The organism is Streptomyces sp. DSM 106670 (assembly GCF_055792845.1).
Window position 1 is genome coordinate 6520010 of sequence record NZ_CM147704.1, and the last position, 56399, is coordinate 6576408.

A 56399-nucleotide genomic window follows, 5' to 3' on the forward strand; every position below is an offset into this window, starting at 1 on the left:
GCCGGTAGGTGGCGGCCCGGCGGACGATGCCGATCTGCTCCACCACGTTGGCGATGCCGAACTTGCGGTAGACCGGCTCCTCGGTGGCGTCCGGGTGGATGAAGCGGGCGGCGGTGCCGGTCGTCTTGGCGACGGTGATCAGGTCACCGCCCCGCAGCGCGCCCGCGCAGAGCCGGGTGATGGAGGACTTGCCGCGGATGCCGTTGACCAGCACCCGCGAGGGGATCGTGTGCAGCGCGGCGTAGTGCCGGCGCTGCTCCACGATGCCCGCGACGAGCAGGAACAGACTGCCGGTCAACAGGACGAAGTACAGATAGAGCACGCTTGGTCACCTTCCTCCGGCGCCGGGCCGGGACTCGGCGGGACGGCGCGCCTGGGTCTGCCGGCGGGCCTGCAACTGCTGGCGGATCAGTTCGAGGCTCCGGACGACAGCACCGACCTCGTCCTGGTAGCGGGGGTAGTGCACGGTCTTGAGGTCTCCGTCGGCGAGCTTCTCGGCACCGGCCGCGAGAGCCCGCAGGGGCCGTACGACGACGAGGTGGATCCAGCCCAGGCAGACCACGATCAGGGCGAGGCCCAGCAGACTGGCGAGCACGCTGCGGTCCTCGCGCTCGTAGGCGGTGATCTCGAACCGGGCGGCGTTCTGCCAGCTGACGACGGTCCAGCCGACGTCGGAGGCGACACCGCCGCCGGTGAACGGCGCGGCGGCGGCCACGGTGACCGCGCCCCCGTCCCGGATGAGCAGACCGTTCTCCAACGGCCCGGCGCCCACCCGCACGTTGGCGGCGCGCACCAGGTCGGGCAGCACATCGTTCGGCAGCCCCTCGAAGGCGCGGAAGCCGTCGCTGCCGGCGAGCGTCCGGGCCTCGGTGTTCACGATCCGGACCTCGCCGAGACCGGGCCGCTTCAGCAGCGAGTTGAGGAACTCCACCCGCACCTCGCCGACCAGGGTCATGCCCTCGTGCTCCGGCACGGGCGCCCCGGCCTGCACGACGGGCCTCTTCTCGCCCTGGCCGGAGACACGGACCAGCGAGGCGTCCTTCTCCGCGGTCCACGGGTGGGGGTCGCCGCCGGCCCGGGCGACGACGGAGCCGTCCTTGCCGACGACGTACAGCGCCTGATAGCGGGAGTGCTCCCGCAGGGCGCCCTTCAGCAGGTTCTCGGTGGCGGCGACGTCGTCGGTGTCGAGCAGACGCGAGGTGGACACGAGGTCGGCCTGGGCCTCGTTGAGCGCCCGGCGGGCCCGGTCGGCGACCAGATCGGTGCGGTCGCGCTGGTCGTTGACCATGACCGCGGGGATGCTCACGGTCCCGTCCGTGCGGTTGAGCAGCAGCCCGACGGGGACGCACCACAGCAGCAGGAGCACCGCCGTCAGCACCAGCGGTCCGCGCGCACCGCCCCGGAACCTGCCGGGCGGCCGGACACCGGCGGTCCCGTCCTGGGGACTCGCGCCGCCGAGCTGACCGCGGATGCGCTCCAGCGCGGCGCCGATCCGGGCGGCCTCGCCCCAACGCGGCACCGTGACCGGGCGGATCAGATCGCCCCGGGCGAGCCGGCGGGACTCCAGGAACAGGCCGAGCAGCGGACGCTGCACGGTCATCCACAGCACCGCGACCGAGAGCAGTCCGAGCAGGACCAGCGCGCCCGCCGCGAGCAGACCGAAGAGCTGCCGGTTGTCCTCGGCGAGGGTCTGCTGCTGGACCACGGGAAGCATGGCGACGACCGTGAGGCCGAGGCCGGCGGCGACGCTCTCCCCGTCCTCCGGGTCGGAGGCGGCGAGCGACGCGTACCCCATGGTGGCGACCCGGCCGCTGTACGCCCCGCCCACCAGGGTGCCGCTGACCCCGGGGTAGCCGCGGGAACCGGGCTCCCGGGCGCTGACCGGGTTCTGCTCGGTCTCCTCGGCCGCCTGGTCGGACAGCCGGGTCATCTGCTTCTGAAGGAAGGTGAGTTCCTTGCGCTCCGCGTCCGAGTTGAGCGCCTCGGACTGCTCGAAGCCGGCGGTGGCGAGGATCTCGCCGCCCCGCGCGACGACGGCCATGCTGCGGAACGGGCCCAGGCTGATGGGCGGCACGGAGAGGCTGTTGGAGGCGACCAGCAGCTGCTGCGCCCCCTCCTTCCCCTCCAGCACGGCCATCGTCATCAGCCGTACGTCACCGGTCTCCAGCCGCACCATGCGCGGGGTGAGGGCCTTGTCGCCGGTGAGGACGTCCTTGTCCACCCAGGCCAGCGGGATGCGCTCGCCGCGGGCGGCGAGCACCTTGCCGGTGCCCAGGTCCAGCACCGTGGTGCCGGTCCATTTCTGGTACGCCTTGCTCAGGTCCGACAGAACGCGCTCGGGGTCCGTCGTGCTGCCCGCGTTCAAGGCGGTGGCGGTGCGTTCGAGGTCCGTGACCCGCTCGTCGATCGAGGCGCGCAGGGCGATGGCGCCGTCCTGGGCGAAGTACTGCTGCGAGGAGAGCACCGCCTTGGGCACGACCGGTTCCGCGCCCGGTCCCAGCACCTTGGCCGTGAGACCCGCGAGGGCGAGGATCAGGACGCAGAGCAACGCGATCGGCGGCCGGATGCCGCCCAGCAGCGGCATGTCCGCACGTCTGCGGCTGCGCCGCCGGCCTTTCGGCACGAGGGGCGCGGCAGGAGTCGATGTCACCGGTTTTCTTCCTTGGTCGCTGCGGGTGCTCAGTGCCGAGGAAGCACCGCTGTCGCATGGCTGCGAGACGCTGTCACATAAAAGACGGATAAGCGCCTAATAGGTTGTGTCTGTCAGCGTGCTGAAAAATGTGGGCCTGATCACTTGTCCAGCGACAGCCGCTTCAGGCCGTCACCGCCCGGCGCGCCCCGGTTGTAGAGGAAGCCACGCGTACGGTCCTCGGCCAGCCGGTAGCGGGCGATCCGGTCGTCGGACAGCCCTTCGGGGTGGTCCAGGGCCTGCTGGACATCGACGAGGCGGAGGTCCTCGACCGCGCCCTCGGGAGCCTTCTCCCCGGGCTCGACCTCGGGCGGGATGTCCATCTGCGTCGTGCGGTAACGGGCGGAGACGTCCCAGCCGTCGGCGGTCTCGCGGAACTCGAACCAGCCGATGGCCCCCTCCTCGGTGAGACCGGTCGGCGAGGAGTGCCGGGCCACCTGGTTGCCGAGGCCGTACGCGACCCAGGTGCCGTTGACCTTCTGGATCGGCTGCACCACATGGGCGTGATGACCGATCACCAGGTCGATGCCGGTCTCCTCGGTGAGCCGCTGGGCCATGTCCAACTGCGGGACGCTCGGCTCGTTGTAGTGCTCCAGGCCCCAGTGCACGGAGAGCAGTACCACCTCGGCGCCCTGGGAGCGGGCCCGCTTCTCGGCCTTCTTGATCTCGTCCGTGCTGGAACGCTTGAAGGCCCAGCTCTGCTTCTTGGGCGTGGGGTTGAGGAAGGACTCCCAGGAGTACGAGAGGTGGGCGACCTTGACGCCGTTGACGTCCAGGATGTTGATCTGCTCCGCTTCCTTCGGCGTCCGCGCCGACCCGCTGTGCCCGAGGCCCACCTTGTCCATGGTGTCCAGCGTGCGCCGCACGGCCTTCAGGCCATGGTCGAAGGTGTGGTTGGAGGCCGTCGAGCAGGTGTCGTACCCCACGTCCTTCAGACCGGTCAGGATCTGCGGCGGCACCAGGAACTCCGGGTATCCCTGGAACGGCCCCTCGGGCTTCCCGACGGGCGTCTCCATGTGACAGATCGCGAGGTCGGCCTTGCTGATCACGGGCTTCACCCCGGCGAGCAGCGGTCCGAAGTCCAGTCCGGCCTCTCCGCGCCCGCTCTCCTTCGCGTCCTTCGCGGCCTGTTCGACCAGCTCGGGATGGATGAGGACATCGCCGGCCGCGGCTACGGTGAAGCTGCGCCCACCGGCCTTGGCCTGGGGCTGCGCCGGCTCGGTGCCGCACGACACGGTCAGGCCGACGGCCATCGCCAGGAGGGCCAGCGAACGACTCATACCGAGAGAATTACGGATTGTCACTAAGTCATACTTACATGGCCCACATGACCGACCTTCGGATTGTCATCACGGGATGGTCACATTTGCTGCGCACTTTCATCGCACTAGGTTTGCTCCTGGTTCTGGTCGGCTGTCAGGCCGATACGTCCCCGACCCCGGAGGATTCCGTTCCGCGCGCCCGGGAACTGGTCGATCTGCGCAGCCGTGTGCTCGGGTACACGGCGAAGCTCCGCGCCGACGCGCCGTACAGTCCGCCGGACAAGGCGCAGCGCGTACGGCTGGCGAAGGCCGTCGGGAGCCTGCTGTCGGGTGACGCCCAGGAGGCGGAGCGACAGCTCGCCCCGCTCGGCCTTGGCCTCACCCGCCTCACCGACACCGACTCGGGCCGCCGTTACGACGAGATCGCCGCCACCGGGCCGGGCCGGAGCGCCCGTTGGGGCCGGCTGTATCTGAACGCCGACTCCGCCGTCCGCTGGAACGCCCAGGTCCCGCACCCCGTCTCCGACCGCGACACCGAGGTCCTCGGCGTCCGGCTCCTGGAGGAGAACCCCGGCGGCGCTCTCGTTCTGGCGGGCGCCCACCGCCGGGCCGGCGAGAGTGACGCGGCCGATGTCGCCCACCGCGAGGACAGTGCTTTCCACGCGATCGTCGTGGAGCTGCAGAAGCGCGGGGTGCCCGGCGTCCAACTGCACGGATTCACCGACTCCGCCGACCGCCCCTACGACGCCGTCGTCTCCACCGGCGCCGTCGAGACGGCGTCCGCCGAGGTGGTGGCGATGGCCGACCGCATGGACGACAAGGGTCTGCGGGTCTGCCGGGCCTGGGCGGCACGCTGCCCGCTGGAGGGCCGGGCCAACGTCCAGGGCCGCTCGGCGGACCGCGAACACGCCCGCTTCGTCCACGTCGAGCTGGCCCGGCACGCCCGGGCGGACGACGGACGCGACACCGAAGAGGCCATCGACGCCCTGGGTGGACTGGTCGCGGGGTGGACGGCCGGCGGGTAGTCCGGCACGGCAGTGCGGAGCAGGCGCCTTCCGAGCGCCTGCTCCGAAGGCGGCGGACGGGCTCCGGCGGACACCTCCGCCGGAGCCCGTCCGTCGTCGGGCGGTGCCGCGCGCCTCGATCTCCTTTGTGCGGGCGTCGGGTGCCCGGGCGAAAAAGTCACCGGGGCGGCGGCGTTGTCCTCGGGTCGTCCGGATGTATAGCCTAGGCAATGGCATGTGACATTGCACTAGCGGGCGGCCGTGCAGGCGCGCTAAGGGGTGGCCATGAAAGTCGTAGTCGTCGGCGCGGGCATCGTGGGCGCCGCCTGCGCGTTCCACGCCGCCGCGGCCGGCCTCGATGTCACGGTGCTCGACCGGGGCCCCGTCGGCGCGGGCACGACCAGCCGGGGCGAGGGCAACATCCTCCTCTCCGACAAGGAGCCGGGGCCCGAACTGGAACTGGCCCGGCTCAGCCGCGATCTGTGGGACGAGGCCGCGGAGGAACTCGGCCCGGAGAGCGTCGAGTTCGAGACCAAGGGCGGCCTGGTCGTCGCGAGCACGCCCGAAGCCCTCACCGCGCTGCACGCGTTCGCCGCGCGCCAGGCGGAATCCGGCGTCCGTACCGAGCCCGTTGAGCGTCCGGGCGACCTCGAACCGCATATCGCGCCCGGTCTGCCCGGCGGTGTCCACTACCCGCAGGACGCCCAGGTGCAGCCCGTTCTCGCGGCGGCCGGTCTGCTGCGCGCCGCCGTGCGCCGCGGAGCCCGTACGTACACCGGCGAGGCCGCCGCCGCGGTCACCGCCACCGACGGCCGGATCACCGGAGTGCGTACCGCCGACGGCACGGTGCTGCCCGCCGACGCCGTGGTCAACGCCGCCGGCACCTGGGGCGGCGAGGTCGGCCGCCGGCTCGGCGCACCCGTCGAGATCCTGCCGCGCCGGGGCTTCGTCCTCGTCACCGAGCCGCTGCCGCCGATGATCCGGCGCAAGGTCTACTCCGCCGACTACGTCGCCAACGTCGCGTCCAGCGACGCGGGTCTGGAGACCTCGTGCGTCGTCGAGGGCACCCGCGCGGGCACCATCCTGATCGGCGCCAGCCGGGAACGCGTCGGCTTCGACACCGCGATGAACCCGGCCGTGGTGACCGCGCTCGCCGCCCAGGCGTGCCGCCTCTTCCCGTTCCTGCGCGGCGTCCACCTGATCCGCGCCTACCGGGGCTTCCGGCCGTACTGCCCGGACCATCTGCCGGTCGTCGGCCCGGACCCCCGTGTCCCCGGCGTCGTCCACGCGTGCGGCCACGAGGGCGCCGGCATCGGCCTGGCCCCCGCGACCGGCGCCCTGGTCACCGCCCATCTGCTCGGCAAGCCCTGGCGCGGCGCCGATCCGGCCGCCCACACCGGCCTGCTGCCCGACCGATTCCTCACCACCGGAGGTGTGCCGAAGTGACCGCGACCACCGCGTTCACCGTGGACGGCGAGCCGTTGCCGTTCGTCCCCGGACAGACCCTGGCCGCCGCGCTCGTCGCCTCGGGCCGGGTCGCCTGGCGGATCACCCGGGCCGGGCAGCGGCCCCGGGGGATCTTCTGCGGGATCGGCGTCTGCTTCGACTGCCTGGTGACCGTCGACGGTACGGGCGGACAGCGCGCCTGCCTGGTCCAGGCGCGTCCGGGCATGGCCGTCACGACCGGGGAGGACGGCGATGAGTGAGTCCGGCGACCTCGTGGTGGTGGGCGCGGGCCCTGCCGGCCTTGCCGCCGCCGCCACCGCCCTGGACGGCGGACTGCGGGTCGTCCTCGTCGACTCGGGGGCCGCGCTCGGCGGCCAGTTCTGGCGCCACCCACCGCCCCCGGCGCAGGAGGCCGTGCCAACCGCGGACCTCCACCACGGTCTGGGCGCCTACCGGGAGTTGTGCGCCACGCTGGCCGCCCACGAGCGCACCGGCCGGCTCACGCTGCTGCTCAACCACCATGTGTGGACCACGGCCCGCGTGGACGACGGATTCACCGTCCACGCGGTGGACCGGAGCCGGGCGCCCGAGGAGCGGACCGTCGTGCTGCGCGCCCCGGCCCTGCTGGTGGCGACCGGCGCCTACGACCGCCAACTCCCCTTCCCCGGCTGGGACCTGCCCGGTGTGCTCACCGCCGGAGGGCTTCAGGCGCTGCTCAAGGGCGGGGGAGTGGTGGCCGGCCGCCGGGTGGTCCTCGGCGGTACGGGCCCCTTCCTGCTGCCCGTCGCCGCGGCCCTCGCCGCGCGCGGGGCCGAGGTCGTCGCGGTGTGCGAGGCGGCGGCGCCCTCGGCCTGGCTGCGCCACCCCGCGGCCCTGCTCCGCAACCCTGCCAAGTGGGCCGAGGCCGCCCGGTACGCGGGCACCCTCGCCCGGCACCGGATCCCGGTCCGCACCCGTACCGCGATCATCGGCGCCGAAGGAGAAGCAGAAGGACAGGCAGAAGCAGAAGGACAGGCAGATGGACAGGCCGGAGTCGGGGGAGGTGCGGAGGGTCGGGTCGCCTTCGTCCGCACCGCCTCCCTGGACGCCGACGGCAACCCCCTGCCGGGTACGGAGCGCCGGATCGCGGCCGACACCGTGGGCGTCGGCTGGGGCTTCGTACCCCAGCTGGACCTTCTGCTCCCGCTCGGCTGCGGCCTCGCCGACGCGGGCGACGGCACCATGGCCGCCGCCGTCGACGACGGACAGCGCACCTCGGTGCCCGGGCTCTACACGGCGGGGGAGACCTGCGGTGTGGGCGGGGCCGCGCTCGCGGTGAGCGAGGGCCGCGTCGCCGCCGTCTCGGTCCTCACCGACCTCTGCGCGCCGGGCCTGCCGAACGCCCGGCGGCTCGCCGCGGAGCGCCGGGCGGTGGCCCGGCACCGCGCCTTCGCCCGGGCGATGGCCCGGCACCGCGCCTTCGCCCGGGCGATGGCCCGGGCCCACCCCCTGCCACCGGCCTGGCCCGCCTGGCTCACCGACGACACCCCGGTCTGCCGGTGCGAAGAGGTCACCGCCGGTGCGGTCCGGTCCGCCCGCGCCGACGACGCGGCGGCCGACCACCGGCAGGTCAAACAGCTGACCCGGGCCGGCATGGGCTGGTGCCAGGGCCGGATGTGCGGGCCCGCCGTGCACTGCCTCGTCGCCCGCGACCAGCCCTACGCCCCCGCCGAGCGGCTGATCGCGAGCCCCGTCACCCTCGGTGCGCTCGCCGATGCCGGCGAGTCCGCCTCCGATCCCAGCGCCGATCCCGCCTCCGATCCCACCTGAGGAGTTCCCATGGACCGCACCTCCCCCCGTACCCGGATGCCCTGGCACGGCGTCATCGTCGCGACGAGCCTCCCCTTCGGCCAGGACCTCGCCGTCGACCACGGCGCCTACGGCGACAACGTCGCCTGGCTCGCCGAACAGGGCCTGCACGGCGTCGCCCCGAACGGCTCGCTGGGCGAGTACCAGACCCTGACGTACGAGGAACGCGACCGCGTCGTGGAGACCGCCGTCGCCCACGCCCCCGAGGGCTTCACCGTGATGCCGGGCGTCGGGGCGTACGGCGCGATCGAGGCGCGGCGGCACGCCCTGTTCGCCAAGGACGCCGGCTGCCGGGCCGTCATGTGCCTGCCGCCCAACGCCTACCGGGCCGACGACCGCGCCGTCCTGGAGCACTACGCGATGGTGGCCTCCGCCGGACTTCCCGTCACCGCCTACAACAACCCCATCGACACCAAGGTCGACCTGCGTCCGGAGCTGCTGGCCAAACTGCACGCCGAGGGCTTCATCGTGGGCGTGAAGGAGTTTTCCGGAGACGTCCGCCGGTGCTACGCCATCAACGAACTCGCCCCCGGCCTCGACCTGATCATCGGCACCGACGACACCCTCCTGGAGGTCGCCGTCGCCGGTGCCAAGGGCTGGGTCGCCGGCTACCCCCAGGTCTTCCCGCGCGCCTGCCTCGACCTCTACAACGCCTCGCTGGCGGGCGATCTCGACACCGCGCTGCCGCTCTACCGCAGGCTCCACTCCGTACTGCGCTGGGACAGCAGGACCGAGTTCGTCCAGGCGATCAAGCTCGGCCAGGACATGATCGGCCGGACCGGCGGAGTCTGCCGCCCGCCCCGGCAGGCCCTGGACCCGGAGACCGAGGCCGTCGTCCGCTCCGCCACCCAGGCCCTCATCGACGCGGGGGTGAACTGACGTGCGCTCGAAGGTCTGTTACCACGCGGTCGACTCGCACACCGAGGGCATGCCGACCCGGGTGATCACCGGCGGGGTGGGCGTGCTGCCGGGCGCGACCATGGCGGAGCGGCGGCATCGGTTCATGGCCGAACGGGACGGGCTGCGCACCCTGTTGATGTGCGAGCCGCGCGGGCACGCGTCCATGTCCGGCGCGATCCTCCAGCCCCCGACCCGGCCGGACGCCGACTTCGGCGTGCTGTTCATCGAGGTCTCCGGCTGTCTGCCCATGTGCGGCCACGGCACCATCGGCGTGGCGACGGTCCTGGTGGAGACGGGCATGGTCGAGGCGGTCGAACCGGAGACCCTCATCCGCCTCGACACCCCCGCCGGTCTCGTCACCGCGCGGGTCGCCGTGCGCGACGGCCGCGCCGAGTCCGTCACCCTGGAGAACGTCGCCTCCTACAGCCACGCGCTGGACCAGGTGGTCGAGGTGGCGGGCTTCGGCCCGGTCCGTTACGACATGGCGTACGGCGGCAACTTCTACGCCGTCGTGCGCACCGAGGACCTCGGCATCCCCTTCGACCGGTCGGAGAAGGGGCGGCTGCTCGACGCGGGCCTGGCCGTCATGAAGGCGATCAATGAACAGAACCCGGTGGTCCATCCGGAGAACCCGGCCATCGACGTCTGTCACCACGTCTATCTGGAGGCCCCCGGATCGACCGCCGAGCACTCGCGGCACGCCATGGCGATCCACCCCGGCTGGTTCGACCGCTCGCCCTGCGGTACGGGAACCAGCGCCCGGATGGCCCAACTGCACGCGCGGGGGCTGCTGAAGCCCGGGCAGGACTTCGTCAACGAGTCCTTCATCGGCTCCCGCTTCACCGGCCGCATCCTGGGCGGGAGCACGGTCGGCGGGCGGCCCGCCGTCCTGCCCTCGGTCACCGGCCGCGCCTGGATCACCGGAACCGCGCAGTATCTGCTCGACCCCACGGACCCCTACCCGACGGGTTTCACCGTATGACGGCCGACCCTGCCGCCGCCCGTTCCACCGGCCCTTCCACCGGCCTCTCCGCCGACCCTGTCTCCGGCCCGACCGGGACGGCACGTCCGTACACCACACCGATCCGGACCGCCGACTGGCACACCGGGGGCGAACCCTTCCGGATCGTGCCCGAGCCCCCGCCAGTCCTGACCGGGCCCGGGCTCACCGTCGCCGAGCGGCGTACGGTCGCCATCGCCGACGCGGGCGCGCAGTGGACCCGGGCCCTGCTGTGCGGCGAACCGCGCGGCCACGCCGACATGTACGGGGCCTTCCTCGTCCCGCCGGACGACGCCGGGGCCCACCTCGGCGCGCTCTTCTGGCACAAGGACGGCTTCTCCACGGCCTGCGGCCACGGCACGATCGCCCTCGGCGCCTGGGCCGTCGCCACCGGACTGGTCGCCGCGCCGCCCGACGGCACGACGGACGTCGTCATCGACGTCCCGTCCGGCCGGGTGACGGCGGCCGTGCGCACGGCCGGAGGCCGGGTCGCGGACGTGACCTTCGTCAACGTCCCCGGCCATGTCCACGCGCGCGGCGTCGAGGTGGCGACCTCGTACGGGAGCCTCACCGTGGACATCGCCTTCGGCGGCGCGATGTACGCCGTGCTTCCGGTGGACCGGCTCGGCCCCGGCCCGCGGGTCCGGCCGGGGGACGTCACCGTGCTCATCGCGGCCGGCCGCGAGATCCGCGACGCGCTGAACGCCGTCCGGGCCGCCGAACACCCGGACGACGAGCGGCTGTCCGGCGTCTACGGAACGGTCTTCACCGAGGAGGCCGCCGCCCCGGTCGAACTCGCCGACGGCACCAGGCGGTTGCACCACCGCAATGTCACGGTGTTCGCGGACGGCCAGGTCGACCGCTCGCCGTGCGGCTCGGGCACCGCGGCCCGGGTGGCGCTCCTCGCCGACGCCGGGGAACTGCGCCCCGGCGACGAACTGCGGCACGAGTCGGTGGTGGGCTCCGTCTTCCGCGCCCGGATCGAGCGCACGGCCACGGTCCACGGCCGGCCCGCGGTCGTCCCGGCCGTGACGGGCACCGCGTACGCCACCGGAACCGGCCGCTTCACCGTCGATCCCGACGACACCCTCGTACCCGGGTTCGTGCTGCGATGACGGTGACGCTCGACTCGGCGGACGTGTCCGCGCTCGGTCCGGTGGCCGCCGTCGCCGCGGTCCGGGAGGCGCTGGCCGCAGGGCTCGACCCGGACGGTGACGTACCGCGGGCGGTGGTGCCGCTGGCGCACGGTCAGGGGCTGCTCATGCCCTCCGAGCACGGCGGCTGGTACGGCGTGAAGGTCGCCACCGTCGCACCGGGCAACACCGCGCCCGGGCTGCGGCGGATCAACGCCACGTATCTGCTGCACGACAGCGCGACCCTGACGCCGGTGGCCCTGCTGGACGGGGTGGCGCTGACGACCCTGCGCACCCCCGCCGTCTCGGTCGCGGCCGGCCTGGAGCGGCTGCGCGCGCTCGCGGCCGGGTGCGGGGACGGGGACGAGGGCCGGGGGCTGCGGCTGGTGGTGTTCGGCGCGGGCCCCCAGGGGGAGGGGCATGTCGCCACTGTACGGGCCCATGTGCCGGTGGCCGATGTCGCGGTCGTCACCCGGCGCGGAGGACCCGTTCCCGGCTGGGCGGACCGGCACCTGGCGGCGGACGACGGGGGAGTGGCGGCCCTGGTGCGGCGGGCGGAGGCCGTCGTCACCGCGACGTCCGCGCGCCGGCCGGTGGTCGACGGGCGGCTGGTGCGCGACGACGCGGTGGTCCTGGCGGTCGGCTCGCACGAACCGGACGTACGGGAGCTCGACAGCGTGCTGATGGGGCGCGCCACCGTCGTGGTGGAGAGCCGTGAGATCGCCCTCCGGGAGGCGGGCGACGTCGTCCTGGCGATCCGCGAGGGCACGCTCGCCCCGGACGGCCTGCTCACCCTAACGGACCTGTCCGGCGCACGGGCCGCCGCCGTCCCGGCCGGCCGGCCGCTGGTCGTGAAGACCTGCGGGGCGGGCTGGCAGGACCTGGTGGTCGCGGTCGCGGCCTGCCGGCGGAAGGTGGGGACGGTGGGGGAGCCCGGCTGAGGCGCCTGCCCGGGCACCGGCCTCAACGCGCCCCGCGCCGGACGGACTTCGGCACCAGCGGGCGCCGCCCGTCAGGCCTTCGCCTCAACGCGCGCCGCGCCGGGCGGACTTCGGTACCAGCGGGCGCCGCCCCGTCAGGCCTCCGCCTCAACGCGCCCCGCCCCCACCGGACTTCCGGGTCAGCGTGCGCCGAGCTTGCGGGTCGGTGCAGCGCGTTCGGCCTCTCGCTTCCGGGCCGCCCACAGCGTCCGTACATGCGCGAGATGGCCGCGCATGTGCTCCTCGGCCGCCTCGGCGTCTCCCGCGATCATGATGTCCAGGAGCGCGGTGTGCTCCTGCGCCGAACTCACCAGCGACCCCTCCTCGGACAGATCGGTGAGCCCGTAGAGCCGGGAGCGCTTGCGCAGGTCGGCCACGGTCTCGACGAGGCGGGTGTTCCCGGCGAGGGCGAGCAGTTCGAGATGGAAGCGCCGGTCGGACTCCAGATAGGCGATCAGGTCGCCGCTCTGCGCGGCCGTCACGATCTCCTCGGCCACCGGGCGCAGCGCCTCCAGCTGCTCGCGGGAGGCGGTGCGGGTCACGCGGCCGATGGTGGGGATCTCGATGAGCGCGCGGATCTCGGTGTACTCGTCCAGGTCGCGCTCGGAGAGTTCGGTGACCCGGAAGCCCTTGTTGCGCACCGCCTCGACCAGACCCTCGCGGGCCAGGTCGAGCATGGCCTCGCGGACGGGTGTCGCCGAGACGCCGTACTCGGCGGCGAGGGTGGGCGCGGAGTAGATCACGCCGGGCTGAAGCTCACCCGCTATCAGCGCGGCCCGCAGCGCGTTGGCCACCTGGTCGCGCAGATGCTCCTGCACCGAGATGAGTTTGCGGGACTTCAGCTCACTCATGCGTTCCCCTTCACGATTTGTCACCGCACCATACAATGTCACGTTGCGCGGCGACGCGGCACCCTCCGGAGGGCGGTCGAGGGGCGTGGAGACCGGCGAACGGTCCGGGCCCGAGGGGACACGTTTCGGTAACGGGGCGACGCACATCTTGGCTGTGCAATTTCACATTACTATGTTACGGGTCACACGCTATGGACGCGGGCGGCCGCTCGGCCGCCCGCATCGCCGCCGGGCGCTCCGGCCCGGCTCACTTCACCCCTTCTCCGGCACGTTCCGGTCCGGCCCGGTCAGGCCCGTTCCGCTCCGCCGCGTCCCCTTCCCGTACGAGGAGTGCACCCATGTCCCGTCGCACCCGCACGCTGTCCGCGACCCTGAGCGCCTCGCTCGCCCTGGCCCTGTTGGGAGCCTGCTCCGCACAGGGAGGTGACGACCGCGGCCCGGACGAGCGGCAGCCCGGGGTGGCGACCGGCACCGTCATCGGCGGCACCCCCGAGCGCGGCGGCACCCTGACCGTGCTGTCCAACCAGGACTTCGCCCATCTCGACCCGGCCCGCAACTGGGTCATGCCGACCATGGACTTCGGCACCCGGCTGATCTACCGCACCCTCACCACCTTCCGGGCCGCACCCGGGAAGCAGGGCAGCGAGATCGTCCCCGACCTCGCGACCGACCTCGGCAGATCCTCCGACGGCGGCCGCACCTGGACCTTCACCCTGAAGCAGGGACTCCGCTACGAGGACGGCACCCCGATCCTCGCCCGCGACATCAAGTACAACGTCGAGCGCTCCTTCGCCCCGGACCTCGCGGGCGGCCCCGACTACGCCCAGCGTTATCTGGCCGGCGCCGAGGGGTACGCCGGTCCGCTGGACGGCAAGCACCTCGACTCGGTGCGGACCCCCGACGACCGGACCATCGTCTTCTCGCTCCGCAGGCCCGTCGCCGAGTTCTCCTACACGGTCACGCTGCCCACCTTCTCTCCCGTGCCCGCGTCCCGGGAGAAGGGCGTCCAGTACGACCTGCGGCCCTTCTCCTCCGGTCCGTACCGCATCGAGAGCTACGCACGCGGCAAGAAGCTGGTGCTGGTCCGCAACCCCCACTGGGACGCGGCGACCGACCCGGTGCGCAAGGCGTACCCCGACCGCATCGTGGTGATCCAGGGCCTCAAGGGCGGCCAGATCGACGACCGGATCATCGAGAGCGCGGGCGCCGACGCCTCCGCGGTCGAGTGGTCCGACCTCCAGCCCTCCAGCGTCGCCAAGGTGCTGCCGAAGCCCGCGATCCGGCAGCGGCTCTCCGCCGAGCGCACCGGCTGCACCGACATGCTCGCGCTGAACACCTCCCGGGCGCCCTTCGACGACCCGAAGCTCCGTCAGGCGATGCAGTACGCCGTCGACAAGGAGGCCCAGGTGACCGCCAACGGCGGACCGGCCCTCAACGACGTCGCCACCGGCTATCTGCCCCCGTCGCTGACGGGCGGCCGGCCCGCCGACCCGGTCCACGACGGACCGGCCACCGGCGATGTGAAGAAGGCCGAGAAGCTGCTCGCCGAGGCGGGCAGGGCCGACGGGTTCGACACGACGATCACCGTGTCCACCGGCGACAAGACCCGCGCCGAGGCGCTCCAGCAGAGCCTGGCCCGGGTCGGCATACGGCTGCGCATCGAGACCGTCGACCCCTCGGTCTACTACGACACCATCGGCGACACCGCGGGCGCCCCCGACATGGCCATCAGCGGCTGGTGCCCGGACTACCCGTCCGCCGCCACCTTCCTGCCGTTCGTCTTCGACGGCCGCACCATCAAGCCCAAGGGCAACCAGGGCAATGTCTCCCAGTTCCGCGACAAGGCCGTGGAGAAGCGCATGGACGAGATCGCCGCGATGCCCGACGCGGCCGCCGCCGACACGGCGTGGACCGCGCTCGACCAGGAGATCCAGCGCTCGTCCCCGGCCGTCCCGCTGCTCTGGGAGCGCAAGCCGCTGCTGGTGGGCGACAACATCGCCGGGGCCTTCGGACATCCGTCCTGGACCGGCCAGTTCGACTTCGCGGTGATCGGGCTGAAGGACCCGTCCCGGAGCAAGGGCTGAAGGGGCCGGAGGGACCGAGGGGCTGAAGGACCGAGGACCGAGGACCGAAGGAACGAGGACGCATCGCCATGACTCCCGTCACCCAGCAGACCGCCGGACCGCCCGCGGGACCGGGCGCCGGGCCGCCCGCCGGACCGGCTGCCGCCCCGACTTCCGGCGGACCCGGCTCCCCGGCCCTGCCCGCCGCCCCCTGGCGGACCACCTGGCGCCGCCTGTGGGGCGACCGGGGCAGCCGGACCGCCCTGATCGCCGCCGCCCTGCTCGTCCTGGTCGCCCTCACCGCGCCCCTGCTCAGCCGGCTGGGCGGCTGGTCGCCCACCGCCTTCGACGCCGCCGCCATCGACCCCTACCTCGGCGGCCTGCCCCACGGAACCCTCGGCGGCGTCAGCGCCGAACACTGGCTCGGCGTCGAACCGGTCACCGGCCGCGACCTGTTCGCCCGCGTCGTCCACGGCGCCCAGGTCTCCCTGCTGATCGCCTTCGCCGCCACCGCGATCGTCGTCGTCACCGGCACCGCCGCCGGTATCGCGGCCGGCTACTTCGGCGGCCGCGTCGACACCGTACTGAGCCGGCTGATGGACCTCACCATGTCCTTCCCCTCGCTTATCTTCATGATCGCGATGATGTCGGTGGCCCAGGACGTCAACCGGGTCCTGCTGATGACCGTCGTCATCGGCGTCTTCGGCTGGCCCGGCATCGCCCGCGTGGTGCGCGCCGAGGCCCTCTCGCTGCGCCACCGCGAGTACGTCGAGGCCGCGCGCGCCTGCGGCAGCGGGCCCTGGCGCATCCTCACCCGGCAGGTGCTGCCCAACATCTCCGGGCCCGTCATCGCGTACACCACCCTGCTGATCCCCGGAATGATCAGCACCGAGGCCGCGCTCAGCTTCCTCGGCGTGGGCGTGCGCCCGCCCACCCCCTCCTGGGGCCAGATGATCGCCGAGGCCGTCGCGTACTACGAGACGGACCCCATGTACTTCATCGTCCCCAGCGTCTTCCTCTTCGTCGCCGTCCTCGCCTTCACCGTCCTCGGCGACGCGCTGCGCGACATCCTCGACCCCCAGGGGGACCGCCCGTGATCGCCTACCTGGTCCGCAGGATCCTCGGCGTGACCGGCGTCCTGCTCGCCATCTGCGCCGTCACCTTCGTCATCTTCTACCTGCTGCCCGCCGACCCGGCGGCGGCCGCCTGCGGCAAGACGTGCAGCCCCGAACGCCTCGCGGAGGTACGCCATTTCATGGGGCTCGACCAGCCCGTGTGGCGCCAGTTCGGCGACTACCTCGTCGGGATCTTCGCCGGCCGCGAACTGGGCAGCGGCCCGCACGCGTTGTCGTGCGGCTTCCCCTGCCTCGGCTACTCCTACGAGAACGCCCTGCCGGTGTGGGACCTGCTGATGGACCGGCTGCCCGTCTCCGTGTCGCTGGCCTTCGGCGCGGCCTGCCTGTGGCTGGTGCTCGGGCTGACCGCCGGGGTGACCGCCGCCCTGCGCAAGGGCGGCCTCCTCGACCGCACCCTGATGGTCGGCGCGGTGGCCACCGCGTCGCTGCCCGTCTACTTCACCGCGATGATGCTGCTCTACGGCCTGGTCCGGCTGACCGGGCTGCTGCCCTACCCCGCCTACGTCCCGCTCACCGACGACCCTCTCGCCTGGGCGGCCAATCTGCTGCTGCCGTGGATCGCGCTGGCCCTGCTCTACGCCGCGATGTACGCCCGCCAGAGCCGCAGTTCGATGATCGAGACGATGGCGCAGCCCTACATCCGGACCGCCCGCGCCAAGGGCCTGCCCGCCCGGACCGTCGTGGTCAAGCACGGACTGCGCTCCGCGATGATGCCGGTGCTCACGCTCTTCGGCATGGACCTCGGCGCCCTGCTCGCCGGAGCGGTCATCACCGAGTCCATCTTCGGCATCCCCGGCGTCGGCCGGCTCTTCTACGACGCCCTGCAACGCTCCGACCAGCCCGTCGTGCTCGGTGTGACCCTGCTCGCGGCCTTCTTCATCGTGGCGGCCAACGTCGTCATCGACCTCCTGTACGCCGTCGTCGACCCGAGGGTGAGGAACTGACGTGCCGCCCACCACCGAACCGGACCCGCCCCTGCTGCGCGTCCAGGACCTGCGGGTCGCCTTCGACACCCCCGCCGGCACCGTCCAGGCGGTCGACGGGGTCTCCTTCACCGTGGCGGCCGGCCGCACCCTGGGTCTGGTCGGCGAGTCCGGCTCCGGCAAGTCGGTCACCTCCCTCGCTGTGATGGGCCTGCACCGCCGGGCCCGGGTGAGCGGATCGATCACCCTCGCCGGACAGGAGCTCCTCGGCCTGACCGACCGCCGGTTCGGCCGGCTGCGCGGACGCCGGATGGCCATGGTCTTCCAGGACCCGCTGTCCGCACTGCACCCCGCGTACACGGTCGGCGAACAGATCGCGGAGGCCCACCGCCACCACTTCGGCAGCGGCCGGCGCGTCGCCCGCAGACGCGCCGTGGACATGCTCGGCGAGGTCGGCATCCCCGAACCGGCCCGCCGGGCGGGGGAGTACGCGCACCAGTTCTCCGGCGGCATGCGCCAGCGCGCCATGATCGCCATGGCCCTGTCCTGCGAACCCGAACTGCTCGTCGCTGACGAACCGACCACCGCGCTCGACGTCACCGTCCAGGCGCAGATCCTCGAACTCATCGCCCGGCTCCAGCAGGAACGCGGGCTGGGCGTGCTGATGATCACCCACGACCTGGGCGTGGTGGCCCGCGTCGCCCACGAGGTGCTCGTGATGTACGGCGGGCGCGGCGCCGAACAGGCCCCGGTGGACGACCTGTTCCACCGCCCCGCGCACCCCTACACCCGGGGCCTGCTGGACTCGCTGCCCCGCCTGGACGACCCGGACGACGCCCCGCTGCGCGCCATCCCCGGCTCCCCGCCGTCCCCGGCCGAGCCACGGGCCGGCTGCCCCTTCGCGCCGCGCTGCCCCCGGGCGGCCGCCGCCACCGCCCCGGAGCGGGCCCGCTGCGCCGAGGAGAGCCCCCACCCTCGGGACGTACCCGGCGGCGGTCGGCTGGTCGCCTGCCATCTGCCCCTGCTGCCCACCCCGCCCGCCCCGTACCCCGGTCCGGCCGACGGGGTGCCCGTACCGGCCGAGGAGGCCCGATGAAACCCACGTACAGCAACTCCGCGCAATCGCAGGCCCGTTCGGGCGATGGTGACGGGGCGGAGGCGCCCCTGCTGTCCGTACGCGGTCTGGTGAAGGCGTTCCCCGGCCGCCGCGTCCTGGGGCGCGCCGCCGCGCCGGTCCGCGCGGTGGACGGTGTCGATCTGGAGCTCGCGGCGGGGGAGACCCTCGGGCTGGTCGGGGAGTCGGGCTGCGGCAAGTCCACCACCGGCCGGATGCTGGTCCGGCTGCTGGAACCCACCGCGGGGACCGTCGAGTTCGAGGGCCGCGACATCACCCATCTCTCCCCGCGCGAGCTGCGGCCCGTCCGGCGACGCCTCCAGATCATCTTCCAGGATCCGCACGCCTCCCTGAACCCGCGACAGACCGTCGCCCGCATCATCGCCGAACCCCTGCTGGTGCAGGGCGCCACGGCCTCGGCGGCCCGGGACCGGGCCGCCGAACTGCTCGATCTGGTGGGCCTGGGCGCCGAGCATCTGGACCGGCACCCGTACCAGTTCTCCGGCGGTCAGGCCCAGCGCATCGGCATCGCCCGGGCCCTGGCGACCGGCCCCCGTCTGATCGTCGCCGACGAGCCGGTCTCCGCGCTCGATGTGTCCGTCCAGGCCCAGGTCGTCAATCTGATGGAACGTCTGGGCGGGGAGCTGGGGCTGTCGTTCCTCTTCATCGCCCACGATCTGTCCGTCGTGAAGCGGGTGTGCGACCGGGTGGCGGTGATGTACCTGGGCCGCATCGTCGAGATCGGTGACAAGCACGAGCTGTACGACAGTCCGGCACACCCCTATACCCGCGCGCTGCTCTCGGCGGTCCCGCTGCCCGACCCGGCGGCGGAGCGGCGACGGGAGCGGATCCTGCTGCTCGGCGACCCGCCGAGTCCCGCCGCGCCGCCCAGCGGCTGCGGCTTCCATCCGCGCTGCCCGAAGGCGCAGGCGCTCTGCCGCACTGAGCGGCCGCTGCTCCGGATCTTCGGCTCCGGCGCGCGCACGGCCGCCTGCCACTTCCCCGAAACGGGCTGAGCGGCACCCGGCGGGCCGGGGTGACCCGGCCCGCCGGGCCGCGTTCACCGGGAAGCCGCATCGGATTCGGTCCTACGCCTTCCCCGTGAAGTGTGACCTGTGCAATGGTACATGGCACAGGGCGTGGGCATGTCAACTCCGGACATCGATCCCATCCCGTCCGGCCGACAGCACGGCGCGACAACACCCCCCGGCCCACGCCCCGGACATCCCATCGGTCACGCAGGTGCGTGCCTCCGATCCCTCATGGGAGGAACAACGTGAGAACCACACTCGTCCGCCGAGGTGTGGGTGCCGTTCTGCCCCTGGCTCTGGCCGGGGCGATGAGCGTCGCGCTGCTCGCGCAGCCGGCCCAGGCGCGGCCGAACCCCCCTTCGGCCGCCACGGCATCGAACGCGTCGCAACCGTCCCGCCCCGCCGGGTCGGCCGACCCCGCGCCGCTGGCGCAGCAGTCCCCCACCTCCGACACCGGTCACCAGCTCAAGGACCGGCTGAAGGCGTCCCAGCTCCCCCCGCTGAGCGCCGACAAGTCCGCTCTCAAGGAGGCCTACGGCCACCGCGACGCCCCGCGGAAGCAGGACGCGGGCACGAAGCCCTCGGCGAAGGCGGCCGCCGCGTGCGACCCGGCCGACTTCACCGGCCGCACCGGAAGCGAACTGGTCCGGCAGATCAAGGGCTCCACCATCGACTGCGTCAACACCCTGTTCGGCCTGACCGGGAGCAACGCCCAACTGGCCTTCCGCGAGGCCCAGATGGTCACCGTGGCCTACGCGCTGCGCGACAACGCCGCCTATTACCCGGGCGACGCGAGCACCGGCACCCCGCAGCTCGTCCTCTACCTCCGCGCCGGGTACTACGTGCAGTGGTACAACCCGGACGTCGTCGGACCGTACGGCAGCGCCCTGACGACCGCCATCCGCTCGGGTCTCGACACCTTCTTCGCGAGCCCCCGCTCGCACGATGTCACCGACGAGAACGGCGAGACGCTCTCCGAGGCGGTCATCCTGATCGACAGCGCCCAGGAGAACGCCCGCTACCTCCACGTCGTCAAGCGGATGCTGGCCGACTACGACTCCTCCTGGAACGCCTACTCGCGGATGCTCGCCGCGGCCAACAACGTGTACACGGTGACCTTCCGGGGCCACCAGGTGCCCGCGTTCGTCAGCGCCGTCGAGGCGGACCCCGGCCTCATCGACTCCCTGTACCGCTTCGCCGCCGACCACATCGACCTGCTGGGCGGCGACCAGGCGTATCTGACCTCCAACGCCGGACGGGAACTGGCCTGCTTCCTCCAGCACGAGAGCCTGCGCGACAAGGTCCGCCCGCCGGCCACCGCGCTGCTCCGGCAGACCTCCATCACCGGCCCCACCGCCCCGCTCTGGGTGGGCATAGCGGAGATGGCCGACTACTACGACAAGGCGAACTGCTCCGACTACGGAGTCTGCGACCTCCAGGAACGCCTCAAGCGCGAGGTCCTGCCGGTCCGGCACACCTGTAGCCCGAGCATCCGCATCCTCGCCCAGCAGATGACGTCCGCCGAGCTGGACTCCAGCTGCACCAGCCTCATCGAGCAGGACGCCTACTTCCACCGGATCGCCAAGGACGACGGCCCGGTCGCCGACGACAACAACACCTCCATCGAGGTGATCGCCTACGACTCCAGCGCCGACTACCAGACGTACGCCGGCGCGATGTACGGCATCGACACCAACAACGGCGGCATGTACCTGGAGGGCGACCCCTCCGTCGTCGGCAACCAGCCCCGCTTCATCGCCTACGAGGCCGAGTGGCTGCGGCCGGACTTCCACATCTGGAACCTCAACCACGAGTACACCCACTACCTCGACGGCCGGTTCACCATGTACGGCGACTTCGCCGAGGGCATGAGCACCCCGACCGTCTGGTGGGTGGAGGGCTTCGCGGAGTACATCTCCTACCACTACCGGGGCGAGCCCTACACCGCGGCGATGACCGAGGCGGGCAAGGGCACCTACGCCCTGAGCACCCTGTTCGGCACCGACTACAGCCACGACACCACCCGGGTGTACCGCTGGGGCTACCTCGCCGTGCGCTACATGCTGGAGCAGCACCCCGCCGACATGGACACGGTGCTCGGCCACTACCGCACCGGAGAGTGGGCCGCCGCCCGGACCTACCTCACCAGCACCGTCGGCACCCGCTACGACAGCGACTTCCGCACCTGGCTGGCGGGCTGCGCGGCCGGTGACTGCGGCGACGGCTCCACCACCCCCGTCTCCGAGTGCACCGACCCCGACACCCGCGTGCTGGGCGAGAACTGCCGCCGCAGCGACCTCTCCGCCACCACCGGGAACTACGCCTACCACTACCTGTACATACCGGCCAGCACCGCACAGCTGAAGATCACCGTCAGCGGCGGCACCGGCGACGCCGACCTCTACTACAGCGGTACCGGCTGGGCCACCACCTCCGCGCACACCAGCCGCGACACCGGCCCCGGCAACGCCCACACCCTGACCGTCACCCACCCGCCCGCGGGCGTCAACTACATCAGCCTGCACGCCGCGAGCACCTTCGGCGGGGCCACCCTGACCACCGCCCACTGATCCGCCCGCCGCACCCTCCGGCCGGGGCCGGGCGCCACGCGCGTCCGGCCCCGGCCCACTGTCAGTGCCTCCCCCTACAGTCGAAGACATCGCTCGGGGAACGCGCCGGGGGAGTCGGGGAACACCGGAGAAGGGGCCACAGCCATGTCCGCCAACAGGATCCAGCACAAGGTGAATCACGTCGCTCTGGTCGTGGACGCCTCCGGTTCGATGTACCAGCACCAGGGGCAGCTGATCCGCGTCGTGGACGAGTTCGTGGCGGGTCTGAAGGCCGAGTCGGACAGCCTCGGCCACGAGACCCGGATCAGCCTCTACTCCTTCGACCACCGGGTGGAGAACCTGGTCTGGGACATGGACGTGAAGCATCTTCCGTCCATGCGCGGGCTGTACAAGGTCAACAACGGCGCCACCGCCCTGATCGAGGCCTCGCTGAAGTCCCTGGACGACCTGGGGCACATCTGGGAGGAGTACGGCGAGCACAGCTTCCTCCAGATCGTCGTGACGGACGGCGAGGAGAACGCCTCCGGCGGCGACCGGCGGCACGACGGCGACATGAGGATCCTCGGCCCCTGGCTCGACCGGATCACCGCGAAGATGAACGGACTCCCGGGGCACTGGACCTCCGCGATCCTCGTCCCCAACTCCCTGGCGAAGCGCACCGCCCAGAACTACGGCTTCCCGGCCGGCAACATCGCCATCTGGGACGCGGACTCCCAGAAGGGCGTCGAGGACGCGATCGGCACCGTGCGCGCCGCCGCCACCAGCTTCCTGAGGGGCCGCGAGCAGGGCGTGCGCGGCACGAAGAATCTGTTCGCCGTCGGCCAGGACATATCCGTCGACGATGTGCGGGCCACTCTCGAACCGGTCGCCGCCGACAAGTACCGCCTGCTGAAGGTCGACAAGGAGATGGAGATCCGCGCCTTCGTCGACTCGCACCCTGGCGTCAGTTACGAACGCGGGTCCTGCTACTACCAGTTGGGTGCGCGGGTCCAGGTGCAGCCCGACAAGGAGGTCATCGTCGTCGAGAAGGACACCGACCGCGCCTACACGGGCGAGGCCGCGCGCAACCTCCTGTTCGGCGCCGGTGTCCGCGGGACCGTCTCGGTGAAGGCAGGCAACAACCCCAAGCTGGAGGTCTATGTGCAGAGCCGCTCGGTGAACAGGAAGCTCAAGGCCGATACGCGCCTGCTCATCATGCTCTGACCCTGGTCATGCTCCGACCCCGGACGGCCGTTCAGCCCGAGGTCGCCGGAGCCGAGGAGTCCATGGCCACCGAGACGGCCAGCAGACCCAGGGCGGTGCCCATCAGATAGCGCTGGGCGCGCAGCCAGGAGGGGCGGCGGGCGAGAAAGACGGCGATGGCTCCGGCCGCCAGGACGATGCACAGGTTGACGGTGAGAGCCACCGCGATCTGGACGGAGCCCAGCAGGAAGCCCTGGAGAAGGACGTTTCCCGCCTCCAGGCTGATGAACTGCGGGATGAGGGAGAGATACATGATGGCGATCTTGGGGTTGAGCAGATTCGTCATCAGGCCCATCGTGAACAGCTTGCGCGAGGAGTCGTGCGGCAGGTCCTTGGGCGCGAAGACGGAGATACCGCCGGGCCGCAGGGCGGACCAGGCCAAGTAGGCCAGATAGCCGGCGCCTGCCAGCTTCACGGCCACGTACAGCTCGGGCACCGCGAGGAAGACCACCGACAGACCGAGGTTCGTGGCCAGCAGATAGACCAGGAAGCCCACGGCCACCCCGCCGAGGGACACCACTCCCGCACGGCGTCCCTGGGTGATGCTCCGGGAGACGAGATAGATCATGTTCGGGCCCGGAGTGAGCACCATGCCCAGTGCTACGAGCGCGACCCCCAGCACCCCGCTCAGCTCAACCATGCGTGCCCGCCGCTCTGTTCACCCGGAGCCGGACAGCCCGGCGCTCTGTGCGCCGACCGCACTGCTCGGTGCAATCTGAGTCTAGGTTCGCCTTTCTGGTCGGTTCAATAGGGGACATTGCACTCGGTGCAATGCTGTGCTTCGATGCCGTTCCACGCACCAGGGGAGGGGAGCCCGTGAAGGACTTCCGGTCCGTCGCCGACCTCGTGGCGGCGGAGATCGCGGCCGGCCGGCTCAAGGCCGGGGAACGCCTGCCTCCGCAGCGGGAGTTCGCCCGGCGGTACGCCATCGCCAACTCCACCGCCGTCCGCGTCTACCAGGAGCTCGCCCGCCGCGGTCTCACCGTCGGCCAGGTCGGGCGCGGCACCTTCGTCACGGACGCGCCCGGTGCGCCCGCCCCCGCGCCCGCCCTGTCCGAGCCCGCCGACAGCCGGGTCGACCTGGAGCTCAACCACCCCGTCGTGCCCGAACAGGCCGGGCTGCTCGCCGCCGGCCTGGAGAAGCTGGTGCGCTCCGACCATCTGGAGTCGGTGCTCCGCCCGGTCGGGCCGGACGGCACGGCCGCCGCCCGCGATGCCGCCGCCGAGGTCCTCGCACGGGGCGGCGGGCGGCCCGATCCGGACCGGATCCTGTTCGCCGGGAACGGCCGCCAGGCCATCTCCGCCGCCGTCGCCGCACTGACCCGGCCCGGCGCCCGGCTGGGCGTCGAGGAGTTCACCTATCCGGTGCTGAAGGCCATCGCCGCCCGGCTCGGCGTCACCCTCGTGCCCCTCGCGATGGACGAGGACGGGCTGATCCCGGAAGCGGTGGAGGAAGCACACCGCGCGGATCCGCTGCATGCCGTCTACGTCCAGCCGGTCCTGCACAACCCGCTGTCGATCACCATGCCCGGACGGCGGCTCGACCGGCTGGCCGATGTGCTGCTGACCTCGGGGATCCATGCGATCGAGGACGCCGTCTGGGCCTTCCTCCGGGACGACCTGCCGCCCCTCGCCGCACGGGCCCCCGAGCACACCGTCCTCGTCGACAGCCTCTCCAAACGCCTGTCGCCGGGTCTGTCCCTCGGCTTCACCGTGGCCCCCGCCGCGTCGGCGGGCCGGGTCGCGGGGGCGCTGCGCTCCGGAGGGTGGACGCCGATGCGCTTCCCCCTGGAGGCGATGGTGCGCTGGCAGGCGGACGGCACCGTCGACACGCTCGTACGGGCCAAACAGCGCGAAGTCCGGGCGCGGCAGGAGATCGCCCACCGCCACCTCGGCGACATCCGTACCCGCAGCGACCCGGTCTCCTGCTACCGCTGGTGGGAGCTGCCCGCCCCCTGGCGCGCCGACACCTTCGTCGCCGCCGCCGCGCGGCACGGCATCGCGGTGACCCCGGCCGCCGCGTTCTCCGCCGGCCGCCACCGGGGCCCGCACGCGATCCGCCTCGGCCTGGCCTCGCCCACCCGGGAGGTCCTCTCCCGGGCCCTCGCGACCCTCGCCGACCTGGCCCGGTCCACGCCGGACGAGCTGGCGGGGGACTGAGCCCCGGCGCGGCCGGTGGCCGTCGCCGGAGCCCCCGGCGGTGGCCGCCGGGTCAGACCGTCGCGGCGGTCATCCGTCGCAGTCCCGTGTACTGGAGTGCGGTGTAGACCGTCACGATCAGCGCGCCGATCAGCAGGAACACCGTCCCGAATCCGTTCAGCGGCACGAAGTCGGCGAAGGCGATCACCACACACCCGACCGCGCATACGCCGTTCACCGCGACGACGGTCCTGGCCAGGGCGGGCGGGATCACCGGATAGCCCGCGATCAGGGCGAGGCAGGCCGCCCCGCCGATCTGGAAGATGCCGAACGCCACGGCGAAGGCCACCGGCATCCCGGTCGCGGAGCCGAGCGGCGCGGCGGCCGCGATCAGCACGACGCCCATCACGGCGGTGCTCACGCCGTCGACGCGCAGCACCAGACGGAGAAACCGGGCGGCATCCCGTGCGGGTGCCGTCGCCGCGGACGGGGAAAGGGTGTACGTCATCTCGGACCTCCTCGAGCGGGTGGGGCGATGACACCGTGCCACGCCGCAGGTCCCGGGCTCCATGACCTCCGAGGTCATGGACGGGTGGCCGCGGACCCCGGATACGGTGAGGTCATGGAGACCGAAGAGCCGCCCCGCGTAGGCCTGTTGCTCCGCGAGTGGCGGCGGCGTCGCAAGCTCAGCCAGCTCGAACTGGCTCTGATGGCGGATTCCTCGACCCGGCACCTCTCCTGTGTGGAGACGGGCCGCGCCCGGCCGAGCCGGGAGATGGTCCTCCGGCTGGCCGAGCACCTCGAAGTCCCGCTGCGCGACCGCAACGGCCTGCTGCTGGCGGCCGGTTACGCCCCCGCCTACCGGGAGTCGCCGCTCGACAGCGAGCGGATGGTGATGGTCCGCTCCGCGGTCAGGGCGATGCTGGCCGGCCACGAACCGTATCCGGCCGCCGCGATCGACCGGATCTGGAACATCGTCGACCACAACGACGCGATGTCCCTCCTGCTCGCCACCGTGCCGCCGCACCTGACGGAGTCGGGCGGCAATGTGATGCGGCTGATCCTCCACCCGGAGGGGCTCGCCCCGCAGTGTCTGAACTTCGCCCAGGTCCGCGCCCACGCCCTCGGCCGGCTGCGGCACCAGGCCGACACCACCGGCCACGGCGACCTGCGGGAGCTGTACGAGGAGGTGTCCGCCTACCCGGCCCCGCCGGACCTCGACACCGACCCCGGCCCGGTGGACCCGACGGGCATCGTCGTCCCGCTGCGCATCCGTACGCCGCTCGGCGACATGGCGTTCTTCAGCACGATCGCCACCTTCGGAGCCCCCGCCGACGTGACCCTCTCGGAACTCGCGGTGGAGTCGTTCTTCCCGATGGACGAGCAGACGGACACCCTGCTCCGCACCCTGGCGGCGATGAGCGAGCCGGGCGAGCCGGGCGAGCCGGGCGAGTTGAGTGAGGTGAGCGGCGAGGGCCGGTGACGACGCGCGCCCCGGGCCGGTAGCGGTCCTGGGGCGGCGAAGGTCAGCGGCGGCCCGGTCCTGAGGTGGACCCCGGATTTCCGTGCGGATGGGCCCGGTAGTCCCGCCCGTTGCTCCGCAACTGCTGCGCCCGCAGCCGGGCCTCCTGCTCGATCAGCAACCCGTCCGCGTTCTCGGTGGGACCGCGGCGGCCGCGCCGCACCAGAACCACCGCACAGCATGCGGCCACTCCGCCCAGCACTGCCAGTAACGCGACCAACGTCCCCATGGAATCCCGCTTCCCCCGCTCCGGCCTGCCCGATGGTGGCGATTCTCCTGGCTCCGATCCCCTCCCCGCAAGATCGGCGTCGGTTGACTTCATACCCCTGGGGGGTATCCTTCGAAGTGAGTGGTCGCGACCCGGCGGCCTTGACGAGGGAGTGGGTCATGCACACCGGTCTCAAGATCTCGGCCTTCGCCGTGGGGCTCGCGGCGGCCTTCGGGTCGGCGTACGCGGTGGGCGACGCCCTGGATCCCGCCGTCGCCCCGAAGGAGACCGCCCAGAAGGACGGCCACGGTGCGAAGGACCACCCGGCGGCCAAGGAGAGCGCTGAGGAGAGCGCGGAGAGGAGTGCGCGGGAGAGCTCGGAGCTGCCCGGCGGTCTCCAGGTCTCCGACGGAGGATTCACCCTCGACCTCAGCACCGAGCGCGTCGAGGCGGGCAAGCCGGCCGAGCTGCGCTTCGCGGTCGTCGACGAGGACACCTCCCGCAACGTGACCGCGTTCAGCCGCGAGCACGGCAAGGAACTGCACCTGATCGTGGCGTCGAGCGACCTCACCACCTACCGGCACCTGCACCCCGTGCGGGCCGCCGACGGCACCTGGTCCGCCCCCGTCGAGCTGCCCGAGGCCGGCGGCTATCGGGTCTTCGCCGACTTCACCCCGGACGTGAAGAACGCCGAGGGCGTCACCCTGGGCGCGGACCTCGCCGTATCGGGCGACGCGCGCCCCGAGCCGCTGCCGCGCGAACAGCGGACCGTGACCGTCGACGGGTACGAGGTGACGCTCGACGGGGCGCTGCGCCCCGGGTCGGGCAGCGAGCTGAAGCTGGAGGTCGAGAAGGACGGCAGGCCGGTCACCGACCTTCAGCCCTACCTCGGCGCGTACGGCCACCTCGTCGCCCTGCGCGCCGGAGACCTGGCCTATCTCCACGTCCACCCGAACGGTGAACCGGGCGACGGCCGGACGGAGCCCGGGCCGGAGGTCTCCTTCACCGCGACGGCTCCGAGCAAGGGGGCCTACCGCCTCTTCCTCGACTTCCGGCACGAGGGGAAGGTCCGTACGGCCGCCTTCACCGTGCACGCCGGGGGAGCGGCGCCCGAGAAGTCCGCACCGGAGCACGGCGAATCCGCCGGTCACGGACACTGAGCGGACAGCCGCGCCCCTCCGGTCGGGGCGTCAGCCCACCTCGAGGATCTTGCCCACCAGCCGGGTCAGGGTCCGCCGCTCGGCGGCCGTCAGCGAGCCAAAGGCCCGGTCCAGCAGCCGCGGCACCCCGCCCTCCGCCTCCGCCAGCGCCGGCCCCGCCTCCGGGGTGAGGGTCACCGCATAGGCCCGGCGGTCCCGGGGGTGACGCTCACGCCGTACGAGGCCGGAGTCCTCCAGCCCGTCGATGCAGCCGACCATCACGCTGCGGTCGATGCGCAGCTGCTCGCTCAACTCCTGCTGGGAACAGGGGCCCACGTCGTTCAGCATCTTCAGCACCAGATGCTGGGCCACCGTCAGACGGTGCCCGGACAACTCCTCGTCGATCGTGCGGGCCACCAGGGTCGTCGCCCGGCACAGCGCGATGTCGGGGCGCTCCTGCGCCAGCCGGGAGAAGTACCGCTCGCGTTCGCCGCCCTCCGGGTCCCGGCTCGGCGAAGTGGGGCGGGAAGGCTGCGCGGCGGTCATGACTGCTCCTCCTGCGGTCCAGGACGGCGGGCCATCCGGTGACGCGAGATTGTCCGGTCCCAGAACGTTTTCGCTCTTCCTCAGCCTAGCGCCGCTCCCACGCCCACTACGCACCTCCACGAGTCGCGACTATGCTTTCCCGCAAGATTGTTTGTTGGCAGATGAAACGGGAAGCGCGGTAAACGATGTCGGATTCCCCCTCACCTGCGGCGGCCGGTCCGGAGAGCGCCGCCGCGGAACGGCTCGCCCCCGGTGACCCGCGGTTGTCCTTCGACGGGATCGCCGGCTGGGAACGGGGCGGCGGCGGTCGCGCCGGGCTGCCGCTGCGGATGCCGGTGGACCGGCTCGCCACCGCGATGTCCGCCAACTTCTCCCGGCTGGCCCGTACCACCGCCGGAGTCCGCTTCGCGGTCCGCACGGACGCCTCCGAGCTGGAGCTGGAGGTGGAGAACGACCCCGGCGGCTCGCCGCTGGACGTCCGGGTCGACGGCGTCCTGGCCCACCGCTGGACCGGCGGCCCCGGACGCCACCGCATCGCCTTCCCGCTGCCCGGCGCGGGCGGCGGCCCCGCCGAAGTGGAGGTCTGGCTCCCGCATCTGAGCATCACCCGGATCGCGGCGGTGACCCTGCGCGGCCACCGGCAGCTGCTCGCGGCGGAGCGCACCGGCCGCCGCCTGCTGGTCCACGGAAGCTCACTCACCCACTGCATGTACGCCGCCGGGCCCTCGGAGAGCTGGCCCGCCCTGGTCGCGGCCGGGCGCGGCTGGCGGCTGCGCAACCTCGGGTTCGCGGGGGAGGCGTACCTCGATCCGCTGGTGGCCCGGACGATCCGGGACGCCCCGGCGGACCTGATCACCCTGGAACTCGGCATCAACGCCTATATCCGGGGCGCGTTCACCGCCCGGAGCTGGGGCCCGGCCGCCTGCGGGTTCCTGGACACCATCCGCGACGGCCACCCGCACACCCCGGTCGTGGTGCTCACCCCGCTCTCCTCGCCCGAGCGCGAACGGGCCGTCAACAGCGCCGGGCTGACGCTGGAGGACACCCGGTCCCTGACCGCCGAGGCGGTGCGGGTGCTGCAACGGCTGGGCGACCGCGCTCTCCACCTGCTGGACGGGTCGGCCATCGCGCCCGTGACGGACGCCGGAAGGCTGTACGCGGACGGCCTCCACCCCACGGCCGCGGGGGAGTACGTGCTCGCGGACCGGATCGGCGCGGAACTCGCGAACATCCCGCCGGCCCCGGAGCCCACCCCCGGGACCGGCGGGAACGCCCCCGGGACCGGCGGGAACACCCCCGCGGCCGAGCGCGCCTGAACAGGCCGGGCTCGGCCGGACCGGCCGAGCCCGTAAGCCCCACCGGCACCACCGGCACCACCGCCCCCGCCGTCTACCAGGCGTCCCAGTGCGCGATCTGCTCCGCCGCCACCCGCGGCCCCGGCCGGAAATCCGTGCCGATGGTGTGCGCGAGCGGGATCAGCGCGGTCTGGAGCACCGTCTCGTACGGGATGCCGAGCAGCTCGGCGGCCTCCTTCTCGTAGTGCAGGTGCGGGGTGGTCCAGGCGGTCCCGAGCCCCCGGGAGCGGGCGGCCAGCATGAACTGCCAGACGGCCGGGAGGATCGACCCCCAGGTGTTGGCCTGCCCGACATGGGAACCGTTCTCGTGCCGCCCCTGGACCCGGATGCACGGGACGAGCAGCACCGGCACCTCGTGCAGATGGTCGTAGAGGTACTGGGCGCTGTCCGCGATCCGCTGCCCGCGCACCGGATCGCCCCGGTCCACCCCGTCCCTGACGACCTGCTGGCGGGGCCGGGCGAGCCCCAGCCGGTACAGGTCCGCCAGTGCGGCCCGCTTCCCGGGGTCGGTGACCAGAACGAAGTCCCAGCGCTGCCGGTTGCGGCCGGTGGGGGCCTGGGCGGTGAGCTGGAGGCACTCCTCGATCAGCTCGCGTTCCACCGGCCGGCTCAGATCGAGGCGTTTGCGCACCGCCCGGGTGGTGGACAGCACTTCGTCGGCGGTGAGGTCGAGCGGGGGCATGGTGCTCCGTCCGTTCGGAGTGAGTTCGGGTCGGATTGCTCGTCGCGTGTTCGAGCCGTTCAGATAACGATCGGTGCACAGGTGGAGCGCGCCCCGCCGTGCGGACGAGGGGCCCGTCGACGGCTCCGGCCGCCGGGCCGGAGGCGCGGTCGGCCGGCCGACGAACCGTCAGCGCCCCGAACCCGGGCTCCGCCCGTCGTGGTCCTGCCGCGCCGACGGTGAGCAACGGCCTTGCCCGCAGGGCCAGTACGCGGACCGTCCTGTCGGCCCGTGGCGGAGCGCCGACGCGTGACACAGGACCCGACGGTACGGAGTATTCATCTGCCGGTCAATCATCTACTGCAAGATTGAATGTTGCGCGATTATGTCGCTCCCCGGTTTCCCGGGAGGGGGGAGAGGGGGGCTTGTCGGAGCGTCGGCGCGGCTGGCTTAGGCTTACCTAACCTTCACCTGCTCGGCCAACCTGAGGACCCTCCATGCTCGGCTTCACCCGCGTGCGTCGCCACACCCTTGCCGCCACGGCCACCACCGTCGCCCTCGCCGTCGCCCTGGCCGGCTGCTCCTCGGAGGACGGCGGCGACAAGAAGAAGGACGAGGCGACCGTCACGATCAAGAGCTCGCTCGGCACCGCGACGATCAAGGGCAAGCCCGAGCGCATCGTCACCCTCGGCCAGGGCTCCGCCGAGACCGCGATAGCCCTCGGCCAGACCCCGGTCGGCATCGAGAGCTACCCGTGGGGCAGCGACAAGTCCGGCTACCTGCCGTGGATCAACGAGGCCGTGAAGAAGTCCGGCGACAAGCTGCCCAAGCAGTTCACGGGTGGCGAGGAGATCGACTTCGAGGCGATCACCGAGCTGGAGCCGGACGTCATCCTGGCCCCCTGGTCGGGCATCACGCAGAAGCAGTACGACGTCCTCAAGGACATCGCCCCCACGGTCGCCTACCCGGACCAGGCGTGGAGCACCGACTGGGACCAGCAGATCGACATCATCGGCAAGGCGCTCGGCCGCACGAAGGACACCGACGCCCTCAAGAAGAAGATCGAGAAGCAGCTCGCCGACGCCGCGGCCACCCGGCCGAACTACAAGGACGTCACCTTCTCCTACATCTACAACTCCGGCCCCGGCACCCTCGGCGTCTTCAAGCCCGAGGAGCAGCGCGTCAAGATGGTTTCCTCGCTCGGCCTGAAGGTCGACCCGGTCGTCAACGGCTTCAAGGAGACCCCCGGCACCGACTCGGCCCTCATCGGCCTGGAGAACGCCGAGAAGCTCAAGGACAGCGACCTGATCTTCACGTTCTACACGGACGAGAAGAACCGCAAGGAGATCGAGGGCCAGAAGCTGTACGGCGCGATCCCCGCGATCAAGAAGGGCGCCGTCGTCGCGAGCAACGACAACTCCTTCGTCACCGCCTCCTCGATCATCAACCCGCTGACCGTGCCCTGGACGATCGAGCGCTACCTGCCGATCATCGACCAGGCCGTCAAGACCGCCGGCAAGTAACCCCGGCCGGGTATCCGGAACACCAGGGCCACCAGGCACACTCCACTCCCATGGCAACCACCACGGTCGCACCGCCGAGCGGCGCCGGTACCTCCCGTACCGGCGCCGCTCGGACGGCGTTCCTCCTGCTCCTCGGGCTGCTCGCGCTGGCCATCGCGCTCTGCGCGAGCGTCATGTTCGGCAGCCGCTCCACCTCGTTCGGCGATGTGCTCGACGTCCTGCGCGGCAGCGCCGACCCGAACATCACCGTCATCATCGAGAGCCGCTACCCCCGCACCGTCCTCGGTGTTCTCGCCGGACTCTGCCTCGCGGTCGCCGGCACCCTGATGCAGGGCGTCTCACGCAACCCGCTCGCGGAACCGGGCCTCCTCGGAATCAACGCCGGAGCCTCCGCGAGCATCGTCGCCGCGACCGCCTGGCTCGGGGCCTCCGGCGCCACCGACACCATGTGGTGGGCGCTGCCCGGAGCGCTGGTCGCCGGAGTCCTCGTCCATGTCATCGGCTCCGCCGGTACGGGGACGAGCGTGGTGCGCCTGGTGCTCGCCGGGGCCGTGCTCACCGCCGTCCTCATGGCGTTCATCCAGGCGGTGACGCTCAGCAAGCCGCAGGTCTTCGACAGCTACCGCTACTGGGTCGTCGGGGCCCTCGGCGGCCGGGACTTCGACGTGTTCTGGTCCGTCCTGCCCTTCGCCGCCGTCGGCTTCCTGCTGGCCCTCGCCCTCGGTCCCGGCCTCAACGCCCTGGCCCTGGGCGACGCGACCGCCGTCGCCCTCGGCTCGCACCCCGGGCGCACCCGGGGCGGCGGACTGCTCGCCGCCACCCTGCTCAGCGCCGCCGCGACAGCCGCCGTCGGCCCGATCGCCTTCGTCGGCCTCGCCGTCCCGCACGTCGTACGGGCCCTGGTCGGCGTCGACTTCCGCGTCCAGATCCTCTTCTCCGCCCTGCTGGGCCCCACCCTCCTGCTCTTCGCGGACGTGGTGGGCCGGGTCGTCATGCGCCCCACCGAACTCATGGTCGGCGTCGTCACCGCCTTCATCGGCGCACCCGCGCTGCTCATCGCCGTACGCAGGATGAGGGGCACCTCATGACCGTCACCGACCGCACCGTCACCGACCGGACCACCCGTGTCCGCAAGGCCCCCCGCGGCTATCTGGTCATCGGCCGCACCGTGGCGATACCCATGCGCCGGGCCTCCGTGTTCGCCGGCGCCGGGCTCCTCGTCCTCCTCCTCGCGGCCGCCGTCACGACGCTGACCTGGGGGCGCCTCGGCATCGACCTCGCCGATCTGCCCGCCGCGCTGCTCGGCGACGCCGAGGGCAAGGACCGGTTCGTCTTCAACCGGCTGCGCGGCCCCCGTCTCACCGTCGCCATCGGGGTCGGCGCGGCGCTCGGCCTGTCCGGCGCGCTGTTCCAGTCCGTCACCCGCAACCCGCTCGGCAGCCCCGATGTCATCGGGCTCTCCGCCGGAGCCGGCGCGGGCGCCGCGTTCTGCGCGCTGATGTTCCCCGACACCGTCCCCGTACCCGTCGGCGCGCTCATCGGCGCGCTCCTCGCGATGGCCCTCGTGTACGTCTCCACCGGTACCGGTTTCCGCAACCCCGCCCGGCTCGTCATCGCCGGGATCGGGGTCGCCGCGATGGGCGCTGCCGTCACCCAGTACGTCGTCTACGCCCTCGAACGCGACAAGGCCTCCGTTCTCACCGCCTACGTCAACGGCAGCCTGACGGCCCGCTCCTGGACCGACGCCATCACCGTCTGGCTGGTCCTGCTCGCCGCCGTCCTGCCGGCCGCGCTGATCTCCCGGCGGCTCGACATCGGCGAGATGGGCGACGACATCGCCGAGGGGCTCGGCTCCGAACCGAAGAAGGCCAAGACCCTCGCCGTGCTGCTGGCCATCGCCCTCTCGGCCGCCGCGGTCAGCGTCTCGGGCCCCATCGCCTTCATCGCCCTGACCGCGCCCCAGATCGCCAAACGCCTCACCCGCTCCTCCGGCCCGCATCTGCTGCTCTCCGCCCTCACCGGCGGTCTGCTGCTGGTGCTCGCGGACCTCTGCTCCCAGCAGCTGGCGCTCTTCGACGATCTGCCGGTCGGGATCTACACCATGGCCATCGGCGGCGCCTACCTCGGCTATCTGCTGGTACGGGAGTGGCGCAAGGGCGTGCTCTGAGCAGCTGAGGACCGGTCAGGACCCGGCCGCCCGCAGCTCCGCGAACAGCTCGCGCAGGGTCTCCTCGCTCGGGATGTGGTCCGGCGCGCGCTGCTCCGTCAGCCGGGCCGAGGAGAACAGCGCGGCGGTCGCCTCCGCCGCGGCGAACGGCACCTCCTCGTCGGCCCGTGCGTGCCACAGCCGTACGGGCTGCGCCACCCCGGCCGGATCGAACCCCCACGGGCGGGTCTGCAACCGCACCTCCCGGGCCGGCCCCCGCCAGCCGTGCCCGGCCAGGCCCGTCAGCGCGGCGAGGGTCGCGGGGGAGGACGCGAACACCTCCGCCATCCGCTCCGCCGCCCCGGCGAACCGGGCGACCACCTCCTCCTCGGGGGCCTCGCGGTAGAACGTCCAGACGGGCTCGGCCCCTTCGGGGTAGCGGTGCCGGATCGCGTCGTCGGCGACGTACGGCAGTCCGCTCAGGACCCAGACCCGCCGCACCCGCTCCGGAAGTGCCGCCGCCAGGGCGTACGCGTACGGCGCGCCCGCCGAGACGGCCAGGACGTCGAACGTGTCCACCTCCAGCTCCGCGAGCACCGGCAGCACCAGGGGCGTCCAGTCGGCGACGGCGGACATCGGGGCCGGGTCGGACAGCCCGTGGCCGGGGCGGTCCAGCGCGATCAGCCGGACGCCCGCCTCCCGGGCCGAGGCGTCCCAGAGATCCGGCAGCCCGGCGTCCCCGAGCAGCCCGTGGTGCAGCACCACGGGCCGGCCGAGCGGATCGCCGTACTCCGCGACACCGCGAGTGACACCGTCGTACGTCAGAGCCGTGCGCTTCACGCGTTCTCCTCCAGGTGGGGCCGGTCGGTGACCCTGGTGGCTAGGCCGTCCAGGAAGATGGCGAGCTTGTCGTCGAACCAGCCGCGCCCGTGCCAGGTCTCCTCGGCGGCGAACTGCGCCTCGAAGGGGTGCGGGCCCGCCGACTCCCGGGCCCAGGCACGCTGATACCGCTCCCGGGCGGTGAGCGAGCCGCCCGCCGCGTCCGGCACCGCACGGTCCAGGCCGCGCATCGCGACCGACGAGGAGAACACCAGGTCCGCCACGAAGTCCACGGCCACCGCCGCGTCCCGGTTGCCGAGCCCCGCCCCGACGAGCGCCCCGCCGTACCCGCTCAGCCGGTCCACCATGGCACGCGGCGCGACCGGCGTCGTCAGGATCACCTCGTCCAGCCCCGGGAACGCCTCACAGGCCCCCCACAGCGCGTCCGCGAACCCGCACAGCAGCGCGCGCCAGGGCAGCTCGGCCGAGGGCCAGAGGGTGCGCTCCGCGACCAGATCGATCGCGGCGCGCACCAACTCGTCCCGGTTGTCGACATAGCGATAGAGCGTGGAGTGGCCGACGCCCAGCCGGGCCGCGACGCCCGGCATGCTGAACGCGGCGATCCCCTCGGCGAGCGCCGCCTCCGCGATGGCGTTCCGGGTGAGCGACGGGGGCCGGCCGGGGCGGCGGCCCGGCCCGGCGGCGGCAGCCCGTTTCATGAGGCGTCCGCCGCGATCCGCCAGCCCAGCGCCCGGTGGCGCTCGTTCCAGAAGCGGGCGTAGCGGCCGTCGCGGGCCATCAGCTCCTGATGCGTCCCGACCTCCGCGACCCGCCCCTCGTCGAGGACCACGATCTGATCGGCGCCGGTCACGGTGGACAGCCGGTGGGCGATCACCAGCAGGGTGCTCGTCTCCCGCAACGCCTCCATCGACCGCTGGACGTACGCCTCGTTCTCCGGGTCCAGCGCGGCGGTCGCCTCGTCGAGCAGCACGATCGGGGCGCCCTTCAGCAGCGCCCGCGCGATCGACACCCGTTGCCGCTCACCGCCGGAGAGCGAGGTGCCCGCCTCCCCGACCCGGGTCTCCCAGCCGTCGGGCAGCCGCTCGACGATCTCGTCGACCCCGGCCAGCCGCGCCGCCTCCAGCACATCCTCCTCCGGCGCGTCCGGCCGGCCGACCCGGATGTTGCCGATGAGGGTGTCGTCGAAGAGATACACATCCTGGAAGACCAGCGAGAGCTGCTCCATCAGCGCGGACGTCGTCTGGTCGCGTACGTCCACCCCGCCGACCCGGACCGTTCCCGCGTCCACGTCGAAGAACCGGGCGATGAGCCGCGTCAGCGTGGTCTTCCCGGAACCGGACGCCCCCACCAGCGCGGTCACCGTACGCGGCGCGACCGTGAACGAGACGTCCTCCAGCACCACTTCACCGGCCTCCGCCACCACTTCACCGGCCTCCGCCGGCTTAGCCGACCGCCCGGGATAGCCGAAGCGGACCCCGTCCACCTCCACCGCGCCCGGCGTCGTCACCGGCGTCGAGCGCTCCGGCTCCGGCAGCGGCGGCTCGTCCAGCACCGCCCGCACCCGGCCCATGTCGTTGCGCGCCATCCGCACCACCGCCGCGAAGTCACCGACCTCCGCCAGCGGTCCGGCGAAACGCGCCACCAGGGCCAGCAGCGCCACGAGTTCGACCGGATCCACCGCCCCGTCCAGCGCCAGCGACGCCCCGACCCCGATCAGCGCCGAGAAGCACAGCTGCACCGCGAACCCGCCGAGCAGCATGCCCGGCACCGACATCCACACCTGCCTGCGGGCGGCGGACCGCTGCTCCTCCAACGCGGCCTCCAGCGGCGCGTAACCGTCCGTGGTCCGGCCGAAGGCGCGCAGCACCGGCTGGTTGCGGGCGAACTCCAGGACCCGGCCGGAAGCCTCCACCCCGGCCGCGTCGTCGATCTCGTCCATCCGGCTCAGCAGCCGTACGGAGAGCCGCGCGGCGAACAGGATCAGCGGCGAGCAGACCAGCGCGGCCAGCCCGAGCCGCCAGTCGAGGAACAGCATCACGACGACCACCGTCACCGGGGTCAGCACCCCGGTCACCAGCGGCTGCAGCAGATGCGCGCAGCTCCCCGCGATCGACAGCACCGACTTGGTGCCCATCCGGGTCAGCCGGCCCACCGTCGTCCCGTCGAACCAGCCCAGCGGCAGCGCCGCCACATGGTCGCCCAGCCGGTGGTGCAGCGTGGTCAGGATGACCAGCGCCACCCGGAACCCGAGCATGGCCTGCACATAGTGCGCCCCGAGCGTGAGCAGCACCGCCACCGCCAGCCACCCGGTCCAGCGGGCCGCGCCGCCGGTGTCGCCGCCGAGCAGATCGCCGAGCACGGGGACGAGCAGGGAGACGGCGAGGCCCTGGGCGACCCCGTAACCGCACAGGGCGGCGAGATAGCGGAAGAGGACCGCGCGGTGCGCGCTGCCGAGGACGGCGGAGAGATCGCGGATCATACGACTGCCCTTTCGTGCGTGGCCCACATCCGGGCGTAGAAGCCGTCCGCCGCGAGGAGTTCGGGGTGCCGGCCGCGCTCGACGATCCGCCCTTCGCGCAGGACGGCGATCTGGTCGGCCTCGACGATCGTCGGGAGCCGGTGTGCGATGACCAGGACCGTACGGCCCCGGACCAGCAGGGCGATGGCGTCCTGGATGGCGGCCTCCGACTCGGGGTCGGCGAACGCCGTCGCCTCGTCCAGGACGAGGACCGGGGCGTCGGCCAGCAGGGCGCGCGCGATGGAGACCCGCTGCGCCTCGCCGCCGGACAGCACGGCGTCCTCGCCCACGACGGAGTCGTAACCGCGCGGCAGCGCCTCGATCCGCCGGTCGATCTGTGCGGCGCGGGCGGCCTCGCGCACCTCCTCCTCACTCGCGCCGGGCCGGGCGAGGCGGATGTTGTCGCGGACGCTGGTGCGCAGCAGCTGGACGTCCTGGAGGACGAAGCCGATGTGCCGGTAGAGCTCCTCGGTCGCGATCTCGCGCACATCGACGCCGCCGATCGTGATCCGCCCGCCGGTGACGTCGTGGAAGCGCGGCACCAGCGAGGCCAGTGTCGACTTGCCGGACCCCGAGGGCCCCACCAGCGCGGTGACCGTCCCGGGCGCCAGCCGCAGGCCGACGCCGTCGAGGACGTCCACGCTCCCGTCGTAGCTGAACGTGACCTCGTGCAGCTCGACCTCATGGCCGTCCGGAACCTTCGGGTGGACGGCCTCCGGCAGCACCGGCGTGTCCAGGACGGCGGCGATCCGCTCGGCGGCGGCGGAGGCCTCACGCCGGGCCTGGGCGCCGAAGCCGAGGGTGACGAGCACACTCGGGATGACCATCGCCACCATGGACGCGGTGAGGACGTCGACGGGCGAGACCCAGCCCGCGTGCACGAACCAGATGCCGCCGGCCAGATTCACCAGCAGCACCACGGGCGCCGACACGGCCATCGACGAGAACGCCTCCAGCTTCAGCATCGGGCGCACCCAGCCGCTGTAGTGGTCGCCGAACCGGGTCGCGGCCTCCCGGTAGCCCGCGTGCGCCTCGCCCGCCCGGCCGAAGGTCTTCACCACGCCGATGCCCGTGACGAACTCGACGATGGCCTTGTTGATCGCGGCGGTCGCGGCGTTGAGCCGGTCCATCTGCGGTCCGAAGTCCTTCATCATGTACGCGTACGCACCGGCGTAGAGCGGCAGCGTGGCCAGCGCCAGCAGGGCGAGCCGCCAGTCCAACCAGAACAGATAGCCGAGCCCCGCGACCGGCACGGTCACCGCGGCCGTGGTCTCCACCGCGCTGTGGGCGACCAGGTAGTGCAGATCGTGGACGTCGTTCTGGGCCGCCTTGCGCACGGTGGCCGAGGAGTTGGCGGTGAACCAGCCGAGCGGGGCGCGCCCGAGACGGGCCACGATGCGGCGGCGCAGCGAGGCCTGGAGCGCGACGTCCGCGAAGTGGGTGACCGCGAGGGCCACCCCGCCGAAGAGCGCCCGCACGGAGAGCCCGAACACCGCGATCAGCACGGCCCCGCGCACCTCGCCCGCATCGGTGGGGCCGGGCGCGAGGAGGACCTTGGCCAGCTCGGCGATGGCGATGTACGGAACGATCGTGGCGGCCGCGCCGATGATCTGGAGCGCCATGGCGAGGCGGGTACGGGCCCGGACCGGGGCGAGCATGGCGGCGAGAGCGGCCCGCGCGGCCCGTGCCCGGGCTTTCGCGTCGGGTTCCGGGCCGTGCGGTGATCTCTGCTGCGGGTCGTCGTCCTGTTCCATCCGCGCGCGCCTCCTCAGGGCAGACCTCGGCACAGCCCCATTCGGACAGGCTGTCTTGGTTAGGTGAGCCTACCCTTAGTTTTGCGTCGCTGGACAGGGCTTCGGGCGTTCCGTGGAAGGGAGTTCGCCCGGGAGGCGGGGGCCGGGGGCCGCGCCGCGGCGGTGACGACTGGTCACGTACAGGTTCGTCGACCATACTGCCCGCCGTGGAGCAGAGCATAGATTCGAACAAGAAGCCCGAGTTCGCCGCAGGCACCGACCCGGCGTTCATCCCCCTGCCCGGACTGGCGGCGCCCGTCGCGACCCGGAAGCCCGAAGCGGAATCGGAGGACGGTCCGGAGGATGCCGTTCCGGAGGCGGTGTCGGAATCGGCGTCGCAGTCGGAGTCGGACCGCGACGACGAGTCCAGGGCGGCGGCCGCGGAAGCCGGGGCCGATGCGGACACGGAAGCGGAAGCGGCCGCGGACGGTGCCGAAGCGGAGGACGGGGCCGAGGGTGACGCGGCCGAGGAGGGCCCCGTATTCGAGGTCAGCGACCGGCGCGGCTCGATCCGGGTGGCCCGGGAAGGCGTCCGGTTCCGGCTGGACGACCAGGAGGCCGAGTTCGGCTGGGACGAGATCGGCGCCGTGGAGACCACCCCGGCCCGCTTCGGCCGCAGGTTCACGGTGACCGTCCACCTCTCGACCCGCCGCTGGTTCAACGCCGAGGTCGAGGCGGCGAGCCGCAGCGAGCTCAAGGGCTGGCCGGCCGAGCTGGACAAGGTCCTGGACGCCTATTTCGAGGAGTGAGGCCTACGTCGGGTCCTGAGCGGTCGTGCGCGAGACACCCTCCCGGGGGTGTCTCGTCGACCGGGCGACCAGGGCGACCAGGGCGGCCAGGGCGACCAGGGCGACCAGGATTGCCAGGGCAGCGCCTGCGGCCGTGCCGTGCCGAGCCCTGCCGTCAGGGGCGTTCACGCCTGTGGCCCCGGACGCGCAGCGCGACGTAACCGATCAGGGCGACGACGGCCAGCGCCAGCACGACCTTGGACACGACACCGACGTACGCCCCGACCACGTCCCACTGGTCGCCGAGCCAGTATCCGGCCATCACCAGCACGGTGTTCCACACCAGGCTCCCCGTCGCCGTCAGCGCCACGAACACCGGCAGCGGCATGCGCTCCACGCCCGCGGGCACCGAGATCAGGCTCCGGAACACCGGCACCATCCGGCCCAGCAGGACCGCCTTGGTGCCGTGCCGGGCGAACCACGCCTCCGTCCGCAGCAGGTCGGACGACTTGACCAGCGGCAGCTTCGCCCACCAGGCGTGCATCCGCTGCCGCCCGAACACGGCCCCGACCCCGTACAGGACCACCGCCCCGACGACCGAGCCGAGCGTCGTCCAGAACAGGGCCGATGCGATGCTGAGCACGCCCTGCGAGGCGGCGAACCCGGTCAGCGGCAGGATGATCTCGCTGGGCAGCGGTGGAAACACGTTCTCCAGCGCGATGGCCGCACCCGCGCCGGGCCCGCCGAACGCCTCGACGAGACCGGCGGCCCAGCCGGCGATACCCCCCTGAGGCTCCGGGCCGGCCGACAGCTCCCGGGCCGCTGACAGGGTCAGGTGCATGTGTCCATGGTCCCTCAGGCCCCGTCGAGCACCACCGAACGGCTCAGATGGCGCGGCAGATCCGGGTCGAGCCCCCGCGCGGCCGCGCGGGCGAGGGCGAGACGCTGTACGCGTACGAGGTCGGCGAGCGGGTCGAGGGCGTCGTCCACCCACCGGGCGCCCGTCGCGCGCACCTGCTCCGGCAGCCCCTCGGGGGCCTCGCCGAACATCCAGGTCGCGGTTCCGGCGGTGGAGATGCTGATGGGCCCGTGGCGGTACTCCATCGCGGGGTAGGACTCGGTCCAGGAGAGTGACGCCTCCTTCATCTTCAGCGCCGCCTCATGGGCCAGACCGACCGTCCACCCCCGCCCGAGGAAGGTGAACTGGGTGCTCCGCAGCAGCTCTTCGGGCAGCGGCTCGGCGAGCGCGGTCTCCGCGTCCGCGACCACGGAATCGGAGTGCAGGCCGAGGTGCGCCCGCAGCAGGGTGAGGGCGGTCGTGGCGAAACGCGTCTGCACGACGGACCGTTCGTCGGCGAAGTCCAGGACGACGAGATCGTCGGCCGCCGCCCTGACCGGAGTCTCCGGGGCCGCCGTGACGGCCACCGTGCGGCAGGTCCCGCGCAGCCGGTTCAGCAGCGCCAGCACCTCGGTCGTGGTCCCCGACCGGGTCAGGGCGACGACCCGGTCGTAGCCGCGTCCGAAGGGGAACTCGGAGGCGGCGAAGGCGTCCGACTCGCCCTGGCCCGAGCCCTCGCGGAGCCCGGCGTAGGCCTGCGCCATGTAGAAGGAGGTACCGCAGCCGACGACCGCGATCCGCTCGCCCGCGACGGGCAGGGCTGCGGCCTCGGGGCCGTCGGCCAGGCGGCGGCGCGCCGCCAGCACGCGGGCTGACTGGCTGTCTCGGTCTCGGCATACGACACGTCTGCACTCCACGGGAACGAGGTGGACCACGGGAAAGGGGCTGATGAAGCCCGCATGTAGAATTCTGCACGTTACATGCAGTTATCGAGCAAAAACAAGCAAGGTGCAGGTGGGTGAGGGGCCCGCGAGAGACCCTGTGCGACGCTTGCGGCGGTCCGGCCACCGGCGACCGCGTTCCCGCGAAACGCGGTGCCCGCGCCGGACGGTGAGGAGACGCTCTTGTCCAGGGACGCCCGGTGGGACGCGCTGCTGGAACTGGTCGGCAAGCACGGCAGGGTGGACGTCGAGGAGGCGGCGGCGGCGCTCGACGTCTCGGCCGCCACCATCCGCCGTGATCTGGACCAGCTGGCCGAACAGCATCTGCTCACCCGGACCAGGGGCGGCGCGGTCGCGCATGGGGTCTCCTACGAACTGGCGCTCCGTTACAAGACGGGCCGTCACGCCCCGGAGAAGCAGGCCATCGGCCGCGCGGTCTCCGGCCTCGTCGCCGTCGGCGAGGTGGTCGGCCTGACCGGCGGGACGACCGTGACCGAGGTGGCCAGGGCGCTGGCGGTCCGCCAGGACATCGTGGGCGAGGCGACGGTGGCGGGCGGACAGCCGACGCTGACCGTGGTGACCAACGCCCTCAACATCGCGAGCGAGCTGGCGATCCGGCCGCAGATCAAGATGGTCGTGACGGGCGGGGTCGCGAGGCCCCAGTCGTACGAACTGACGGGCCCGCTCGCCGTCGGCGTGATGAACGAGATCACCCTGGACGTCGCCGTCCTCGGGGTGAACGCCATCGACATCGAACGCGGCGCGTACGTCCACCACGAGGGCGAGGCCAGCGTCAACCGGCTGCTCGCGGAACGGGCCCAGCGGGTGGTGGTCGCGGCCGACTCGTCGAAGATCGGCAAGCGGGCCTTCGCCCGGGTCTGCGACCTGGGACTGGTCGACGTCCTGGTCACCGACTCGAACATCGCGGCGGAGGCCAGGGACCGGTTCGCCGACGCCGGGGTTCAGGTCATCGCGGTCTGAACCGGCGTCCCCCGGGTACGGGAAGCGCCAGGTGCGGGAATCCGGATGCGGCACGGATGGGAACCGGATGCGACACCGGTGGGAACCGGAAGCGATACGGGTGAGTACCGGAAGTGACACAGAGGCCGACTTCGCCGTGTCGTTGGTACGCCGAACGGGTGAGGGACGAGAGGATTGCCCGATGAACAGTGAGTGCAGCCGGCGGCGACCCGACCGGCTCGACGACGGGGTGGCCGCGTGAGCAGGTACGACAGATACGACGCCACCGACGAACAGTGGGAGGGGCTCGCCCAGGTCGTACCGCTGCGCGGCCGCGACGAGTGGCCGTCCCGGATCGACCACCGCACCGTCCCGGACGAGCGCGCCGCCGAACAGCGCCGCCTCGTCGTGCTGCGGGTGCAGGTCTTCGCGGACGCGCGCGAGGTCGCCGAGTACCTGGTCGCCCAGGTGCCGGTCCTGCTCGACCTGACGGCGGCGGAAACGGACGTGGCGAAGCGGATTCTCGACTTCAGCAGCGGTGTGGTCTTCGGCCTCGGCAGCGGCATGCACCGCGTCGACCGCAATGTCTTCCTGCTCGCGCCGGTCGGCATGGAGGTCGAGGGGGTCACGCCCGCGGGTATCGCCCACTCGTAGGAAGCGGCAGCCGGGGCGGCAGCCGGCTCGGACCGCCGCCCCCGGCCGCGCACGTGCCGCCGCTTCCGCGGGCGGGCGAGGGGGCGCTGTCGGTGGCCGGTGATAGACCTGTGGCTGTGACGGACATCGATGTGGCAGAACTCCAGCGGCGGCTGGCCGCGTTCGCGGCGGCGCGGGACTGGGGGCAGTACCACACCCCGAAGAACCTGGCGGCCGCGCTCAGCGTCGAGGCCTCCGAACTGCTGGAGATCTTCCAGTGGCTGACGCCCGAACAGTCGGCGCGGATCATGGAGGACCCCGAATCGGCCCACCGGGTCGCCGACGAGGTGGCGGACGTGCTCGCCTATCTCCTGCAGTTCTGCGAGGTGTTGGGCATCGACCCGACGGCGGCGCTGGCGGCCAAGGTGGAGCGGAACGAGAAGCGATTCCCCGTGCCGGGCGCTCCGGAACCCCGCGATCGTCACTCTTCGGAGTGATCGAGATATCCACATTCGACTTCCTGTCCACAGATTTCCGATTTCCTCTGGCCTTACGGTGCTGTCTACCTCACTGTGGGTAATGAATGAGGTGAGCGGGTTTTCGTACGGACGGGGGAGACATATGGAAGCGGAGCGACTCATCGAGGCGGGTCGGCGGGCTCTGGCGGGCAGCCGGGGCGCGCTGGACGTCATGGCGGAGGCCTGGCAGGCACAGGCCCTCGCCCGGGCGATCGGCAGCCGGCTGGCGCTGTACGGCCCGGTGGAATTACGGAGCGAGGCGCGGGCGCTGGGGGAGATCGGCGCCGGATGCTCGGCGCTGGACCATCCGTCGGTGCTCTCCGGCGGTGCCAGGGCGGCCCAGTTGTCCGGGATCGCCGATGTGCGGCCGGCCCTGGCGGGGCTCGCGCTGCTGCTGGGCGAGGCCGGCATCGCGCTGGTCGGGGTGGCCTGCGACACGGGGGAGGACGGTCTGTACTGGCAGTGCATCGAGGCCATGGACGCGGCCGACGAATCACTGGACCGTGTGCACGGGATGCTGAGACGGCTGGCGGATCGGGAGAGGGAGCGCGACGGCCCCTACGGCGGCATACGCGGCCCCGCGCCGTCGGCTGCGGGGCCCTGAGGAGCCCGGGGGAGAGGTGGAGATATCGGGGGGCCCGGCCGGGCCGGTCGGGAGGACCGGGAGCCGGAGGGGCAGGATGGAGGCATGGATCTTCGCATCTTCACCGAGCCCCAGCAGGGGGCCGACTACGACACCTTGCTCACCGTCGCCAAGGCCGCCGAGGACCTGGGCTTCGACGCCTTCTACCGCTCCGACCACTATCTCCGCATGGGCTCCGGCGACGGTCTGCCCGGACCGACGGACGCCTGGATCACCCTGGCCGGGCTGGCGCGCGAGACCCGGCGGATCCGGCTCGGCACGCTGATGACCGCCGGCACGTTCCGGCTTCCGGGGGTGCTGGCCATCCAGGTCGCCCAGGTCGACCAGATGTCCGGCGGCCGGATCGAACTGGGCCTGGGGGCGGGCTGGTTCGAGGAGGAGCACAAGGCCTACGGCATTCCGTTCCCGAAGGAGAAGTTCGGCCGCCTGGAGGAGCAGCTCGCCATCGTCACCGGCCTGTGGGCGACGGAGGTCGGCAAGACCTTCAGCTATGACGGGACCTACTACCAGCTCACCGACTCGCCCGCGCTGCCCAAGCCCGCCCAGGCCAAGGTGCCCGTCCTGATCGGCGGCCACGGCGCGACGCGCACGCCGAGGCTCGCCGCGCAGTACGCCGACGAGTTCAACATTCCGTTCGCCTCGCTGGAGGACAGCGAGCAGCAGTTCGGCCGGGTCCGGGTCGCCGCGCAGGCGCACGGGCGCTCACCGGACGACCTCGTGTACTCCAACGCGCTGATCGTCTGCACCGGCAAGGACGATGCCGAGGTCGCCCGCCGGGCGGCGGCCATCGGCCGGGACGTGGAGGAGCTCAAGGCGAACGGGCTGGCGGGATCGCCCGCCGAGGTCGTCGACAAGATCGGCCGCTACGGGGCGATCGGCTCGTCGAGGATCTATCTCCAGGTCCTCGACCTCGACGACCTGGACCATCTGGAACTGATCTCCTCGCAGATCCAGTCCCAGCTGACCTGACCTGACCTGACCTGACCTGACCTGACCTGACCTGAACGGAGGAGGAGGTGGCCGTGAGTACCGGCAGCACGCTCGCCGAGGCACTGGACGCCGGGCCCGTCCTGCTGGACGGCGGGCTCTCCAACCAACTGGAGGCGCAGGGCTGCGACCTGTCCGACGCGCTCTGGTCGGCCCGGCTGCTGGCCGACGCACCGGAACAGATCGAGGCCGCTCACCTCGCCTACCTCCGGGCCGGGGCACAGGTGCTCATCACGGCCAGCTATCAGGCCACCTACGAAGGGTTCGGGCGGTACGGGATCGACCGGGCCGGGGCCGACGCCCTGCTCGCCCGCAGTGTGGAGCTGGCCCGGGGCGCCGCATCCGCGGCGCGCCGGGCCGGACCCGGGCGGCGGACCTGGGTCGCCGCATCCGTCGGGCCGTACGGGGCGATGCTCGCGGACGGCAGCGAGTACCGGGGGCGCTACGGGCTGAGCGTCCGGGAGCTGGAGCGTTTCCACCGCCCCCGGGTGGCGGCGCTGGCCGCCGCCGGGCCCGACGCCCTGGCGCTGGAGACGGTGCCGGACCTGGACGAGGCCGAGGCGCTCGTCCGGGTGGCCGAGGAGACCGGACTGCCGTACTGGCTCTCCTACAGCGTGGCGGGCGGCCGGACCCGGGCCGGCCAGCCGTTGGAGGAGGCGTTCGCGGTGGCGGCGGGGCGGGCGTCCGCCCTCGCGGTCGGGGTCAACTGCTGCGAGCCGGAGGAGGCGCAGGAGGCCGTGGAGCAGGCGGTGGCGGTCACGGGCAGGCCCGCCGTGGTCTATCCGAACAGCGGGGAGGGCTGGGACGCCGGAGCGCGCGGGTGGACCGGGCGCTCCACCTTCGACCCGGGGCGGGTGCGGGCCTGGACCGGGGCCGGGGCCCGGCTGGTCGGGGGCTGCTGCCGGGTGGGGCCGGACCTGATCACGGAGCTGGCCGGGCGGCTGGAGAGCTAGGGAAGACCCGGAGAGTCCCGGGGCGTCGCGGGGATGACCTGGGGTACGGCGAAAATGCCTGGTGGGGGCAGGGGGTGAGGATCATACTCGGACAGGTGTTCCTGACAATCGGTACGACCGGCACCCCTGAACGCCCCGCCACGGATCTGGGCTTCCTGCTGCACAAGCATCCCGACAAGGCGCAGACGTTCTCCACCTCGCACGGCACCGCGCACGTCTTCTACCCCGAGGCGTCCGCCGAGCGCTGCACGGCCGCACTCCTGCTGGAAGTGGATCCGGTGGCGCTGGTGCGGCGCGGCAAGGGCAAGGGCCGGGGAGGCGCGCCCGACGCGGCGCTCGCGCAGTATGTCAACGACCGCCCCTACGCGGCGTCCTCGCTGGTGTCGGTCGCCATCTCCGCCGTGTTCAAGTCCGCGCTCGGCGGTGTCTGCCGGGCCATGCCGGAGCGGGCCGGAAGTCCGTTGCCGCTGCGGATCGAGGTGCCCGCCCTGCCGGCCCGGGGCGGCGCCGAGCTGGTGCACAAGCTGTTCGCGCCGCTCGGCTGGGAGCGGGTCGAGGTCACGGCCGTACCGCTGGACGAGCAGTTCCCCGCGTGGGGCGACTCGCGCTATGTACGCCTGGTGCTGGAGGGCGAGTTGCGGCTCGCCGACGCGCTGCGACAGCTCTATGTCCTGCTGCCGGTGCTCGACGACGCCAAGCACTACTGGGTCGCACCCGACGAGGTGGACAAGCTGCTGCGGGCCGGGGAGGGCTGGCTGGCCGACCATCCCGAGCGGACGCTGATCACCCGGCGCTATCTGTCCCGGCGCTGGGGGCTCACCCGCCAGGCCGAACAGGCCCTGGAGCTGGTCCGGCTCGCCGAGTCGGACGACCTCGACGTGGAGAGCGTCGACAACGCGGTGGACGAGAACACCGACACCGAGGAGAAGCCGGTGCCGCTCGCCGCGCAGCGGCGCACCGCGATCCTCGACGCGCTGCGCGCCGCCGGGGCGAGCCGGGTGCTCGACCTCGGCTGCGGGCAGGGCCAGTTGGTGCAGGCGCTCCTCAAGGACGTGCGGTTCACCGAGATCGTGGGCGTCGACGTCTCGATGCGCGCCCTCACCATCGCCTCGCGCAGGCTGAAGCTGGACCGGATGGGAGAGCGCCAGGCGGACCGGGTCACCCTGCGGCAGGGTTCGCTGACCTACACGGACAAGCGGCTGCGGGGTACGACGCGGCCGTGCTCAGCGAGGTCGTCGAGCATCTGGACCTGCCCCGGCTGCCCGCCCTGGAGTACGCGGTGTTCGGCGCGGCACGACCGGGGACCGTGCTCGTGACCACGCCGAACGTCGAGTACAACGTCCGCTGGGAGACCCTCCCGGCCGGACACGTCCGGCACGGCGACCACCGCTTCGAATGGACCCGGGCCGAATTCCGGGACTGGGCCGGGCAGGTGGCCGAACGGCACGGCTACACCGTCCGGTACGAGCCGGTCGGGCCGGACGACCCCGAGGTGGGGCCGCCGACCCAGATGGCCGTGTTCACCCGCACCACCGAGCAGACCGACAAGACCGAGCAGACCGAGAAGAAGAAGGAGGCGGAAGCCGCATGAACAACGACCACAGCACCACCGGCGCGGAGACCGCCGAGACCGTCGGCCGGGCCACCGCCGCCGCCCCGAGCCCCGTGCGCACCCTGCCGGTGACCGACCTCTCCCTCGTCGTTCTCATCGGCGCCAGCGGATCGGGCAAGTCCACCTTCGCCCGCAAGCACTTCAAGCCGACCGAGGTCATCTCCTCGGACTTCTGCCGGGGCCTGGTCGCCGACGACGAGAACGACCAGAGCGCCAGCCGCGACGCCTTCGACGTGCTGCACTACATCGCCGGCAAGCGCCTGGAGGCCGGACGGCTCACCGTGATCGACGCCACCAGCGTCCAGTCCGAGAGCCGCAAGCAGCTCGTCCAGCTGGCCCGGAAGTACGACGTCCTGCCCATCGCCATCGTCCTCGACCTCCCCGAGGAGGTCTGCGCCGCGCGCAACGCGGCCCGCCCCGACCGGGCCTCCATGCCGCGCCACGTCATCCAGCGGCACCGCCGCGAGCTGCGGCGTTCCCTGCGCGGCCTGGAGCGCGAGGGCTTCCGCAAGGTGCACGTCCTGCGCACCGAGGAGGAGGCCGAGAGCGCCGAAGTCGTCCTGGAGCGCCGCTTCAACGACCTGCGCCACCTCACCGGCCCGTTCGACATCATCGGGGACATCCACGGCTGCCGCTCCGAGCTGGACACCCTGCTCGGCAAGCTCGGTTACGTGGACGGCGCCCACCCCGAAGGGCGTACCGCCGTCTTCGTCGGCGACCTCGTCGACCGGGGGCCCGACAGCCCCGGCGTGCTGCGCCGCGTCATGTCCATGGTGGCGTCGGGCGACGCCCTCTGCGTTCCCGGCAACCACGAGAACAAGCTCGGCCGCTATCTCGCGGGCCGCAAGGTCCAGCTCACCCACGGACTCGCCGAGACCGTCGAGCAGCTGGAGCGCGAGGACGCCGAACACCCCGAGTTCCGGGAGCAGGTGCGGGAGTTCATCGACGGGCTCGTCAGCCACTACGTCCTGGACGACGGCAAGCTGGTGGTCTGTCACGCCGGGCTGCCCGAGAAGTACCACGGCCGCACCTCCGGCCGGGTCCGCTCGCACGCGCTGTACGGGGACACCACGGGGGAGACCGACGAGTTCGGCCTGCCCGTGCGCTACCCGTGGGCCGAGGAGTACCGGGGCCGTGCCACCGTGGTCTATGGCCACACCCCGGTGCCCAGCACCTCCTGGATCAACAACACCATCTGCCTGGACACCGGGGCCGTCTTCGGCGGGAAGATGACCGCGCTGCGCTGGCCGGAGCGCGAACTCGTCGACGTACCCGCCGAGAAGGTCTGGTACGAGCCGGCCAAGCCGCTGGCCACCGGGGCGCCCGGGGGCCGGGAGGGCCGGCCGCTGGACCTCGCCGACGTCCAGGGCCGCCGGGTGGTGGAGACCCGGCACCTGGGGCGCGTCGCCGTGCGCGAGGAGAACGCCGCCGCCGCGCTCGAAGTGATGAGCCGGTTCGCCGTCGACCCGCAGCTCCTTCCGTACCTCCCGCCCACCATGGCCCCCACCGCCACCTCCCGCGAGGACGGCTTCCTGGAGCACCCGGCCGAGGCCTTCGCCCAGTACGCCGCCGACGGTGTGCGGCGGGTCGTGTGCGAGGAGAAGCACATGGGCTCCCGGGCCGTCGCCCTGGTCTGCAAGGACGCGGAGGCGGCGACCGCGCGCTTCGGCACGACCGGACCCTCCGGCGCGCTGTACACCCGCACCGGCCGCCCCTTCCTGGACGACCCGGCCATGACCGAAGCGGTCCTGGACCGGCTCCGTACCGCCGTCACCGCCGCCGGGCTCTGGGCGGAGTGGGACACCGACTGGGTGCTCCTGGACGCCGAACTGATGCCGTGGTCGCTCAAGGCCGGCGGGCTGCTGCGCTCGCAGTACGCCGCCGTCGGCGCGGCCTCCGGCGCGGTCTTCCCGACGGCCGTCGCCGCCCTGGAGCAGGCGGCCGCCCGGGGCGTCGAGGTGGCGGAGCTCGCCGGGCGCCAGCAGGACCGGGCCCACGACGCGGCCGCGTTCACCGAGGCCTACCGGCGTTACTGCTGGCCCACCGAAGGGCTGGACGGGGTGCGCCTGGCCCCGTTCCAGATCCTCGCCGTCCAGGGCCGCTCGCTGGCGGGCGTCCCGCACGACGAGCAGCTCGCCTGGCTGGACCGGCTGGTGGAGCACGACCCGACCGGACTGCTCCAGGTCACCCGCCGGCTCGTCGTCGACACCGGCGACGAGGACTCCGTGCGCTCCGGTGTCGACTGGTGGCTGGAGATGACCGGGCGCGGCGGCGAGGGCATGGTCGTCAAGCCGCTCGGCGCCCTCGTCCGGGACGCCAAGGGCCGGCTCGTCCAGCCCGGCATCAAGGTGCGCGGCCGGGAGTATCTCCGCATCATCTACGGCCCCGAGTACACCCGTCCGGAGAATTTGCAGCGGCTGCGCTCCCGGTTCCTCGGCCACAAGCGCTCGCTGGCGCTCCGGGAGTACGCCCTGGGCCTGGAGGCGCTGGACCGGCTGGCGGAGGGCGAGCCGCTGTGGCGGGTCCACGAGGCGGTGTTCGCCGTCCTGGCCCTGGAGTCGGAGCCGGTGGACCCGAGGCTCTGAACGAACCGATGAGCGGTTCGCCGGGTGAACGGCGCTCCGCGCGGTGAGGATGAAGGCATGGGATTCCATGTCGACTCCGAAGCCGGGCGGCTGCGCCGCGTCATACTCCACCGTCCCGATCTGGAGCTGAAACGGCTCACCCCCAGGAACAAGGACGCGCTCCTGTTCGACGACGTCCTGTGGGTGCGCCGCGCCCGGGAGGAGCACGACGGGTTCGCCGATGTGCTCCGCGACCGTGGGGTCGCGGTGCACCTCTTCGGCGATCTCCTGCGCGAGTCCCTCGACATCCCGGTCGCCCGGCGGCTCGTGCTGGACCGGGTCTTCGACGAGAAGGAGTACGGCCCGCTCGCCACCGAGCATCTGCGGGCCGCCTTCGAGGAGTTGCCCTCGCGGGAGCTGGCTGAGGCGCTGGTCGGCGGCATGACCAAGCGGGAGTTCCTGGAGCGGCACAGCGAGCCGACCTCGGTCCGCTTCCATGTGATGGACCTGGACGACTTCCTGCTGGGCCCGCTGCCCAACCACCTTTTCACCCGTGACACCTCGGCGTGGATCTACGACGGGGTCTCCATCAACGCGATGCGCTGGCCGGCCCGGCAGCGCGAGACCGTCCACTTCGAGGCCATCTACCGCCACCACCCGCTCTTCACCGGCTCGGCGGCGGGCGCCTTCCATCACTGGTCGGAGGGCCAGGACGACTACCCCTCGACCATCGAGGGCGGTGACGTCCTGGTCATCGGGCAGGGCGCGGTCCTGATCGGGATGAGCGAGCGCACCACCCCGCAGGCGGTGGAGATGCTGGCCCGGGGCCTCTTCGACGCCGGTTCGGCGCGCACGATCGTGGCGCTCGACATGCCGAAGGCCCGTGCGTTCATGCACTTGGACACGGTGATGACGATGGTCGACGGCGACACGTTCACCCAGTACGCCGGTCTCGGCATGCTCCGCTCGTACACCATCGAGCCCGGCAGCGGCCCCCGGGAGCTGAAGGTCACCGACCATCCGCCCGAGCACATGCACCGGGCCATCGCCGCCGCCCTCGGCCTCGACTCCATCCGGGTGCTCACCGCCACCCAGGACGTCCACGCGGCCGAGCGCGAGCAGTGGGACGACGGCTGCAACGTTCTCGCGGTGGAGCCCGGTGTCGTCGTCGCGTACGAGCGCAACGCCACGACCAACACCTATCTGCGCAAGCAGGGCATCGAGGTGATCGAGATCCGGGGCAGCGAGCTGGGCCGGGGGCGCGGCGGGCCGCGCTGTATGAGCTGCCCGGTCGAGCGGGACCCGGTGGCGTGAAGGGCTACGAGAACGCACACCACCATGGCCCTGTATAGGGATGCGGTGTGTCGTATAGACTTCCAGTTCTGCCGAGCGCAGTGCGCCGATCCCCGCCCGACCCAGGAGCAGTCATCATGGCCATAGACCTCACCGGCCGCCACTTCCTCAAGGAGCTGGACTTCACCTCCGAGGAATTTCTCGGCCTGGTCTCGCTGGCCGCCGAGCTCAAGGCGGCCAAGAAGGCCGGGGTCGAGGTCCAGCGGCTGCGCGGGAAGAACATCGCGCTGATCTTCGAGAAGACCTCGACCCGTACGCGCTGCGCGTTCGAGGTCGCCGCCGCCGACCAGGGCGCCTCCACCACCTACCTCGACCCCTCGGGCTCCCAGATGGGCCACAAGGAGTCCGTGAAGGACACCGCCCGGGTGCTCGGCCGGATGTTCGACGCGATCGAGTACCGGGGCGACAGCCAGCAGGCCGTCGAGGAGCTGGCCGCGTACGGCGGGGTGCCGGTCTTCAACGGGCTCACCGACGACTGGCACCCCACCCAGATGCTCGCCGACGTGCTCACCATGGCCGAGCACGGCGACGGGCCCGTCACGGAGACGGCCTTCGCCTACCTCGGCGACGCCCGCTTCAACATGGGCAACTCCTACCTGGTCACCGGCGCCCTGCTCGGCCTGGACGTCAGGATCGTCGCCCCCGAGGCCTACTGGCCGGACGAGGCCGTCGTGGCGCGGGCCCGGAAGCTCGCCGAGGTCAGCGGCGCGACGATCACCCTCACCGCCGACGTCGCCGAAGGCGTGCGGGGCGCCGACTTCGTCGCCACCGACGTCTGGGTCTCGATGGGGGAGCCCAAGGAGGTGTGGGCCGAGCGCATCGCCGCGCTCGGCCCGTACGCCGTGACGATGGACGTCCTGCGGGCCACCGGCAACCCGGACGTGAAGTTCCTGCACTGCCTGCCCGCCTTCCACGACCTCGGCACCCAGGTGGGCCGGGACATCCACGCCAGGTACGGGCTGACCGAGCTGGAGGTCAGCGACGAGGTCTTCGAGTCCGCGCACTCGGTCGTCTTCGACCAGGCGGAGAACCGGATGCACACCATCAAGGCCGTACTGGTGGCGACACTCGCCGGGAAGTAGCCGCACGAGCCGTACGCATACGGGGCAGGGGTTCGCATGCTCATACACCCGATTGGGTGAACATGCGTGCTGGTGGCTACGATGTCGGCTCTTGGTGGGGTTCGGACCCGGGGAGACCCCCGCAGGGTCGAACCCCATACCTGTGCCGCCGCGCGCCGGCGCACGGGCCGTCCCCCCACTGCACCACCAGAGATGAGAACGTCCCGCATGAGCACCGGTCTGCCGCGATCCGGCACCCCGAAGCCCTCCGGCCCCCACCCGTCGGGCCTGCGCCGCAAGAGCCCCGAGCAGCTCATCGCCGAATCCGGCGGCGACCTGGAGGGCCACGGCCTCAAGCGCACGATGGGCCTCTTCCAGCTCGTCTGCTTCGGCGTCGGCGCGATCGTCGGCACCGGCATCTTCGTCGGGCTGTCCGACAGCGTCGCCGAGGCCGGGCCCGCCGTCGTGATCTCGTTCGTCCTCGCGGCGATCACCTGCATCTTCACCGCCCTGTCCTTCGCGGAGCTCGGCAGCGCCATCCCGGTCTCCGGAAGCTCGTACTCCTTCGCGTACGCGGCCCTCGGCGAGCGCACCGCCTTCCTCGTCGGCTGGTGCCTGCTGCTGGAGTACGGCGTCTCGGTCTCCGCCGTGGCGGTGGGCTGGAGCCAGTACGTCAACGAGCTGCTGAACAGTCTGATCGGCTGGGAACTCCCCGCGGCCCTGTCCTCCGGGCCCGGCGACGGCGGAGTGGTCAATCTGCCCGCGGTCGTCGTGATCGCCATGGCCGCCACCCTGCTGGTGCGCGGCGTCCGCGAGAGCGCCACCGCGACCGCCGCCATGGCGGTCCTCAAGATCGGCATCCTGATCGCGTTCTGCGCCGTGGCGTTCAGCGCGTTCCAGGACGACAACCTCATGCCGTTCGCCACCCACGGGCTCGGCGGGATCACCGCCGGCGCGTCGCTCGCGTTCTTCTCCTACATCGGCTTCGACGCCATCACCACCGCCGGCGAAGAGGTCAAGAACCCTCGTCGGAACATTCCGATCGCCATCCTGATCTGCATCGGCGTCGTCACCCTGCTCTACAGCGCGGTGGCGCTCTCGGCCATCGGCGCGATCGGCTCGGACGCCGTCGCGAACAAGAGCGCGGCCCTCTCGATCGCCGTCAACGAGGTCACCGACTCCACGGTCGGCGGCGGCATCATCGCCTTCGGCGCGGTCGTCGCCATCGCCTCGGTGGTGCTCGCCGTGATGTACGGGCAGACCCGCATCCTGATGTCGATGTCCCGCGACGGACTCATCCCGCGCGTCTTCGAACGGGTCTCGCCCAAGACCCACACCCCGGTCGTCAACACCTGGATCGTCGCCTGCGTCTTCGCGGTCCCGGCCGCGTTCGTCTCGCTCGACGTCGTCGTGAACCTGACGACCATCGGCACGCTCGCCACGATGGTCGCCGTCAATATCGCGGTGGTCGTGCTCCGCCGCCGCAACCCCGAGCTGAAGCGGACCTTCCGGGTGCCGCTCTACCCGGTCAGCCCGCTGCTGGGCGTCGTGTTCTGCGTCTATCTGATGTACGGGACCGGCTGGACGACCTGGGTCCAGTTCGCGGTCTTCCTGGCCGTCGGCTCGCTGCTCTACGCCGGCTACGGCCGCAAGCGCTCCCGGCTGGTCAGCTCCCCGGGGACGGACCCGGCTGTGCCGGTATCGCCGGAAGCGTGAACCACACGGCCTTGCCGTGCTCCGTGGTGCGGTGACCGCACGCGGAGCTGAGGGTCCGGATCAGCAGCAGGCCGCGGCCGTGCTCCTGCCAGGGGTCGACCTCACAGCCCGGCTGCGGCCGGGAGAGGTCGCCCGGCGGGGCGGGGTCGCGGTCGTGCACCTCGACCTGACAGCCGGTGGGCAGCAGCTCCACGACCAGCTCGATGGGCTCGCCGCCCCGCGTGTGCTCGACCGCGTTGGCCACCAGCTCGGCGGTCAGCAGCTCGGCGGTGTCGCTGTCGGCCGGGGCGTCGATGTCCGACAGCGCCGTACGGACGAGAGCGCGCGCGATCGGCACGGCCGCGGTGGAGTGCGGCAGGGCGATGCGCCAGGAGGCGGGAACGGGGACGTCGGGCGGCACGGCAGGGTTTCCGTTCGGGAGCGGGTCTTCCTGAAGCGGGAGGTCTCGGCCCTCGGGTACGCGTCTTGCGGGGTTCACGCCGTACTCGTGTCGGGACTTCCTGGATTCAACCTTACGAACCGCTCCGGTCCAGCCATAGAGGCGGTCGGCCGGAGCAAAGGGGACTTTCGCCACAACACTCTCATGGATGCGGTATTGCGACCTCGTGACGGCAGTCACGCATGAGTGATAACTTCGGAGGCGGAACGCCACCCGCGCACGGCCGGCACCAGCCCGATCGCTGAAGGGGACCCCTCCATGAGCCCGTTTCCCAGCTCCGCCCCGAGCACCGAGGAATGGCGACATCTGCGGCTGACCCGGGACGACGGTGTGGTGACCGTCACATTCGACCGGCCCGAGAAACTCAACGCGCTCACCTTCGGCGCCTACGCGGATCTGCGCGACCTCCTCGCCGAACTCTCCCGGGAACGTTCCGTCCGTGCCCTCGTCCTCGCCGGTGAGGGGCGAGGCTTCTGCTCCGGCGGAGACGTGGACGAGATCATCGGCGCCACCCTGGCCATGGACACCGCTCAGCTCCTCGACTTCAACCGGATGACCGGGCAGGTCGTCCGGGCCCTGCGGGAGTGCCCCTTCCCCGTCGTCGCCGCCGTCCACGGGGTCGCGGCGGGCGCCGGCGCCGTCCTGGCCCTCGCCGCCGACTTCCGGGTCGCCGACCCCTCGGCCCGCTTCGCCTTCCTCTTCACCCGGGTCGGCCTCTCCGGCGGCGACATGGGCGCGGCCTATCTGCTGCCCCGGGTCGTCGGCCTCGGCCACGCCACCCGGCTCCTGATGCTCGGGGAGGCCGTCCGCGCCCCCGAGGCGGAGCGCATCGGCCTGATCAGCGAGCTGGCCGAGGAGGGAAAGGCCGACG

Annotated in this window: 50 protein-coding genes and 2 pseudogenes (2 of these 52 running past the window's edge); 35 read left to right on the forward strand and 17 right to left on the reverse strand. The window is 72.3% G+C overall.

What is annotated here, in order from left to right:
* The 3 genes from pgsB to ACSMXR_RS28965 form a co-directional block, all read right to left on the reverse strand.
* Positions 1–322, reverse strand: the 5' portion of a protein-coding gene (gene pgsB / locus ACSMXR_RS28955) for a poly-gamma-glutamate synthase PgsB (protein WP_473170216.1). Its footprint begins 1265 nt before the window's first position; 322 of the gene's 1587 nt are visible here — the first part of the coding sequence; it begins with the start codon at positions 320–322; its stop codon lies beyond the left edge, outside the window.
* 6 nt (positions 323–328) lie between these two features.
* A complete protein-coding gene (locus ACSMXR_RS28960; protein WP_473172457.1) occupies positions 329–2584 on the reverse strand; it encodes a cache domain-containing protein in 2256 nt (751 codons plus the stop codon).
* Between the two features lie 206 nt (positions 2585–2790).
* Positions 2791–3969 (reverse strand): CapA family protein, encoded by a 1179-nt coding sequence (locus ACSMXR_RS28965; RefSeq protein WP_137230236.1) that lies wholly within the window; start codon positions 3967–3969, stop codon positions 2791–2793.
* A 113-nt stretch (positions 3970–4082) separates the two neighbouring features.
* On the opposite strand from ACSMXR_RS28965, the gene ACSMXR_RS28970 reads away from it, so the two are divergent.
* The 8 genes from ACSMXR_RS28970 to ACSMXR_RS29005 all read left to right on the forward strand — a co-directional run bounded on the left by ACSMXR_RS28970 (position 4083) and on the right by ACSMXR_RS29005 (position 12223).
* Entirely contained in the window at positions 4083–4976 is an 894-nt protein-coding gene (locus tag ACSMXR_RS28970; RefSeq protein WP_473170217.1) for a hypothetical protein, read from the forward strand.
* A gap of 264 nt (positions 4977–5240) precedes the next feature.
* A complete protein-coding gene (locus ACSMXR_RS28975; protein WP_473170218.1) occupies positions 5241–6401 on the forward strand; it encodes an NAD(P)/FAD-dependent oxidoreductase in 1161 nt (386 codons plus the stop codon).
* Positions 6398–6661 carry a (2Fe-2S)-binding protein gene (locus tag ACSMXR_RS28980; protein ID WP_473170219.1) on the forward strand — a complete coding sequence of 88 codons (264 nt, stop codon included), beginning with the start codon at positions 6398–6400 and terminating at the stop codon, positions 6659–6661. The genes ACSMXR_RS28975 and ACSMXR_RS28980 overlap by 4 nt, the downstream gene beginning before the upstream one ends.
* Positions 6654–8210 carry an FAD/NAD(P)-dependent oxidoreductase gene (locus ACSMXR_RS28985; protein WP_473170220.1) on the forward strand — a complete coding sequence of 519 codons (1557 nt, stop codon included), beginning with the start codon at positions 6654–6656 and terminating at the stop codon, positions 8208–8210. The genes ACSMXR_RS28980 and ACSMXR_RS28985 overlap by 8 nt, the downstream gene beginning before the upstream one ends.
* Before the next feature lie 9 nt (positions 8211–8219).
* A complete protein-coding gene (locus ACSMXR_RS28990; RefSeq protein ID WP_364882093.1) occupies positions 8220–9128 on the forward strand; it encodes a dihydrodipicolinate synthase family protein in 909 nt (302 codons plus the stop codon).
* Position 9129: 1 nt separating this feature from the next.
* Positions 9130–10131, forward strand: coding sequence for a proline racemase family protein (locus tag ACSMXR_RS28995; protein WP_473170221.1), 1002 nt, complete (start codon positions 9130–9132; stop codon positions 10129–10131).
* On the forward strand, positions 10128–11264 hold the full coding sequence (locus ACSMXR_RS29000) for a proline racemase family protein (protein ID WP_473170222.1): 1137 nt from the start codon (positions 10128–10130) through the stop codon (positions 11262–11264). Before ACSMXR_RS28995 ends, ACSMXR_RS29000 begins: the two co-directional genes overlap by 4 nt.
* Complete coding sequence (locus ACSMXR_RS29005) at positions 11261–12223, forward strand: ornithine cyclodeaminase family protein (protein WP_473170223.1); 963 nt, start codon at positions 11261–11263, stop codon at positions 12221–12223. Before ACSMXR_RS29000 ends, ACSMXR_RS29005 begins: the two co-directional genes overlap by 4 nt.
* A gap of 179 nt (positions 12224–12402) precedes the next feature.
* Here ACSMXR_RS29005 and ACSMXR_RS29010 read toward each other — a convergent pair whose 3' ends face one another.
* Entirely contained in the window at positions 12403–13113 is a 711-nt protein-coding gene (locus ACSMXR_RS29010) for a GntR family transcriptional regulator (protein WP_473170224.1), read from the reverse strand.
* A gap of 338 nt (positions 13114–13451) precedes the next feature.
* Here ACSMXR_RS29010 and ACSMXR_RS29015 point away from each other — a divergent pair, with 338 nt between their 5' ends.
* The 7 genes from ACSMXR_RS29015 to ACSMXR_RS29045 all read left to right on the forward strand — a co-directional run bounded on the left by ACSMXR_RS29015 (position 13452) and on the right by ACSMXR_RS29045 (position 23153).
* Positions 13452–15197, forward strand: a complete 1746-nt coding sequence (locus ACSMXR_RS29015; protein WP_473170225.1) for an ABC transporter substrate-binding protein — start codon at positions 13452–13454, stop codon at positions 15195–15197.
* A 68-nt stretch (positions 15198–15265) separates the two neighbouring features.
* Positions 15266–16273, forward strand: a complete 1008-nt coding sequence (locus tag ACSMXR_RS29020) for an ABC transporter permease (protein ID WP_381793824.1) — start codon at positions 15266–15268, stop codon at positions 16271–16273.
* Positions 16270–17256, forward strand: coding sequence for an ABC transporter permease (locus tag ACSMXR_RS29025; protein ID WP_473170226.1), 987 nt, complete (start codon positions 16270–16272; stop codon positions 17254–17256). The genes ACSMXR_RS29020 and ACSMXR_RS29025 overlap by 4 nt, the downstream gene beginning before the upstream one ends.
* 1 nt (position 17257) lies before the next feature.
* Positions 17258–18331, forward strand: coding sequence for an ABC transporter ATP-binding protein (locus tag ACSMXR_RS29030; protein ID WP_473170227.1), 1074 nt, complete (start codon positions 17258–17260; stop codon positions 18329–18331).
* Positions 18328–19365, forward strand: a complete 1038-nt coding sequence (locus ACSMXR_RS29035) for an ABC transporter ATP-binding protein (protein ID WP_473170228.1) — start codon at positions 18328–18330, stop codon at positions 19363–19365. Before ACSMXR_RS29030 ends, ACSMXR_RS29035 begins: the two co-directional genes overlap by 4 nt.
* A 323-nt stretch (positions 19366–19688) precedes the next feature.
* Entirely contained in the window at positions 19689–21950 is a 2262-nt protein-coding gene (locus tag ACSMXR_RS29040; protein ID WP_473172458.1) for a M9 family metallopeptidase, read from the forward strand.
* 144 nt (positions 21951–22094) lie between these two features.
* Complete coding sequence (locus ACSMXR_RS29045) at positions 22095–23153, forward strand: vWA domain-containing protein (protein WP_137230265.1); 1059 nt, start codon at positions 22095–22097, stop codon at positions 23151–23153.
* A 31-nt stretch (positions 23154–23184) separates the two neighbouring features.
* Here the strand turns inward: ACSMXR_RS29045 and ACSMXR_RS29050 are convergent, their stop codons facing one another.
* Positions 23185–23832, reverse strand: a complete 648-nt coding sequence (locus ACSMXR_RS29050) for a LysE family translocator (RefSeq protein ID WP_137230267.1) — start codon at positions 23830–23832, stop codon at positions 23185–23187.
* Positions 23833–24008: 176 nt separating this feature from the next.
* On the opposite strand from ACSMXR_RS29050, the gene ACSMXR_RS29055 reads away from it, so the two are divergent.
* Positions 24009–25352: an aminotransferase-like domain-containing protein gene (locus ACSMXR_RS29055; protein WP_473170229.1), complete on the forward strand. Its 1344-nt coding sequence runs from the start codon at positions 24009–24011 to the stop codon at positions 25350–25352.
* Between the two features lie 52 nt (positions 25353–25404).
* Here ACSMXR_RS29055 and ACSMXR_RS29060 read toward each other — a convergent pair whose 3' ends face one another.
* Positions 25405–25839: a hypothetical protein gene (locus ACSMXR_RS29060; protein ID WP_473170230.1), complete on the reverse strand. Its 435-nt coding sequence runs from the start codon at positions 25837–25839 to the stop codon at positions 25405–25407.
* 114 nt (positions 25840–25953) lie between these two features.
* On the opposite strand from ACSMXR_RS29060, the gene ACSMXR_RS29065 reads away from it, so the two are divergent.
* Positions 25954–26814: a helix-turn-helix transcriptional regulator gene (locus ACSMXR_RS29065; RefSeq protein WP_473170231.1), complete on the forward strand. Its 861-nt coding sequence runs from the start codon at positions 25954–25956 to the stop codon at positions 26812–26814.
* A 43-nt stretch (positions 26815–26857) separates the two neighbouring features.
* On the opposite strand, the gene ACSMXR_RS29070 is transcribed toward ACSMXR_RS29065, so the two are convergent.
* Entirely contained in the window at positions 26858–27082 is a 225-nt protein-coding gene (locus ACSMXR_RS29070) for a hypothetical protein (RefSeq protein WP_103509315.1), read from the reverse strand.
* 158 nt (positions 27083–27240) lie between these two features.
* Here ACSMXR_RS29070 and ACSMXR_RS29075 point away from each other — a divergent pair, with 158 nt between their 5' ends.
* On the forward strand, positions 27241–28221 hold the full coding sequence (locus ACSMXR_RS29075) for a hypothetical protein (protein ID WP_137230302.1): 981 nt from the start codon (positions 27241–27243) through the stop codon (positions 28219–28221).
* Between the two features lie 30 nt (positions 28222–28251).
* On the opposite strand, the gene ACSMXR_RS29080 is transcribed toward ACSMXR_RS29075, so the two are convergent.
* Positions 28252–28746, reverse strand: a complete 495-nt coding sequence (locus tag ACSMXR_RS29080; RefSeq protein WP_137230304.1) for a MarR family winged helix-turn-helix transcriptional regulator — start codon at positions 28744–28746, stop codon at positions 28252–28254.
* A gap of 185 nt (positions 28747–28931) precedes the next feature.
* On the opposite strand from ACSMXR_RS29080, the gene ACSMXR_RS29085 reads away from it, so the two are divergent.
* Positions 28932–30062 carry a GDSL-type esterase/lipase family protein gene (locus ACSMXR_RS29085; protein ID WP_473170232.1) on the forward strand — a complete coding sequence of 377 codons (1131 nt, stop codon included), beginning with the start codon at positions 28932–28934 and terminating at the stop codon, positions 30060–30062.
* Positions 30063–30135: 73 nt separating this feature from the next.
* On the opposite strand, the gene ACSMXR_RS29090 is transcribed toward ACSMXR_RS29085, so the two are convergent.
* Positions 30136–30783, reverse strand: coding sequence for a nitroreductase family protein (locus ACSMXR_RS29090; RefSeq protein ID WP_473170233.1), 648 nt, complete (start codon positions 30781–30783; stop codon positions 30136–30138).
* Between the two features lie 476 nt (positions 30784–31259).
* On the opposite strand from ACSMXR_RS29090, the gene ACSMXR_RS29095 reads away from it, so the two are divergent.
* Genes ACSMXR_RS29095 through ACSMXR_RS29105 form a run of 3 tightly spaced genes read left to right on the forward strand, consistent with a single transcriptional unit; the run spans position 31260 to position 34452 of the window.
* Positions 31260–32285 carry an iron-siderophore ABC transporter substrate-binding protein gene (locus tag ACSMXR_RS29095; RefSeq protein WP_381793805.1) on the forward strand — a complete coding sequence of 342 codons (1026 nt, stop codon included), beginning with the start codon at positions 31260–31262 and terminating at the stop codon, positions 32283–32285.
* 50 nt (positions 32286–32335) lie between these two features.
* The gene (locus ACSMXR_RS29100) at positions 32336–33373 is read left to right on the forward strand and encodes a FecCD family ABC transporter permease (protein ID WP_473170234.1); all 1038 of its coding nucleotides are present in this window, start codon (positions 32336–32338) and stop codon (positions 33371–33373) included.
* Positions 33370–34452, forward strand: coding sequence for a FecCD family ABC transporter permease (locus ACSMXR_RS29105; protein ID WP_473170235.1), 1083 nt, complete (start codon positions 33370–33372; stop codon positions 34450–34452). The genes ACSMXR_RS29100 and ACSMXR_RS29105 overlap by 4 nt, the downstream gene beginning before the upstream one ends.
* Before the next feature lie 15 nt (positions 34453–34467).
* Here the strand turns inward: ACSMXR_RS29105 and ACSMXR_RS29110 are convergent, their stop codons facing one another.
* Genes ACSMXR_RS29110 through ACSMXR_RS29125 form a run of 4 tightly spaced genes read right to left on the reverse strand, consistent with a single transcriptional unit; the run spans position 34468 to position 39543 of the window.
* A complete protein-coding gene (locus tag ACSMXR_RS29110; protein ID WP_473170236.1) occupies positions 34468–35271 on the reverse strand; it encodes an alpha/beta fold hydrolase in 804 nt (267 codons plus the stop codon).
* Positions 35268–35969, reverse strand: coding sequence for a TetR/AcrR family transcriptional regulator (locus ACSMXR_RS29115; RefSeq protein WP_381793799.1), 702 nt, complete (start codon positions 35967–35969; stop codon positions 35268–35270). The genes ACSMXR_RS29110 and ACSMXR_RS29115 overlap by 4 nt, the downstream gene beginning before the upstream one ends.
* Entirely contained in the window at positions 35966–37750 is a 1785-nt protein-coding gene (locus ACSMXR_RS29120) for an ABC transporter ATP-binding protein (RefSeq protein ID WP_473170237.1), read from the reverse strand. Before ACSMXR_RS29120 ends, ACSMXR_RS29115 begins: the two co-directional genes overlap by 4 nt.
* Positions 37747–39543, reverse strand: coding sequence for an ABC transporter ATP-binding protein (locus ACSMXR_RS29125; RefSeq protein WP_364882148.1), 1797 nt, complete (start codon positions 39541–39543; stop codon positions 37747–37749). The genes ACSMXR_RS29120 and ACSMXR_RS29125 overlap by 4 nt, the downstream gene beginning before the upstream one ends.
* A gap of 206 nt (positions 39544–39749) precedes the next feature.
* Between ACSMXR_RS29125 and ACSMXR_RS29130 the strand changes: the two genes are divergently transcribed.
* Positions 39750–40331: a hypothetical protein gene (locus ACSMXR_RS29130; RefSeq protein ID WP_473170238.1), complete on the forward strand. Its 582-nt coding sequence runs from the start codon at positions 39750–39752 to the stop codon at positions 40329–40331.
* A gap of 3 nt (positions 40332–40334) precedes the next feature.
* On the opposite strand, the gene ACSMXR_RS29135 is transcribed toward ACSMXR_RS29130, so the two are convergent.
* The 3 genes and pseudogenes from ACSMXR_RS29135 to ACSMXR_RS29145 form a co-directional block, all read right to left on the reverse strand.
* A complete protein-coding gene (locus ACSMXR_RS29135; RefSeq protein WP_473170239.1) occupies positions 40335–40499 on the reverse strand; it encodes a hypothetical protein in 165 nt (54 codons plus the stop codon).
* Positions 40486–41151, reverse strand: a complete 666-nt coding sequence (locus ACSMXR_RS29140; protein WP_381793790.1) for a DedA family protein — start codon at positions 41149–41151, stop codon at positions 40486–40488. The genes ACSMXR_RS29135 and ACSMXR_RS29140 overlap by 14 nt, the downstream gene beginning before the upstream one ends.
* Before the next feature lie 14 nt (positions 41152–41165).
* Positions 41166–42052: pseudogene (locus tag ACSMXR_RS29145) on the reverse strand (SIS domain-containing protein).
* A 220-nt stretch (positions 42053–42272) separates the two neighbouring features.
* Between ACSMXR_RS29145 and ACSMXR_RS29150 the strand changes: the two are divergent.
* The 11 genes and pseudogenes from ACSMXR_RS29150 to ACSMXR_RS29200 all read left to right on the forward strand — a co-directional run bounded on the left by ACSMXR_RS29150 (position 42273) and on the right by ACSMXR_RS29200 (position 55089).
* Complete coding sequence (locus ACSMXR_RS29150) at positions 42273–43070, forward strand: DeoR/GlpR family DNA-binding transcription regulator (RefSeq protein ID WP_381847928.1); 798 nt, start codon at positions 42273–42275, stop codon at positions 43068–43070.
* A gap of 237 nt (positions 43071–43307) precedes the next feature.
* Positions 43308–43703 carry a cell division protein SepF gene (locus tag ACSMXR_RS29155; protein ID WP_473170240.1) on the forward strand — a complete coding sequence of 132 codons (396 nt, stop codon included), beginning with the start codon at positions 43308–43310 and terminating at the stop codon, positions 43701–43703.
* Positions 43704–43819: 116 nt separating this feature from the next.
* Positions 43820–44179, forward strand: coding sequence for a nucleotide pyrophosphohydrolase (locus ACSMXR_RS29160; RefSeq protein ID WP_170994448.1), 360 nt, complete (start codon positions 43820–43822; stop codon positions 44177–44179).
* Positions 44180–44303: 124 nt separating this feature from the next.
* Entirely contained in the window at positions 44304–44804 is a 501-nt protein-coding gene (locus ACSMXR_RS29165) for a DUF6099 family protein (protein ID WP_137230330.1), read from the forward strand.
* Between the two features lie 84 nt (positions 44805–44888).
* Positions 44889–45812, forward strand: a complete 924-nt coding sequence (locus ACSMXR_RS29170; RefSeq protein ID WP_137230332.1) for an LLM class F420-dependent oxidoreductase — start codon at positions 44889–44891, stop codon at positions 45810–45812.
* A gap of 53 nt (positions 45813–45865) precedes the next feature.
* Complete coding sequence (gene mmuM, locus ACSMXR_RS29175; RefSeq protein WP_381793785.1) at positions 45866–46783, forward strand: homocysteine S-methyltransferase; 918 nt, start codon at positions 45866–45868, stop codon at positions 46781–46783.
* Between the two features lie 95 nt (positions 46784–46878).
* A pseudogene (locus ACSMXR_RS29180) lies at positions 46879–48374 on the forward strand (3' terminal RNA ribose 2'-O-methyltransferase Hen1).
* Positions 48371–50980 (forward strand): polynucleotide kinase-phosphatase, encoded by a 2610-nt coding sequence (locus ACSMXR_RS29185; RefSeq protein ID WP_473170241.1) that lies wholly within the window; start codon positions 48371–48373, stop codon positions 50978–50980. The pseudogene ACSMXR_RS29180 and the gene ACSMXR_RS29185 overlap by 4 nt, the downstream one beginning before the upstream one ends.
* A gap of 57 nt (positions 50981–51037) precedes the next feature.
* The gene (locus tag ACSMXR_RS29190; protein WP_364882172.1) at positions 51038–52273 is read left to right on the forward strand and encodes an arginine deiminase; all 1236 of its coding nucleotides are present in this window, start codon (positions 51038–51040) and stop codon (positions 52271–52273) included.
* Between the two features lie 116 nt (positions 52274–52389).
* Complete coding sequence (argF, locus tag ACSMXR_RS29195; protein WP_103509304.1) at positions 52390–53394, forward strand: ornithine carbamoyltransferase; 1005 nt, start codon at positions 52390–52392, stop codon at positions 53392–53394.
* Positions 53395–53601: 207 nt separating this feature from the next.
* Positions 53602–55089, forward strand: a complete 1488-nt coding sequence (locus tag ACSMXR_RS29200; protein ID WP_218524426.1) for an amino acid permease — start codon at positions 53602–53604, stop codon at positions 55087–55089.
* On the opposite strand, the gene ACSMXR_RS29205 is transcribed toward ACSMXR_RS29200, so the two are convergent.
* Positions 55040–55489, reverse strand: coding sequence for an ATP-binding protein (locus ACSMXR_RS29205; RefSeq protein ID WP_030079871.1), 450 nt, complete (start codon positions 55487–55489; stop codon positions 55040–55042). The two genes, ACSMXR_RS29200 and ACSMXR_RS29205, sit on opposite strands and share 50 nt — an antisense overlap.
* A 297-nt stretch (positions 55490–55786) precedes the next feature.
* On the opposite strand from ACSMXR_RS29205, the gene ACSMXR_RS29210 reads away from it, so the two are divergent.
* Positions 55787–56399: the 5' portion of an enoyl-CoA hydratase family protein gene (locus ACSMXR_RS29210; RefSeq protein WP_218524425.1), read on the forward strand. The gene runs 215 nt beyond the window's last position; 613 of the gene's 828 nt are visible here — the first part of the coding sequence; it begins with the start codon at positions 55787–55789; the stop codon falls past the right edge of the window.

Bases quoted from the DNA above. Each gene is read 5' to 3' on its own strand.
- ACSMXR_RS28960 (WP_473172457.1), bottom strand. From the start codon at position 2,584: ATGCCGCTGCTGGGCGGCATCCGGCCGCCGATCGCGTTGCTCTGCGTC.
- ACSMXR_RS28965 (WP_137230236.1), bottom strand. From the start codon at position 3,969: ATGAGTCGTTCGCTGGCCCTCCTGGCGATGGCCGTCGGCCTGACCGTG.
- ACSMXR_RS28975 (WP_473170218.1), top strand. From the start codon at position 5,241: ATGAAAGTCGTAGTCGTCGGCGCGGGCATCGTGGGCGCCGCCTGCGCG.
- ACSMXR_RS28985 (WP_473170220.1), top strand. From the start codon at position 6,654: ATGAGTGAGTCCGGCGACCTCGTGGTGGTGGGCGCGGGCCCTGCCGGC.
- ACSMXR_RS28990 (WP_364882093.1), top strand. From the start codon at position 8,220: ATGGACCGCACCTCCCCCCGTACCCGGATGCCCTGGCACGGCGTCATC.
- ACSMXR_RS29000 (WP_473170222.1), top strand. From the start codon at position 10,128: ATGACGGCCGACCCTGCCGCCGCCCGTTCCACCGGCCCTTCCACCGGC.
- ACSMXR_RS29005 (WP_473170223.1), top strand. From the start codon at position 11,261: ATGACGGTGACGCTCGACTCGGCGGACGTGTCCGCGCTCGGTCCGGTG.
- ACSMXR_RS29010 (WP_473170224.1), bottom strand. From the start codon at position 13,113: ATGAGTGAGCTGAAGTCCCGCAAACTCATCTCGGTGCAGGAGCATCTG.
- ACSMXR_RS29015 (WP_473170225.1), top strand. From the start codon at position 13,452: ATGTCCCGTCGCACCCGCACGCTGTCCGCGACCCTGAGCGCCTCGCTC.
- ACSMXR_RS29020 (WP_381793824.1), top strand. From the start codon at position 15,266: ATGACTCCCGTCACCCAGCAGACCGCCGGACCGCCCGCGGGACCGGGC.
- ACSMXR_RS29035 (WP_473170228.1), top strand. From the start codon at position 18,328: ATGAAACCCACGTACAGCAACTCCGCGCAATCGCAGGCCCGTTCGGGC.
- ACSMXR_RS29040 (WP_473172458.1), top strand. From the start codon at position 19,689: ATGAGCGTCGCGCTGCTCGCGCAGCCGGCCCAGGCGCGGCCGAACCCC.
- ACSMXR_RS29045 (WP_137230265.1), top strand. From the start codon at position 22,095: ATGTCCGCCAACAGGATCCAGCACAAGGTGAATCACGTCGCTCTGGTC.
- ACSMXR_RS29050 (WP_137230267.1), bottom strand. From the start codon at position 23,832: ATGGTTGAGCTGAGCGGGGTGCTGGGGGTCGCGCTCGTAGCACTGGGC.
- ACSMXR_RS29060 (WP_473170230.1), bottom strand. From the start codon at position 25,839: ATGACGTACACCCTTTCCCCGTCCGCGGCGACGGCACCCGCACGGGAT.
- ACSMXR_RS29065 (WP_473170231.1), top strand. From the start codon at position 25,954: ATGGAGACCGAAGAGCCGCCCCGCGTAGGCCTGTTGCTCCGCGAGTGG.
- ACSMXR_RS29070 (WP_103509315.1), bottom strand. From the start codon at position 27,082: ATGGGGACGTTGGTCGCGTTACTGGCAGTGCTGGGCGGAGTGGCCGCA.
- ACSMXR_RS29075 (WP_137230302.1), top strand. From the start codon at position 27,241: ATGCACACCGGTCTCAAGATCTCGGCCTTCGCCGTGGGGCTCGCGGCG.
- ACSMXR_RS29080 (WP_137230304.1), bottom strand. From the start codon at position 28,746: ATGACCGCCGCGCAGCCTTCCCGCCCCACTTCGCCGAGCCGGGACCCG.
- ACSMXR_RS29085 (WP_473170232.1), top strand. From the start codon at position 28,932: ATGTCGGATTCCCCCTCACCTGCGGCGGCCGGTCCGGAGAGCGCCGCC.
- ACSMXR_RS29090 (WP_473170233.1), bottom strand. From the start codon at position 30,783: ATGCCCCCGCTCGACCTCACCGCCGACGAAGTGCTGTCCACCACCCGG.
- ACSMXR_RS29095 (WP_381793805.1), top strand. From the start codon at position 31,260: ATGCTCGGCTTCACCCGCGTGCGTCGCCACACCCTTGCCGCCACGGCC.
- ACSMXR_RS29100 (WP_473170234.1), top strand. From the start codon at position 32,336: ATGGCAACCACCACGGTCGCACCGCCGAGCGGCGCCGGTACCTCCCGT.
- ACSMXR_RS29105 (WP_473170235.1), top strand. From the start codon at position 33,370: ATGACCGTCACCGACCGCACCGTCACCGACCGGACCACCCGTGTCCGC.
- ACSMXR_RS29115 (WP_381793799.1), bottom strand. From the start codon at position 35,969: ATGAAACGGGCTGCCGCCGCCGGGCCGGGCCGCCGCCCCGGCCGGCCC.
- ACSMXR_RS29120 (WP_473170237.1), bottom strand. From the start codon at position 37,750: ATGATCCGCGATCTCTCCGCCGTCCTCGGCAGCGCGCACCGCGCGGTC.
- ACSMXR_RS29125 (WP_364882148.1), bottom strand. From the start codon at position 39,543: ATGGAACAGGACGACGACCCGCAGCAGAGATCACCGCACGGCCCGGAA.
- ACSMXR_RS29140 (WP_381793790.1), bottom strand. From the start codon at position 41,151: ATGCACCTGACCCTGTCAGCGGCCCGGGAGCTGTCGGCCGGCCCGGAG.
- ACSMXR_RS29165 (WP_137230330.1), top strand. From the start codon at position 44,304: ATGGAAGCGGAGCGACTCATCGAGGCGGGTCGGCGGGCTCTGGCGGGC.
- ACSMXR_RS29170 (WP_137230332.1), top strand. From the start codon at position 44,889: ATGGATCTTCGCATCTTCACCGAGCCCCAGCAGGGGGCCGACTACGAC.
- ACSMXR_RS29185 (WP_473170241.1), top strand. From the start codon at position 48,371: ATGAACAACGACCACAGCACCACCGGCGCGGAGACCGCCGAGACCGTC.
- ACSMXR_RS29190 (WP_364882172.1), top strand. From the start codon at position 51,038: ATGGGATTCCATGTCGACTCCGAAGCCGGGCGGCTGCGCCGCGTCATA.
- argF (WP_103509304.1), top strand. From the start codon at position 52,390: ATGGCCATAGACCTCACCGGCCGCCACTTCCTCAAGGAGCTGGACTTC.
- ACSMXR_RS29200 (WP_218524426.1), top strand. From the start codon at position 53,602: ATGAGCACCGGTCTGCCGCGATCCGGCACCCCGAAGCCCTCCGGCCCC.